Here is a 56267-nt window from a genome sequence, read left to right on the forward strand (position 1 = left end):
GGCGACCGAGCCGCTGCCCCCGGGCGTCTACACCGCCGTGATCACCGCGCCGGGCTACAACCCGATGGCGCGCACGGTGCAGGTCGGCTCGGACGGCGCCGGGTTGCTGGGCGACATCTCCCTCGCGCCGGTCGCGGAGGCCGTGGCCCTGCCGCCGGCGGGCCCGTGGATGATCGACCCGGTGCACTCGTCGGTGGTCGCGACCGCGCGGCACATGGGCATCGCCAGCATCAAGGTGCGGTTCCCGGACGTCGTCGGGCGGATCGAGATCGGCCGCCCGGTCGAGCGGTCCACGGTGCAGGCCGAGATCAAGGCCGCCAGCATCGAATCGGGGATCAAGATGCGCGACGACCACCTGCGCTCGGCGGAGTTCCTGGACGTCGACGCGCACCCGGTGATCGGCTTCCGGAGCACCGGCCTGTCCCAGCGCGGCACGGACACCTGGGTCCTCACCGGCGACCTGACGTTGCACGGCGAGCACCGACCCGTCGAGCTGGACCTGCGCTACAACGGCCACGGCCCCGACCCCTGGGGCGGCGTCCGCGCCTCCTTCCACGCCGAAACCCAGCTGCACCGCAACGATTTCTCGATCAACTACAGCGCGATGGTCCGCGCCGGCGTCGCCGTGATCGGCACGACGGTCAAGGTGGAACTCGATATCGAAGCTGTGCAGGGAGAGTCGCTGCCGCAGTTCTGAGGCCGCACCGGCGCCGAGATCACTTCGGCACCGGGATTTACGGCTGGGACTTACGGCGCTGCGGCTGCCGGCATTTTCGGCCGGTTGCCAGCAAAAAGCCGCCCGTGACGGGAACTGTCACGGGCGGCTTTTTCGTTGGATTGAAAGGGGGTTCTCCGACGGTGTCGCGAGGGGGACTTTCGCGCCCTCGCCGCCTGGCGGGGGCAGACGGCCTTCGCTACCGACAGTAGGATTTGCGCACAACGGACGGTGGCACGGACGAGGGTGTTCATCGAGAACCGTTGACGCGAAAGGAACTTGTGACCGGGAGCTGGCGCGAAAGGACCGTTGGCGACCGGGCCCTGGTGCGAGAGGACCGTTCGCGACCGAGCCCTGGGCACGAAAGGGCTCTTCGCGGCTGGGCGCCGAGTGTGAGAGGACCGTTCGCGACCAGGAGCCAGGTGCGAGAGGCCCACTCAAGACCAAGCCCAGGCAAGACAAACACCGTTCACAAACCCCAGCAACAGCGAAAAACCAACCAAGAACCCAACCCCCAACGCGGAGAACCAGCCGTGAACGACCCGTTCACAGCAGGAATACCCAAAGTGACCGAAAGGCAGGATCCGATGGTTCGGCTTTGCCCCGCTTCGCGGCCACGTAGGCTCTACGCGTGAAGGTCGTAAGCATCGAGGCCGCGGGCGTGGGCGTGAGCTGGCTGGACACAGCCGGGCCGTTCCTCGTCTGGGTGATCGTGCTGGGCTTCGTGTTCGCGGAGTGCGCGTTGATCGTCGGGTTGTTCCTGCCCGGCGATTCGCTGCTGTTCGCGGCGGGGGTGGTGCTCGCGCAGCACGGGTCGGACGCCAATGCCTGGCTGCTGTCGGCGGCGGCGCTCGTCGTGGCGGTGCTGGGGAACCAGGTCGGTTACTACATCGGGCGCAGTACCGGCACGCGGCTGATCGCGCGCCGCGGCGGGAAGGTGTTGAACCGGCAGAACCTCGACCGGGCGCAGGCGTTCCTGGACCGCAAGGGGTTCTTCGCGATCGTCGCCGCGCGGTGGATCCCGTGGATCCGGACGCTGGCGCCGCTGGTCGCCGGGGCCGCGCGGATGGACCCGCGCCGCTTCCTGCTCGCCACCGCCACCGGCGGGCTGCTCTGGGTGCCGACGCTCGTGCTGCTCGGCTACTACGGCGCCGGCCTGCTCGACGCGCTGCCGTGGCTCAAGACGGCCGCGCTGTGGGCGAGCGTCGCGTTCTTCGTGCTCGGCACCGGATACGGCGTGTACCGCTACCGCCAGGAGATGCGCCGCCCGGTCGACGAGCCGGACGACACCAACGCACCCGCCTGAACCACCACGCAAAAGACTCGTGAGTGGCTATGACGGTTAGAACTGCAACAGACGGTTAGAACCGTCCGCAACACTCACGAGACCTAGATCTCCGGTTCCGACCAGATCTCGAGCTGGATCCCGTCCGGATCGCGGAACACCACCACCGACGAGCCCTCGAACGTCCGAGAAGCGGTCGAGGGCAGGTAGGACACGCCGAACTCGGCGAGCCGCGCCTCCCAGTCGACCAGTTCGGCCTTGGACGACACCGAGAACGCGACGTGGTCGAGCCCGGTGCGGCGCTCGTCGAACTCGCGGCGCTCGGTGTCCGGGTGCTGCACGAGGACCACGGAGAAGCCGTCGCCCGCCGATCTCAGCACCACCTTGTGGATCCCCGTGTCCGGATCCTCGCGGCGGTGGCTTTCCTCGAGGTCGAGCACACGCGCGTACCAGGGGACGCTTCGGTCCACATCGGTCACGGTGAGCGCCAGGTGGTGCACAGACGTGAGCTTGGGCATGACTAGAACGGCCGTCCTTTCCGACCCCCCATTTACGCACCTCGATGCGCTTTGCAGTGCGGTTTCACCCGCCGCCGGGCGTCACCCACCCCGTGAACCGCCGGCTCCGCCAGGGTAAGACAGCCGCCACGCGACGATGGGGGGATTCACCGACTTCCGCCACGAATCGTGATCTCCTCGTCGCCGGGCGTCCCACAAGCCGGGATGACGCCGGGCCGAGACCTGGCCGTCACGAGAAGGTGCTTCAGCGTCCTCCGCCGACTTCGAGCACCGCGCCCGCGGTGAACGAGGCCGCCGGCGACAGCAGCCACAGCACCGCTTCGGCGATCTCGTCCGGCTCGCCCGGGCGGCCCATCGGGATGCCGGGAGCCAGGCGTTGCAGCCGGTCCGGCATCCCCGCGGCCGCGTGCAGGCCGGTGGCGACCAGGCCCGGCGCGACGGCGTTCACGCGCACCCCCTCGGCGGCGACCTCCTGCGCCAGGCCGAAGGTGAGCGTGTCGACCGCCGCCTTCGACGCCGCGTAGTGCACCCACTCGCCGGCCGAGCCGGTGCGCGCCGCGGTCGAGGAGATGTTCACGATGGCGCCGCCGGGTCCGCCGTACTTCGTCGACAGCCGCCGCACGGCCTCGCGGCAGCACAGGAACACCCCGCCGACGTTGACCTCCAGCACCCGCCGCACGGTGGCCGCGGACTGCTCGTCCAGCCGTCCCGGCGTGTTGCCCGTGATCGCGGCGTTGTTGACCACCCCGGCCAGCGAGCCCACCTCACCGGCGACGCCGAACAGCTTGCGGACCTGCCGCTCGTCGGCCACGTCCGCACGCACGCACAACGCCTTCTGGCCCAGCTCGCGCACGCGGTGCACCACGCGCTCGGCCGGCTCGGAGTCGCCGGAGTAGTTGACCACCACGTCGTACCCGCGCCGGGCGGCCAGCTCGCAGACGGACGCGCCGACGCCCCGGCTCCCGCCGGTGACGACCAGGACGCTCACAGGGCGAAGTTCACCAGTGGGAGGTTCTCCAGCACGAGGTCGGCGCGGTCGCGGGTGCTCGAGATGAGGTCGGCGTTGCGCTGGTCGGAGCCGAGCGCGCGCTGCCGGGCCTCGACCAGTGACCGGCCGTAACGGCGGTGGCGCGAAACCAGCCGCTCGATCCGCTCGGGCTCGTCCGGCGCCAGGTACCAGGCCTCGGTGAGGTGCTGGCGGACGCCGCTCCACGGGTCGTCCGGCAGCAGCAGGTAGTTGCCCTCCGTGATGACCAGCTGGACCTCGGGCGCGACCGGGACCGCGCCCGCGATCGGCTCCTCGATCTCCCGGCGGAACTCCGGCGCGTAGACCGTCTCGTTGCCGTCCGCGAGCCGGCGGATCAGGTGGACGTACCCGGCCGCGTCGAACGTGTCGGGCGCGCCCTTGCGGTCGGTGCGGCCGAGCCGCCGCAGCTCCACCTGCGCGAGGTGGAAGCCGTCCATGCCGACGACGGCGGCCCGCGAGCCGAGCGCGTTGGCGATCGCCCAGGCCAGCGTGGTCTTGCCGGACGCCGGCGCGCCGATGATGCCCAGCACGGAACGCTGCCGCGGCTTGGCGAGCCCCTCGGCCCGTGTCAGGAGGTCCTCGAACGCCGTCATCGCACTCCCTTTCCCAGCTCCCTGATCGCGGCCGTCCACGACCTCGGCCCCACGTGGCGGACGCGCTCGGCGGCCACCTCGTTCGCGTGCCGGACCCAGCCGGCCACGTCGTTTCCCAGGCCTGCCACCGCGAAGGCGAGCGCGCCGTGCCAGACGTCGCCTGCCCCCAGTGTGTCCCGCGCGGCGACCGCGGGGACAGCCACCGCACCCGAGTCTTCCCCAGCACTCCAGCGCACCGGATCCGGGCCCGCCGTCGTGATCACCACAGGCACCCCGCGCTCGGCCAGGCTCGGCCCCCGAGCGCGGAAGTGCGCGGAGCACGCGGCGACGTCGACCAACGGGAGCAGCTCGTCCAGCACCGGTTTCCAGCTGCCCGCGTCCAGGACCACCGGCACGCCCCGCTCCTTCGCGGCGCGCGCGGTCTTCAGCGCCAACGCGGGGTGGTGGCCGTCGACGAGCACGGCGCCGACGCCGTCGAGATCAGGCTCGGGGGCGGGGAAATCGGCCTGCGCGGCGGCATTGCGCGAGACGACCGTTCGCTCCCCGTCGTGGTCACGGACGGCGACCGCGCTCACGGCCGGCGGCGTCGCCAGACCGGGCGCGAGGTCGACAACACGGACCCCGCACGTGGCGAGGTCCGCGCGGGCGAGTGCGGCCAGCGGGTGCGCGCCGAGCACCGTCACGAGGGTCGCCTCGGCGCCGAGCGCGGCCACGGTCACCGCGGCGTTCGTCGCGGGCCCACCGGCCGCGACGTCCACCCCGAGTGACTGCACCTTCTCGCCCGGCGCCGGGAAATCGGCGACCCGCTGGACGACGTCGACGGTGCACAGGCCCGCCAGCAGCACTCTCACCTCAGGTCAGCCCGGCGTGCGTGGTGGCCGCGACCTCGGCCACCTCACCGTTCTCGTCGAGCCGAAGCGCGCCGGTCAGCAGGCCGACGACCTGGTTCATGGTGTGCGTCTTCGGGGAGACCAGCGCGACCCGCTTGCCGAGCCGGTGCACGTGGATCCGGTCCGCGATGTCGAACACGTGCGGCATGTTGTGGCTGATCAGCACCACGGGCAGGCCGCGGTCGCGGATGCGCCCGATCAGCTCCAGCACCTTCGCCGACTCCGCGACGCCCAGCGCGGCCGTCGGCTCGTCCATGATCACGGCCTTGGTGCCGAACGCCGCCGCGCGCGCGACCGCGACACCCTGGCGCTGCCCGCCGGAAAGCGTCTCCACGGCCTGCGTGATCGACTTGACCTGGATGCCCAGCTCGTCCAGGATCCGCTGCGCCTCGGTGCGCATCTCGGCGGTGTCGAGCTTGCGCGCCAGCAGGCCGAACGGCCCGGCGCGGCGCTTTTCCCGGCCCAGGAACATGTTCGACGCGATGTCCAGCGCCGGCGCCACGGCCAGGTCCTGGTACACCGTCTCGATCCCGTAGTGCCGGGCGTCCAGCGGGGTCTTGAAGTGGACGGTCTTGCCGTCCACCTTGATCTCGCCGGCGTCCGGGACCAGCGCCCCGGACAGCGCCTTGATCAGGCTGGACTTGCCGGCGCCGTTGTCGCCGACCACGGCGAGCACCTCGCCCGGGTACAGGTCGAAGTCGGCGCCGTCGATCGCGGTCACCCGGCCGTAGCGCTTCACCAGGCCGCGGGCCGACAGCGTGGTTTCCTTGACAGTCTCGGAAGTCATGACTGCTGCTGCCTCCGTGCGATCCGGTCCACGACCACCGCGACGATCAGCAGCGCGCCGGTCGCGAGGTCCTGGTAGTTGCCGTCCACGCCCATCTGCGTCAGCCCCGAGCGCAGCACCGCCACGACCAGCGCGCCGAACAGGGTGCCGAGCACCGAGCCGCGGCCGCCGAACAGGCTGGTGCCGCCCAGCACCACGGCGGTGATGGAGTCGAGGTTGCCGAGCTGGAACTGGTTCGGGTCGGCGTTCGGCGTGCGGCCGAGCGCCTGCCACGCGGCGATGCCGAAGCACACGCCCGCGACGACGTACACGGAGATCACCGTGCGGTTGACCTTGATCCCGGACAGCCGCGCGGACTCCGGCGCGTTGCCCACGGCGTAGACGTGCTTGCCCCACGCGGTTTTCGTGAGCGCGTACCAGACGATCAGGAACATGATCAGCGCGAGCGTCATGCCGTAGGTGATCGGGATGCCGCCGAAGAGGTAGCGCTTGGTGCCGAGCCATTGCAGCAGCCCGTCGGTCACCGGCACGGCCTGGCCGCCCGCGATCAGCTTCGCCACGGCGGTCAGCCCGGTGAACGTGCCGAGCGTGATGATGAAGGCGGGCAGCTTGATCCGCGTCGCCAGCGTGCCGATGAACAGGCCGACCACCACGGTCAGGATCACGCCCACGACCAGGGCGAAGAAGCCGTTCGAGCCCGCCGCGGCCAGTTTCGCCATCACCAGCGTGGCCACGACCATCGACGAGGCGTTGGACAGGTCGATGCCGGCGATCAGGATGATCAGCGTCTGGCCCAGCGCCAACGTGCCGACGACCAGCGACTGCTGGACCACTGTGGACAGATTGTCGAGGTCGAAGAACGTGTCCGTGGCAAGGGAAAACACCACGATGGCCACGATCAGCGCCAGCGCGGGGCCCACGGCCGGGGCCCGGAGGAGGAACTCGCCGAGCGACTCGCGCTCACGGTTCCCGTTCACCGTCGCGGTGGTCATTTCGTGCCTCCCCAGCAGTTCTGCAGGCCCCACGCGGTGTTCTGGCTCGGCACGCCGGGCATCGGCTTGTCGGTGATCACGGTGGACCCGGTGTTGACGAAGCCGCTCGGCTTCTTGCCGGTCTTGGCGTACTGGACCGCCGCGAGCACGCCCTGCTCGGCCATCTTCTTCGGGAACTGCATGACGGTGGCGCCGTACAGGCCGTCCTTGACGTTCTGGACGCCCTCGCAGCCGCCGTCGATCGAGCCCATCACGACCTGCCCGGTCAGCCCGCGGGCCTTGAGCGCCGCGTACGCGCCGCGGCCCATCGGCTCGTTCATCGAGTAGACCGCGTTGATGTCCGTGGTGCGCTGCAACAGGTTCTCCATGCCCTGCTGCGCCAGGCTCTGGTCGCCGTTGGCCGCGGTGTGGCCCTTGATCTCCGGCGACGAGTCGGTGAGCCCGATGCCCTTCAGGAACCCGCCGTGGCGCTCGGTGTCGACGGAGCTGCCCGCGGTGCCGTCGACCATCAGCAGCTTCGGGTCGGTGCCGGCGAGCGCGGCCTTCACGTACGCGCCCTGCTGCTGGCCGGCCGCGAAGTTGTCGGTCGCGAAGGTGGCGTCGACGGCGTCGGCCGGCTCGGTCGCGGTGTCGAGGGCGATCACCAGGATCCCGGCGTCCCGCGCGTCCTTGATCGCCTTGAGCACGCCGGTGGACGAGCTCGGGGTGATCAGGATGGTGTTGACGCCCTGCTGGGTGAGGTTCTCGATCGCGCGGACCTGGCCGTCGTTGTCGCCGTCGAACTGGCCGGCGAGCGCGCTGAAGTCGGCGCCGTTGGCCTTCGCGGCGGCGCTGGCCGAGTTGCGCAGCTCCACGAAGTACGGGTTGGTGTCGGTCTTGGTGACCAGGCCGATCTTGGCTTTTCCGCTGCCCGCCGTGGTGGTGCTGCCACCCCAGTGGCGCTCGACGGTGCACCCGGCCGTGCCGACCGCGACCGCGGCCGCCAGGGCTAGTGCGGTGAGACTGCGCTGTCTCATGGAGATGCCCTCCGAAGGTGCGAGGTTGCCGATGGTCGGCAAGATAGACAGACTCAAGGCCTGGCGCAAGCGTTTGCGCAAACGCTTGCGAGTGAACTTGGTGAAGGACTGACATGCCACAACCCCGCTCCTCCCGGCCGACCCAGCGAGACATCGCGGAGCTGGCCGGGGTGTCCATCACGACGGTCTCCCACGTCGTCAACGGCACCCGCGCCGTCGCGGAGGACACCAAGGCCGCGGTGCTCCGGGCCATCGAGACCACCGGCTACACCGGCGACGCGATCGCGCGATCCCTGGTCACGGGCGGCACGCGGTCGATCGGGATGGCGATCTCGCTGGTCGCGAACCCGTACTTCGCGGCGTTGATGCAGGCGATCGAACGGGAGGCGTCGGCGAACGGGTACACCGTCATCCTCGCCGACACCCACGACACCGCGGCCACCGAGCGTGACGTGGTCCGGGCGCTTCGCTCCCGTCGCGTCGACGGGCTGCTGATCACGCCGGCGCCCGGCGACGGCTCGGTGATCGGCGAGCTGGTCTCGCTCGACGTGCCCACGGTGCTGATCGACCGGCTCGCCACCCGCGGCGACGTCGACCAGGTCGGCGCCGAGAACATCCAGGCGACGTCGGCGCTCACGGCCCATCTGGCGTCGCTCGGGCACCGGCGGATCGGCATGATCAGCGGCGTTCCCGGGCTGACCACTTCGGAGGAGCGGGTGCTCGGCTACCGGCTGGGGCTGGGCCGCTCCGGGCTGACCTGGTCGCCGGACCTGGTGGCGTGCGGGCATTCCGCGCGTGAGGGCGGGGCGCTGGCGCTGAGCACCCTGCTCGCGCTGCCCGAGCCGCCGACCGCGCTGGTGGTGGCCAACGACAGCATGATGGTCGGCGTTCTGCACGAGGCCCGGCGGCGCGGGCTGCGGATCGGCCGCGACCTGCCGGTGGTGGTCTACGACGAGGTCGAGTGGGCCGATCTGGTCGACCCGCCGCTGACCACGATGGCGCAGCCGATCGAGGACATCGGGCGCCAGGCCGTGCGGCTGCTGCTGGCCCGGCTGGCCGACCCGGCGCGGGCCGCGGAAACCGTCCGGCTGCCGCCGACGCTGCGGCATCGGAGGTCGTGCGGCTGCCCGGAAGTGGCCTAGCCGTTCACTCGGACTGGTGAACCTGAGCAAGTCGGCCGTTCTGACGTCCCGGCGGGGCCCGGCCAGAGGTTACCGTTGGGTAGGTAACTACTACGAGAGCACGGGAAATGACCGCTCTGGCGCCGGAGATGCCCCTCTGGACCCCACCGGTGACGCGCCGGTTCGGGGTGGCCATGGGTATGCACGCGAGCCCGTACTCGGGTGAGCTGCTGCGGGCCATGCGGGCGGCCGCCGCGCGGACGGGCTGCGACCTCGTGCTCGCCGACACCCGCGACGTCGTCAGCGAAGAGGCCGCGGTGGTGCGCGCGCTCGGGGCCGATCGCCTCGACGGCGTCCTGCTGGTCCCGGCGCCGGGCGACGACGCGGTGATCAACGGGCTGGTGCGCACGGGCGTGCCCACGGTGCTGGTCGACCGGATCGCCGGCCGCAACGACGTCGACCAGGTCGGCTCGGAGAACATCCAGGCCGTTTCGGCGCTGGTGCAGCACCTGGCCGGACGGCGGCACCGCCGCATCGCGATGATCACCGGCGAAGAGGGCGCGACGGTCAGCGAGGAGCGCGCGCTCGGCTACCGGCTCGGCATCGGCCGCGCGGGCCTGCGGTTCAACTCCGAACTGGTGGCCTGCGGCATGTCCTCACCCGGCGGCGCGGCCCGCGCGGCCGCCCGCCTCCTCGACGGCTGGCCCTCCCCGTCCGCGATCGTGGTCGGCGGCGAGTCGATGCTCATCGGCGTCCAGTGGGAGGCCCACCGCCGCGGCATCCGCATCGGGTCCGAGCTGGCGGTCGTCGGTTACGGAGACATGGAGTGGGCCCGCACGGTCTCACCCGCCGTGACCACGATGGCGCAGCCGATCGCGGAGATCGGGCGGAAGGCTGTGGAGCTGCTGCTTTCCCGGGTGACTGACGGGAGCCGCCGGCCTGAGGCGGTACGGCTCGCGCCGCGCTTCCTGCACGGCGCTTCTTGCGGCTGCTGAACAGCTCGTGAGTCTTCAGGACGGTTCTAACCGTCATGAACACTCACGAGTCCTTCAGGCCAGCGTGGCGGCGGCCTCCAGGAGCATCCACGCTCCAGTTTGGACAGACAGGTCACGCTCTGGCGCGTCCGCGGCCAGCGGCAGTGACGGCGCCGGCCTAGACCATTCCGCGCTGAACAGCGGGCCACCCAACGCATCCGTCGCCCCGGACCAGCAAGCCTCAGCCGAGGTCAACACCAGCTCGCGGGCCGTGGACGCCTCCGGGTCGGGCAGCTTGGACGCCGCGAGGGCCAGGTAACGGGCCAAAATGGCAGCGAAAAGGCCACCATCCCCACCGTTCTGGCCGCGCAGGACGCCACCTGGCGCCAGGTGCTCGGCGACGGCTCGGATGGTGCGCGCGGCGTCCTCCGGCTCGGACTGTTCCAGGCAGGCACCCAGGTAAACGCCCTGGCAGTAGGTGAAAATGTGCTTGGCCAGCTCGCCGGTGTCGGCGTTGATGCCGTCCCAGACCAGGCCGCTGGCCGGGTCGACCAGGGTGTCGCTGAGCCAGTCCGTCATCTCGCGGGCGCGGGCGGCGTCGCCCTGGCGGGCGTGGAAGATGGCGGCCGGGCCGTTCGCCGGCGCGTTCTTGAAACGGTCCCCGCGACGCCACCAGATGCCGCCACCGGCCTCGGCCGTCCAGCCTTCGTGGAGCTGGGCGTCGATCGCAGTCAGAGCCGTGTCCACATCAGACAGTCCCAGCGCGCGGACCCGTTGCAGGGCAAGGCCCAGCCACGCGATGTCGTCGTAGTACTCGTTGGTCCAGCGGCCGAAATTGCGAGAGCGCACCGACGTGACGAACCGGCCGATCAGCTCCTCCCGCTCGATCGACGGTGTACGCAGCTGGGCGTCGACCAGGGTGTCCAGCAGGTGCGCCTGCCACCAGTAGTTCCAGTGCCAGTGCAGCCGCTGCCCGAGGCTCGGCGGCCACCCGCTGCGGCCCAGCACGGTCCCCGGCCGGCCCCAGACCCGGCGCAGGTGCCGGGTGCACACGGCCCGCTCGGCGGCGGCCGCACGATCAGCCCAGTCAACGGTCATCCCACGATGATGCCCCGTCCCCCGGCCGCGCGCACTCGGTCCTTTGTGGAACTCACCAGGCCTGGGACAGGTCCGCGTGCTGGCGCACCCACGCGTGCATCACGATGCCCGCCGCGACGCCCGCGTTGATCGAGCGCGTGGTGCCGAACTGGGCGATCGACACCACCAGCGCGGCGGCCGACTGGGCCTCCGCCGAAAGCCCGGGGCCCTCCTGACCGAAGAGCAGCAGGCACTCGCGCGGCAGCTCGGCCGTCTCGACCGGCTGCGAGCCCGGAGTGTTGTCCACGGCCACCAGCGCGAGCCCCGACTCCGCGCAGAACGCGAGCAGCCCGCTCACGTCCTCGTGGTGACGCAGGTGCTGGTAGCGGTCCGTGACCATCGCGCCGCGGCGGTTCCAGCGGCGGCGGCCGACGATGTGCACCTCCGCGGCGGCGAAGGCGTTCGCGGTGCGGACCACGGTGCCGATGTTGTGGTCGTGCTGGAAGTTCTCGATCGCCACGTGGAACGGGTGCCGCCGGGAGTCCACATCGGACACGATGGCCTCACGGCGCCAGTAGCGGTAGGCGTCGACGACGTTGCGGCGGTCGCCGTTCGCCAGCAGCTCGGGGTCGTAGCGCGGATCGTCCGGCCAGGGGCCCGGCCACGGTCCGACACCGACCTCTTCGCGGCCCACCCACTCGGTGGGGCCGATCTCGTGGGATTCCGTCGTCATCGACGACGATTCTCGCTCAGCCCAGGCGGACGCGGTGCGCCGCGGTGTCCTCGTGGCGGTGGCGCCAGCGGTGGTAGGCCCCGACGTAGGAGAAGACCAGCAGGCCCAGCGCCACAACGACGACCACCGGCAGCAGCGAACGCGGGATCACCGTGTCGTAGAGGTAGTACGCGTTGAAGCCGCCCGGCAGATCGCCGAGGCCCTCCTGGTGGCGGAAGAAGTTCTCCGCCGCAGTGAGCGGGCACGGCACTGGCGTCACGTTGACCAGCACGCCCCAGACCGCGAAGAACACGTGCACGAAAACGACCTTGGGCCAGCGCCAGGCGAGGAATCCGCCGAGCCCGATGAACAACAGGGCCAGGATGTGCACCGCGACCGTGAGGTCGGCGAGGAAATGAGCCACCGATTCGTTCACCGTCGCGCCCCCCTTCCCGAACCCCCTACCAGCGACGATACTCCGCTGAAGTCGTTCAGGCGCAGGAAAAACGGCCGCTCGCTGTGATGTTCAACCCACAGGAGCAACCTGTTCACCCGGGCGGTAACGGAGGCGTCACTCCGGGTGGGACGCCTCCGCCTCGACGCTACGCCGCTACTGGACCCGATCCCCGCCGGAAGCGGGCTCGTCGTCGGTGCTCGGGATGTACACGTCGCCGACGTTGATGTTCACCTCGACGACCTCCAGCCCGGTCATCCGCTCGATCGAGCCGACGACGTTGCGCCGCACGGCCCGCGCCAGCTCGGCGATCGGCACGCCGTACTCGACGACGATCTCCAGGTCCACCGCCGCCTGCTTGGCGCCGACCTCGACGCTCACGCCCTGGCCGGCACTGGCGGACGCGCCCGGGATGCGGTCGCGCAACGCGCCGAACGCCCGCGCGGCCCCGCCGCCGAGCGCGTGCACGCCGGACACCTCACGCGTCGCGAGGCCGGCGATCTTCTGCACCACGGTGTCGGCGATCGTGGTGGTGCCCTGCTCGGTGACGAGCGGGCTGGTGTCCGTCCTGGTGGCCACCTCGGCCGGCCGCACCACCGGCTGCTGCTGCTTTCCGGCGGTGCCACCGGCCGGCTTCAGGGTCTTCTCGACGGTCGTCATCAGGTTCCTCCCTCGATTGCCTGGCTCACACAACGGTTTCTTGCCCCGTACGCCCTATCGACACACCTGCCCGGCCATCCTCACGACCCGATCGTGTGACTTCAGAAGGCCGCGCCGTCGATGTCCGTGATGACCAGGCGCAGCTTCGCCGAGCCCCACTCAGTGCCGGCCAGCACCGCGCCCACCGCTTCGGAGGCCGCTTCCAGCAACGGCGGGAGCGGCAGCCGCGTCGCGATCAGGCGGATCTGCACCGTTTCCGGATCGAGGTCGACGGCCACGCCGGACCAGTCGCCGGGCACCCAGGAGAGCTCCGGCGCGATCGGCGTCGCCGGCCGCAGCCCGTCCACCTTTTCCAGCGCGGCGACGACCCGATCGGTCGTCTCGCGGGCGGTCGTGGTCGTCACCGGCCCTCCGGCTCGCTCGTCCGGACGGGTTCGATGTCCAGCACGGACACGACGACCTCGGCCACGGCCAGCCCGGTCTGCTCGGCGACCACGCGCGTCACCGAGCGCTGCACCGCGCGGCCGACGGCGGCGGCCTGGTCGACGCCGGAGGTCACCAGGTCGACCTGCACGGTCAGCCGCCCGTCCGCGGTGCGCACGCGGACGCCGTCGGCCGGCGCCGGGTCGAGCCCCTTCCAGCGCTGGCGCGCCGCCCGCGTCCACGCCGTGACCAGCCCGACCAGGCCCGGTTCGAGCCGCACCACGCCCGGGGTGGCGAGGGCGGCCCGCGCCGCGACACTGGCCACCACCGGGTCGGCGATCACGTACTCGGCTGTCATTCCCCGTCCTCGTACACGTCTTCCACCAGCAGGTCCAGCTTCGCGAGCGAGAGTCCCACTCGCGCCGCCGCCGCGGCCACGACGCGCTCGCGCACCCTGGCCAACGTCTCGCCGCCGTCCGCGGTCCCGAGCCGCACGACGAGGGTCAGCTCGACCTCGACGATGCTCGCGCCGTCCGCGTCGACGCCCGCCTTCCGCACCCGGCACCGCCGGGCCCGCACCCCGCCGGCCGAGTCCGCGGCGTACCGCAGGATCACGGCGACGGCTTGCTCGCTCACCTCGACCCCGCCGGGCTCCGGCGTCGGCAGGCTCAGCATCTGCCCGCGCCGCACCTCCGCGCGGACCGCGGACATGATGCGCCCCACCAGGTCCGGCGGCGCCGGCTCCGGTTCGTCGACCAGCTCCTGGGTCGCCTCGCGCAGGGCCAGCAGGCTCTCCCGCGCGGTGCGGCAATGGGGGCAGGTCAGTTCGTGCTCGTCCGCGTGCCCGGACCCGACCTCGTCGAGCCGGTCCCAGACCGTGTCCAGGTCCCGGCCGCACGGGAGTTCGTAACTCTGGTTCACCGCCACGGCTTCATCACCTCCGCCAGCTGCGCGCGGGCCCGCGCGATGCGGCCACGCACCGCGGTCCCGTTGGCGCCGACGACCTCGCCGATCTCGTCGTAGGAGCGACCGTGGACCTCACGCAGCAGCCAGCACGCGCGTTGTTGCGGGGTGAGCTGCTGCAGGGCCGCGTTCAGCGCGGCCAGCTGGCCGCTGACCTGCGCCGCGTGCTCCGGCTGGGTGTCCGTCCGCGGGGACTCGGCCAGGTCGAGGTCGACGTCGGCCTGCGGGCGGCGGGCCCGGATCACGTTGAGACAGCGGTTCGTCGTGCTCCGGTAGAGCCAGCCGACGAACGCGTTGTCGTCACTGAGCTGCTCCAGCTTGCGCCACGCGCCCAGGAACACCTCCTGCACGACGTCCTCGGCGTCGCCGCGATGGTTGAGCATCTTCACGGCGAGCCGGAACATCGGTCCCTGGTAGCGCAGCACCAGCTGTTCGTACGCCCGGACGTCGCCGTCGCGAGCGCGGCCCACGAGGGTCACGTCGTCGAGCGGCGTTCCGGGCTCCGCGCTGGCTGTGGTCACGGCACCTCCTGCAAGGAGGACACGGCGAGGCGGGTGAACGTCACGCACGCATTGTCGGTGATGGTGGTCACGGCGGCGAATCCGTGACGAATCCGTGGCAGCCCGTGTCCATCGGTCAGCGCGTCCGACCACGGGCGCCACGGGAAACGGGAGGTGCCCGATGTCCTTGGGCGACAAGATCACGGACCTCGGCGGCAAGGCCAAGGAGACCGCCGGCCAGGCGACCGGCGATGACAAGCTGCAGGCCGAGGGCCAGGCCGACCAGGCGAAGGCCGGGCTGTCCGAGGCCGTGGACAAGGTCAAGGACGCTGCCGGCGACGCCGTCGACAAGGCGAAAGACCTGTTCAAGAAGTGAGCGGGCGGCGGTCCTGCGCCCATCGGGGGTGCGCAGGACCGCCGGCTCTTTTCAGGCCAAGTCAGCTCAGGCCGAGGTCGTCCTTGCCGAGGATGTAGCGGTACTCGAGGCCTTCCTTCTCGATGGCCTCGCGGGCGCCGGTGTCCCGGTCGACCACGGTGGCGACGCCGGCGACGATCGCCCCGGCCTCGCGCAGCGCCTCGACCGCGGTGAGCACGCTGCCGCCGGTGGTGGAGGTGTCCTCGACGGCCAGCACGCGCTGGCCGCGGACCTCCACGCCCTCGATCCGGCGCTGCATGCCGTGCTCCTTGACGGCCTTGCGCACCACGAACGCGTCGAGCACCATGCCGTCCGCCGCGGCGGAGTGCAGCATGGCCAGCGCGACCGGGTCGGCGCCGAGCGTCAGGCCGCCGGCGGCGACGTAGTCCCAGTCCGCGGTGAGCTGCCGCAGGAGCTTGCCGATCAAGGGGCCGGCCGCGTGCTGCAGGGTCGCGCGGCGGAGGTCGATGTAGTAATCGGCTTCCTTGCCGGACGAGAGCGTCACCTTGCCGTGCACCACGGCCAGTTCGGTGACCAGCCTGGCCAATTCGAGTTTCGCGGTCTGATCCAACCCGGGGTACGCCACGGCCCAGAGTCTTACACACGACGCGGCGGGCGGCGGCTCACTCCCCGACGGCGGCCGCGTCGATCGGGCGTGCTCGCGTGGCCGCCCAGGCCGGCACCAGCGAGGCGAACAGCGCGAGCACCACGGCGATCCCGACCACCGACAGGTAGATCGAAGCCGGGCCGCTCGGCAGCACGGAATCGCTGGCCACCAGGCAGAACGGCACGATCGCGCCGGCCGAGACGACGGTGCCGAGCAGCACCCCGATCGTCGCGACCAGACCGCCTTCGACGCCGGCCATCCGCAGCACCTGCGTGCGGGTGAAGCCGCCGATGCGCTGCAGGCCGAACTCGCGCCTCCGCCGCGCGGTGGCCATCACGAGCGTGTTCACCACCGAGATCACCGTGTAGGCGATGATCATCCCGACCATCAGGTAGTTCACCCACGCGCCGACCTGGTCGCCCTTCGCGTGCGCGGCGACGAGCGAATCGCGGTCGCCCACCGAGACCGGCAGCCCGGCGGTCGCGGCCTTCAGGCTTGTGGTGAGCGCGGCCGCGTCGACCCCCGGCGCGGCGCGCACCAGCAGCTGCGGCGACAGCCCGGCGGTGGTGTGCGCGGCGAGCAGCGCGGCCGGGAACACCAGGCTCTCGAACCCGGTGCGCTGGCTGACGAGCGCGACCACACGCACGTCCGTCTGGGTTCCGTCGCCGAGCCGCAGCGTGATCCGGTCGCCGACGGTCCGGTGCAGGCCCGCGGCGACGGTGTCCGGCAGCGCGACGGTGGTGCCGGTGAGCGCGTCGAGACTGCCCGCGGTGACCTTGACCGACAACGTCTGCGCGGCCGCCCCGCCGGTGACGCCGATCGCGGCGCTGCCGTTCTCGTCCTGGCTGTCGTCGAACGGCTCGGTGACGAACACGATGCTGGTCACGTACTCCGAAGCACCGCCGGCACCCGGCGTCTGCTGGATCCGGCGCGTCAGCTCGGGCGTCACGCCGGCGGGCGCGGCGACCACGGCGTCGGCGCGCAGGTCCTCGGTGAAAGCCTGCTGGGACACGGCTTGCTGCGTGGTCTGGAGGTAGATGTTCGCCGTGGCGATGCCGACGGCCAGCATGATCGGCGTGACCGCGCCCGAGACCCGCAGCGCGCCGGCCCGGGTGTTGATCAGCGCGGTCCGCCCGACCACGCCGGTCAGCGCCCGCATCGGCAGGTGCAGCAGCGCGGCCACGAGTTTGGTGACGCCGGGGGAGATCGCCGCGACGCCGATCGCCCACAGCATCACCGCGGGACCGGCGGTGCTCGCCGCGACCGGGCCGGTCATCACCGCCAGCGTGACGATGCCGAGCGCCGTCCCGCCGCCGAAGCACAGCACGGCGACGATCAGCCGGACCGGCGTCAGCCAGCGGCGCGGCACCGTCGATTCGGCCAGCGCCTCGGTCGGGCGGACGCGGCCGGCCCGGCGGCCCGCGACAAACGCCGCGATCAGCACGGCGAGCAGGGTCGCCCCCGCCGCCACGACCTTCGGGAGCCAGCCGAGGTGGAACTCGACGGCTTCGGCGACCGCCCCGGCGCCGGTCAGCCGGTCGAACAGCCACTTCCCGAGCAACGGGCCGAGTCCGGCGGCGGCCGCGGCGGCGAGCAGGCCGACCACCAGGGCCTCGCCCAGCACCATCCGGCGCAGCTGGCGTGGAGTGGTGCCGATGGCGCGTAACAGGGCCAGTTCCCGTTGACGCTGCTGGGTGGAGAGCAGCAGGGTGCTCGCCACCACGAAGATCGCGACCATTGTGGACAGTCCACCGGTGACGGCGGAGAGCACCACCAGATTGTCGCCGCTCGACACGGCCTCGGGGAACTCGGCGTGGCCACGGTCGTCGCCGGTGAGCACCACCGCGTCGCCGATGCCGGTGATCCGGCCCGCGACGGTGGCGGGGTCCCGGTCGGTGAAAACGCCGAAGTCGTCGACCTGGCCGGGGTGCCCGGCGAGGCGGTCGGCGTCGGCGGCCGCGAAGAAGACCGCGGGCTGCGTGACGGCGTGCGGGGCGGCAGCGATCCCGGCGACACGGTATTCGGCCGAGGCACCGTGAGCCGCGAAGGCGAACGAACTGCCTGGCGTCAGGCCTTTTTCGCGAGCCAGACCGGCATCAACGACCACCTCACCCGCGGCGGGCGCGTGCCCGGCAGTGAGGGCGTACGGCGTCAGCACGGCGGAATCCCAGGCGTGGCCCAGCGCGCTCGCGCCGGGCAGCACCACGGGGAAGTTCAGCTCACCAACCACAGTGGACACACCTGGCGTGGCGCGCAGCCGGTCCGCGAGGGCGGTGTCGACGCGAGCCCGCTCGGGCAGCGTCGCGTTCTTCATCTTGTCTTTGCCGTCGTCGGCCGGATTGTCCTTGTACACCTGGATTTCCTGCGGACCGCTGACGACGATCGGCGCGGCCGCGAGCCGCTGCGGCGGGGCGTCGGCGCGGATGCCCGTCTCCATCAGGCCGCCGCACGCCGAGATCATCAGCGCGCCGAAAAACGCGGCCACGAACGTCGCGACGAAGCCGCCCTTGCGCAGGCGGAGGGTGCGGAGTGCGAGGCGGAACATCAGGCACCGCCCACAGCGACCCGGCGCTGCGCGGCCCACGCGCCCAGGTGCGTCATCCGCTCGGCGACCGCCTCGGCGCTCGGCCGCTGCAGCTCGTCGGCCACCTGGCCGTCGGCGAGGAAAACGACGCGGTCGGCGTGCGCGGCGGCGACCGGGTCGTGCGTCACCATCACCACGGTCAGCCCGCTGGTGACGGACTGGCGCAGCAGGCCCAGCACGTCGGCCGCGGTGCGGGTGTCGAGCGCGCCGGTCGGCTCGTCGGCGAAGAGCACGGCGGGGCGCGTCACCAGCGCCCGCGCGATGGCGACGCGCTGCTGCTGCCCGCCGGAGAGCTGGCCGGGCAGGTGCTTGCGGCGGTCGGCGAGCCCGACGTGCGCGAGCATGTCCGCCACCAGCCGCTTGTCCACCCGCTTGCGTGCGAGTTGCAGCGGCAGCACCACATTCTGCTGCACGGTGAGCGCGGGCAGGAGGTTGAACGCCTGGAAGACGAAGCCGACGCGGTCGCGCCGCAGCTTGGTCAGCTCGGTTTCGGACAGCTTCGCCAGGTCCTGGCCGTCGAGCCAGACCGAGCCCGACGTCGGCCGGTCGAGGCCCGCGGCGCAGTGCAGGAAGGTGCTCTTGCCGGAGCCGGACGGGCCCATCACGGCCGTGAAACCGCCGCGGGGAAACGTCAGGCTCACCCCGCCCAGCGCCACGACGGACTCCGCGCCCCGCCCGTACTCCTTGCGGACCGCGTCGAGCCGGACCGCTTCGTTCCACCCAGTCGTCATGGGGAAAACGCTAGGCAGAACCGCGGGCGCGCACCCTGGTGCCAGCTTGCCGGGACGGGGTGGGGACAGCCCTACCTCAGGTGCGGCCGCGGTTGCCGAAGCTGCCGCTGATCCGGCGCAGCACCCCGCGCGGCAGCAGCCCGCCGACGGCGACCACCGCCTTGTACTGAAGGCTCGGCACGGAGATGACCTTGCCGCGGCGCAGGTCCGCGAGCGCCTCGTCCACCACCTGCTCGACGCCGAGCCAGAACGCCTTCGGCCCCTCCTTCTCCAGGCCCGCGCGCTGGTGGAACTCGGTCGAGGTGAAGCCGGGGCAGAGCGCCATCATCCGCAGCCCCGGCGGCAGCGACGTCGCGATGCCCTCGGTGAACGACGTGACCCAGTTCTTGCTCGCGGTGTAGGTGGAGCCGCGGCCGGAGAAGAAGCCGGCGACGCTGGAGACGTTGATGACGTCGCCGCGGCCGCGCTCGACCATGCCGGGCAGCACGGCGCGGGTGAGGCGGAGCACGGCGGTGACGTTCACGTCGAGCTGGCGCTGCAGCGCGTCGGGCGGGATCTCCCAGAACTGCCCGCTCAGGCCGAAGCCGGCGTTGTTCACCAGCAGATCGACCGGGCGGGTCGCGAGCAGCTCCTCGACCACGGCGCGTCCGTCTACTTCGGACAAATCGGCGGCGGTGGTCTCGACGGCGACGCCGTGGCGCTCGGCCAGCTCGGCGCCGAACGCGGCCAGGCGGGCCTCGTCACGGGCGACCAGCACCAGGTCGTACTTCTCGGCGGCGAGCCGGCGCGCGAACTGCGCGCCGATGCCGGCGGTGGCTCCGGTGATCACGGCGGTCGTCATGCCGCCGAAGGTACCCCGCAGCGGGGAGAGGATGTGCATTTGCGCTGGCCCGGCCGTATGGTCCGGCCCATGGGCAAGCACACCCAGCGGAAGCCCGGCTACCTGCCCAAGGTGGCCGCCAGTGCGGCACCCTTCGCACTGCTGCTCGCCGCCCCCGCTTCCGCGCTCGCCGAGCCGACCCTGCCCATCGAGGGTTTGCCGCTGGGCCACCAGGAAACCGCGACTTTCGACCACGATCTGCACTCCACCGCCGACACCGCGCGCGGCTCGCTCGGGCTGACGCGCCACGACGTCGTGCCGGCCGGCGCGGGCGGCTTCTCCGCGCTCTCCGATTTCCGACACGCCCTGTCCGACACGCAGGAAATGACCGGCGGCGGTTCACTCACAGCGGTGAAGTCGGCCAGCGGCACGACGGCGGTCTCGCGGAGCCAGCGCCACGACGTCCGGCTCGGCTCGCCGGTCCGCCTGATGACCGGGAACGAGCAGCACTTCACGCGTTCCTGCTCGGGCACGCTCGCCCCGTCCAGCGGGGGCACCTGCCTGAACGGCGTCGGCGGATCGGCGGAGAACGGCGTCTGGCTGCCGTACGGCGTCGACGCGCTCAGCCAGGACTCGGCCCAGGCCGACGCCGGGCACATCCTGTCCTTCGACGCGGGCCGCTTCACCGGCGATCTCCGTGGCGGCGCCGGGATCCACCGGTCCGCCGCGCAGGCCGTGGACGCCGGCCAGCTGGGCTCGGTGGTGGTGAACTCGGAGCAGCACGGGCTGGGCCAGTTCACCGGCCGCCTCGACCACCCGCTGTCCGGCAACCTCGGCGCGAACCACATCGCCGGCGGCAACTTCGGCCCGGTCTCGGGCCTCGTCGCGACCACCCAGTCGGCCGACCCCGGTGGGGCGTCCAACGCGTTCCGGGGGTCGTTGTCCGTGGACGAAGTCGCTTCCACCGGCGGCTCGCTCACCACTTCCGCGGTGGGCGGGCGGTTGTCCTTTTCGCCGTCCGTCACCGGGGCAGCGCTGGGGCAGCCGCCGATGACGGTTTCGGCGCCACCGTTGGTGATCTAGGCGCTGGGTCAGGCCTCGTCGTCGGGGTGCCGCGGGGTGGGCGGGTTGACCGGCGGAGCCGGCTGGGGGCCGACCGAGCCGGAGGTGCTGGGGCCGCTCGACGGGGTCGCCGGGCGGGTGTCGATCCGAGTCGTCGCGCGGGTGTCGGCGGGTGACGGCGCCTGGGTGCCCGCCGGGGACGGGGCGTCGCGGGACTCGGACGGGAGCGGGGTGCCCGCGGCCGGGGTCCAGTGCCGGCCGGACGAGGCGTCCGGGTCGGCGGTCGCGCCCGGACCGGCACTCGTCGCGGTCGGGTCGTATGCGGCGCCCGGGTCGTAGGAGCCGGCGGGGGCGCCCGGGTCGTAGCCGCCGCTGCCCATCGGCTCGTAGTCCTCGTCGAACGGGTCGACGATGTCGGCGATCTCGCCGAGGTCGCGGAGCAGACGCTCGAGGCGGGACGGGCCCGAGTTGGGCGCGACGCTCGCCAGCACCCACTCGTTCTCCAGCCAGGCCACGCCGACGTCGCCGCCCAGCTGGTCGGCCGCGTCGACCAGCTCCTGCGTGATGACCTGGCGCGCGCCCTCGGCGTCGTCCGCGAAGGCGTAGCGCTGGCCGATCGGGCCGAGCATCTCGGGCATGTTCTCGCGCTGGAACGGCACGCTCGAGAGCCACATCTCGACCGGCACGCGGTGCCTCTTGTTGCAGCGCACAGCCACGACGACCGCGGGCACCTGGCCCTCGGACTCGATGTCGAAGATGAACACCGGCCGCCGGCCGTCGGAGGTGAAGGTGGAGCCCGCGACGACGTTCACCGCCGCGTCGGCGCCGAAGTAGCCGATCGCGCCGCCCGACCACTGCTGCGGCAGCCGATCGTCTTCCTCCACGAACTGCCAGCCGCGCAACTGGGCCCAGCGCATCCGCTCACGGTTGCGCGAGCCCTCCTTGGCCCGGTCGGCCGCGAGCAGCCCGAGCCCCGCCACCAGCGCGACGGCGGCGATGACGAACCAGATCCACGCCGAGATACCCACGTCGGCCAGGGTATCGCCCCCGGCCCGTCTCACCCCGGCGCCCGCACCGTGTCGGCGCGCCCCTTTCGAGGTTTCACCTCGGCGGACACATCGACAAATCGCTTAATTCACCAGGCTTTTCACCCGTTACGGCCCTCGTGCGCCGCCAGCAGGCGCTCCAGCGCCGCGAGGAAGTCGGCCTGACCGGCCTTCCCGATCGGCTTCAGCAGATGCCTGCGCACCGCCGCGGCATGCAGCGGGCGCGTCTGCGTGACCAGCGCCCGGCCGGCGTCAGTGATCCGCACTTCCACCCCATCGTCCACGGGACGGCGGGCGATCAAGCCGCGCTGCTCCATTCGCGTGAGGTGGTGCGAGAGCCGGCTGCGGTGCCAGCCCATCGACTCCGCGAGCTGGTTCTGGCGCAGCACCCCGCCACCATCCTCCGCGACCCGCGTCAGCACACCGAAGTCCGGATCGGACAGTGGCGCCGAGGCGCCGGCGGCGGTCTCCTCGACGATCCTCGCGCGGACCACCTCCGACGCGCGCTTCCACGCGTGCCAGAGCGCCATCTCGTCCTTGCTGAGCCGGTCCACACAGGTCACAGTACTTCGGTGTTGCCATGACAACACCCTCGGCCTAAGGTGTTGTCATGACAACGCAGCGGACCGCGCTCGTAACGGGCGCCAACAAGGGGATCGGCAAGGCCATCGCGGCCGGGCTCGTGAAAGAGGGCTTCACCGTGTACGTCGGCGCGCGCGACGTCGGGCGCGGACAGGCGACCGCGGCGGAGATCGGCGGGCGCTTCATGCAGCTGGACGTGACGACGCAGGAAGACGTGGACCGCGCCGTGCGCGAGATCGGCCACCTGGACGTGCTGGTCAACAACGCCGGTGTGAACACCGGCGACTATGGCCCGCCGTCCTCGGAAACCGCCGAGGCCATGCGCCGGGTCTACGAGACGAACGTCTTCGCGGTCGTGCGGGTGACCAACGCGTTCCTGCCGCTGCTGCGCGCGTCCAAGGCCGGCCGGATCGTGAATGTGACCAGCAAGCGCGGTTCGATCGGCGAGGAGGGCGCGTGGCCGGCCAGCCCTCCATGCCGTACTCCAGCTCAAAAACCGCGCTCAACGCGATCACCGCGCACTACGCGTGGGAGCTGGCCGGCACGGCGGTCAAGGTCAACGGCGCCGCGCCCGGCCACGTCGCCACCGACTTCAACGGGTTTCGCGGCCGGCGCACGCCCGAGGAAGGCGCCGAGGTCGCGATCCGGCTCGCCACCCTCGACGCCGACGGCCCCACGGGCCAGGTCTTCGAGGACGAAACCCGGCTCGCCTGGTGAACAGCCTGAAAGCTCGTGAGTGGCTATGACGGTTCTAACCGTCATAGCCACTCACGAGTCCTGGGGGGCCGGGTGCCTCAGTCGACGCGCTCGACGGCGAGCGTGCCGCCCGTCTCGAGTTCCGGCAGGTCGACCCGCACGGTGTCGCCGTCGCGGATCTCACCCGCCAGCAGCTTGCGCGCCAACTGGTCGCCGATCGCCGACTGCACCAGCCGCCGCAGCGGCCGGGCCCCGTAGATCGGGTCGAACCCGTTGAGCGCCAGCCATTCGCGGGCGCCGTCGGTGACCTCGAGGTGCAGCCGGCGCTGGGCCAGCCGAGCCGCGAGCCGGGCCACCTGGATGTCCACAATAGACGTCAGCTGCTCGGTGCCGAGCGCGTGGAACACCACGATGTCGTCCAGCCGGTTCAGGAACTCCGGCTTGAAGTGGCGCTGCACGGTCTCCAGCACGGCGTCGCTGCGCTGGCGCTCGTCCAGGCCCGGGTCGGCGATCGCCTGCGAGCCCAGGTTCGAGGTCAGGATCAGGATGGTGTTGCGGAAGTCCACCGTCCGGCCCTGGCCGTCGGTCAGCCGGCCGTCGTCGAGCACCTGCAGGAGCACGTCGAACACGTCCGGGTGCGCCTTCTCGACCTCGTCCAGCAGCACCACCGTGTAAGGACGGCGCCGCACGGCCTCGGTCAGCTGGCCGCCCTGGTCGTAGCCGACGTAGCCCGGCGGCGCGCCGACCAGGCGGGCCACCGAGTGCTTCTCGGAGTACTCGCTCATGTCGATGCGCTGCATCGCGCGCTCGTCGTCGAACAGGAACTCCGCCAGCGCCTTCGCCAGCTCGGTCTTGCCGACGCCGGTCGGTCCCAGGAACAGGAACGAGCCGGTGGGGCGGTCCGGGTCGGCGACGCCGGCCCGGGTGCGGCGAACCGCGTCCGCCACCACCTGCACGGCCTTCTCCTGCCCGATCACGCGGCGGGTCAGCTCCTCCTCCATCCGGAGCAGCTTGCCCGTCTCGCCTTCGAGCAGGCGGCCGGCCGGGATGCCGGTCCACGCGCTGACCACGTCGGCGACGTCGTCGGCACTGACCTCTTCCTTCAGCATCACGTTCTGCGCGCTCGCCTCGGAAGCGGCCGTCGCGGCCTCGAACTCCTTCTCCAGCGCGGGAATCCGGCCGTACCGCAGTTCCGCGGCCTTGCCGAGGTCACCGTCGCGCTCGGCGCGCTCGGACTCGCCGCGCAGCTGCTCCAGCTGCTCCTTGAGTTCGCGGACGCGCTCGATGGAGCCCTTCTCGTTCTGCCAGCGGGCGGTCAGCGCCGTCAGCGTCTCGCGCTTCTCGGCCAGCTCGGCGCGCAGCGCGCCCAGCCGCTCCTTCGAGGGGGCATCGTCCTCCTTGGACAGTGCCATCTCCTCGATCTCCATCCGGCGCACGGCCCGCTCGACCTCGTCGATCTCCACCGGCCGCGAGTCGATCTCCATGCGCAGCTTGGACGCGGCCTCGTCGACCAGGTCGATCGCCTTGTCCGGCAGGAAGCGCGCGGTGATGTAGCGGTCGGACAGCGTCGCGGCGGCCACCAGCGCGGCGTCCGTGATCCGGACCCCGTGGTGCACCTCGTACCGCTCCTTGAGCCCGCGCAGGATCGCGATCGTGTCCTCCGGCGACGGCTCGCCGACCAGCACCTGCTGGAAGCGCCGCTCCAGCGCCGCGTCCTTCTCGATGTGCTGGCGGTACTCGTCGAGCGTGGTCGCGCCGACCATGCGCAGCTCACCGCGGGCGAGCATCGGCTTGATCATGTTGCCCGCGTCCATCGCGCCCTCGCCGGTGGCCCCGGCGCCGACGATGGTGTGCAGCTCGTCGATGAACGTGACGACCTGGCCCGCGGAGTCGGTGATCTCCTTGAGCACGGCCTTCAGCCGCTCCTCGAACTCGCCGCGGAACTTCGCGCCGGCCACCATCGACCCGAGGTCGAGGGCCACGACGCGCTTGCCGCGCAACGATTCCGGCACGTCACCGGCGACGATCCGCTGGGCCAGCCCCTCGACGATCGCCGTCTTGCCGACGCCGGGCTCGCCGATCAGCACCGGGTTGTTCTTGGTCCGGCGGGAGAGCACCTGCACGACCCGGCGGATCTCGGTGTCCCGGCCGATCACCGGGTCCAGCTCGCCGGCGCGGGCGCGCTCGGTCAGGTCGACGCCGTACTTCTCCAGCGCCTTGAACGTGCTCTCCGGGTCCGCGCTGGTGATCCGCGCGGAGCCGCGCACCTTGGCGAACGCCTCGCGCAGCGCGTCCGGCGTCGCGCCGTGGCGCTTGAGCAGGTCGGCGACCTGGCCGCCGTCGGTGGCGAGGCCGACGAGCAGGTGCTCGGTCGACACGTACTCGTCACCCAGCTCGGTGGCGAGCTTCTGCGCCTGCGTCAGCGACTTGACCGCGGGCCCGTCGAACTGCGGGCTCGACACCGTGGCGCCGGTCGCGGACGGCAGCGCGTGGATGATCGGGTCGAGCTCCTTGTGCACCACCTCCGGGTCGGCTCCGACCGCGGTGAGCAGTGGTGCGGTGAGCCCCTCACCCTGCGCCAGCAGGGCGCCCAGCAAATGGGCGGCCGAAACGTGCGGGTTGCCGGCCATGGTGGCCGCCTGCGCCGCTGACGAGATCGCCTGCTGGGTCTTCGTGGTCGGGTTGAAAGCGTCCATCCCTCACCTCATGCGTTTGTGGAAAGTCCAGGTGACAGCCCTGACCAAGGCCTGTCGATGATTACAACGTCAGAAAACTTGAGTCTGTTCCGCTCAACTCTGAATCGGGGTGACGGCTTCCGCGGGCAACCTCGGTCCCAGCCTGCCGAGCCCGGCCACGGCCAGGCAAGCGCAGACCCCGACCAGCACCCAGGGTAACCAGCTGGACACGGAGAACAAGGCGACCACCGCCGGGGCCAGCACCTGCGCGACGGTGAACGCGTACTGGAACGCCGCGAGGTAGCGCCCCTTCGCCTCCGGCGGTGCCGCGGCCTCGGCGAGGGCGCCGGAACGCGGGCCGAAGACCAGATCGCCCGCCGCGTAGACCAGCGTGGCCGCCAGCAGGTACGCCGGCTGCCACGAGCCCGGGACCAGCAGCACGCCGAGGCTGACCAGGCACCACGCGGCGAACAGCGCGGAGCCGCCGCGCATCGCGTCGATGCGGTTGAGCCGGCGGGTGAGCCGCAGCGCGAGGGTGCCGCCGAAGCTGGTGACCACGGTCAGCAGGACGAGGATCGTGCCGGGCAGCCAGGTCGGCCCGTGCAGCAGGTCGAGCACGAACACCGGGGTCCCCACCAGGAAGAAGTCCAGGGACAGGCCGAACATTCCGCTGAACAGGATGAGCGCGAGGTACGGCCGGTTGCGCAGCACGCCGGCCGCGGCCGGTGCCGGACGTGGCGCGCGTTCCGCGGGCCGGACGACCAACGCGACCACCGCGGCGGCCACCAGAAAGGTGCCGATGTCCACCGCGAGCGCCACGCCGTAGCCCGCATTTCCGTACCAGGTCAGGAAAACCGAGGAGGTGAGCCCGCCGAGCCCGAATCCGCCGGCCCGAGCCATGCCGACCTCCGCGAACGGCCGGTCCTTCGGCACGTCACCCGCGACGTCCGCGATGAGGGCGAACAGGGAGCTGTAGAACAGCTGCTGCCCGGCCCCGAGCAGCACCGCCGCGACGACTACCTCGGCGATGCCGTCCGCCAGCACGTACGCGCCCGCCCCAGCCGCCTGCAGCAGCTGCGCGCCGACCACGACCACCCGCGGCCCCATTCGGTCCACCAGTCGCCCGGCCAGCGGCGGCACCAGCAGCCCGGCCGTCGTCCCGAGCGTCACCGCGGTCCCCGCGTACGCGAGCGGCAGGCCGACCACGCGCGTGACGTAAACGAGGGCGAGCGGCAGGAAGAGGCCCGAGCCGAAGTTGTCGATCCCCAGCGCACACAGCAGTGCCACCCGGCTCCGCGTCACATGATCGACGCTACCGCCGGGCCACCACGGCCGGTCAGGGCCGGAAGGAGACTTCGTCGGAGCCCGAATGCCACTGCCGGTAGAGCGCGGCCTCCTGCTTCATGCCCTGAAGGCCACCATGAGGGCATCCTGTGCCCTCATGGTGGCCTTCAGAGCCCTTCCCCTGGGGTCAGCTCAACGTCCCGGTGTGGCGGGCGAACTCCCCCTCAGGCTCGAGCACCACGTCGTGGCGCAGCGCGGCGCCGGTGGTCACCGGCAGGAGTTCGCGGTGCGGCTCGTGGTCGTAGGCCGAAACGGTGAGCGTGTACGAGCCCGCCGGCAGTCCGGTGAGGGAGTACGTGCCGTCGCCGCCGGTGAAAGCCGAGGCGACGACCGCGCCGGCACTGTCGGTGACCGTCAGGATCGCGCCGGGGACCGCCGCGTGCCGGCCGGCGGTGCGGACGCGGCCGGTGAAGCCGCCCGTGCCGTCCAGCAGCAGGTCGTGCCAGACCGGGCGCTCGGCCAGGTGCACCGTGGACACGCTGGGGCGCAGCGAGCCGGCCGTGGCCAGCAGCACGTGGTGGCCCTCGGCGGTCGCGCTCAGCGAGTACTCGCCGGTGCGACCGGTGCGGCCGACGTCCACCTGACGACCTGACGCGTCGGTCAGCGTGAGCACGACACCGGAGACCGGGCGTCCGTCGGCGTCCAGCACCCGGCCGCGCAGCGACGTCGTGACTTCTCCGGACTCGGCCTCGATTTCGACGACCGCGGGCGCGGAGTCCGCGTCCAGCGTCCGGCGCAGCGGGACCTCCTTCATGAACAGCACCGCCAGGAACGTCACCACCGCGATCACGGCCGCGAACAGGAACACCGTGCCCGTGGCGTCACCGAAGGCGGCGCGCACCACCGGCTGCAGCGCGACCGGCAGCGAGCCGATGTCGAGCGTTCCGCCGCCGCCGTGCACCGCGCCACCGGCCGGGATGCCCAGGCGCGAGAACGAGTTCGTGATGTTCGTGGCGACGTGCGCGGAGAGCACCGCGCCCAGCGCCGACACCCCGGCCGCCCCGCCGAGCGAGCGGAAGAACGTGACCACCGAAGAGGACGAGCCCATGTCCTTCATCGCGACGGTGTTCTGCACGACCAGCACCAGGTTCTGCATCAGGAACCCGAGCCCGATGCCGACGAGCGCGAGGTAACAACCCATCAGCGTCAGGTCGGTCGTGTGGTCCACCGTGCTGAGCAGGAACAGCCCGGCCAGCAGCGAGGCGCCGCCGGTCACCATGAACGGCTTGGTGCGGCCCGTGCGCGAGATGACCTGGCCGGCGCTGGTCGAGGCGAGCGCGAGGCCGAGCACCAGCGGCAGGGTCATCAGGCCGGCGTGCGTCGGCGAGAACCCGCGTGAGATCTGGTAGTACTGCCCGAGGAAAACCGAGCCGCCGAACATCGCGGTGCCCACGGCCAGCGAGCCCAGCACGGACAGCGTGAACGTGCGGTTGCGGAAGAGCCGCAGCGGCACCACCGGCTCCGCGGCACGCGATTCGACGAACAGCGCCAGCGCCAGCGAAACCACCGCACCGCCGACGTACGCGACGCTCGACCACGAGGCCCAGCCGAAGCTGGTGCCGGCCAGCGAAACCCAGATCAGCAGCAGCGCGACGCCGCCGACCAGCAGGGTCGCGCCCAGCCAGTCGATCCGCACCTTGCGCTTGAGCACCGGCAGCTTCAGCGTGCGGCCGAGCACCACGAACGCGATCACCGCGATCGGCACGCAGACCCAGAAGCACCAGCGCCAGCCCAGCGGCGAGTCCACGATCAGGCCGCCGATCAGCGGCCCGGAGACGGTGGCCACGGCGAACACCGCGCCGGTGTAACCGGAGTACTTGCCGCGGTCGCGGGGCGCGATCATCGCGGCGATGACCACCTGGATCAGCGCCTGCAGCCCGCCGAGGCCGACGCCCTGCAGCGCGCGGTACGCGATCAGCTCGGGCATCGACCCGGAGATGCCGCCCAGCACCGAGCCGGCCGTGAAGATCACGATCGCCAGCTGGTAGAGCAGCTTCTTGCTGAACAGGTCCGACAGCTTGCCCCAGATCGGGGTGGTCGCGGTGGACGTCAGCAGGGTCGCGGTGACCACCCAGGTGTACTGGCTCTGCGAGCCGTGCAGGTCCCGGATGATGGTCGGCAGCGCGTTCGACACGATGGTCGAAGACAGCATCGCGACCAGCAGGGCCAGCAACAGGCCGGAGAAGGCCTTCATGATCTGCCGGTGCGTCATCGGCTCACCGGTAACCGTGGTACTCAACTCTTTCCACTCACTTTCCCGACGTTCAGGCTTGATCCGCCGCGCAGGCGGGGCTGCCCAGCACCGCGCGCAGATCGCCGTTCATTTCGGCGAGCCGGGTCGTCAGGTCGGCGATCCGTTCCTCGTCCCATCCCAACAGGGCCGTCTCGAAGAAGGCCAGGTACTGCTTGCGCCAGCGCTCCAGTTCGCCGCGGCCCTTCTCGGACACGTTGATCAGCGACGCGCGCCCGTCCTCCGGGGCCGGGCGGCGGGTGATCAGGCCTGCGGCCTGCAACTGGGCGATCTGGCGGCTGATCACCGACAGGTCGACGAGCCGGCGTTTGGCCAGCTCGGACGGCCGCGCTTCACCGTGTTTCACGAGGTCGGACAGCAGCATGCCGGCGGCCGGGTGCAGACCGGGCTCCTCCTGCCACGCCTGCATGATCCACAGGTGCTGGAGCTGGGACGAAACCCGCAGCTCCCGCATCAACTCGACCCTGACGTCTTCGGCAGAGTTCATCGGATCCTCCCGGGCCGGGCGCCACTCAGGCGCCCCAATTGGTTGTGCAATACAAGTTTATCGCCGGAAGGTTGCGTAGGGCAACTATCTATCCGGTGAGCTCCCCCACGTCGGTTCGCCGGCCGGTAACCCGACCGGAGCAACGTTGCGTGCAACAGGCCCCAGGGCGGCTACTCTGCGGACGGACCACGTGAAGTGGACGTCGCGACAGCTTCGAGCAGCATGTCCGGGAGAACGAGGTGGAGCAGTGGTGCATTCCCGCGGGAACGCCGGGACGAGACGGCGCGAGCCGCGGCCGCCGGATCAGGCCGCCGCCCACTCGTGACGCCCCCGCCTGTCCCCGCGCACCACTCCCGACCAGCGAACGACAGCCCATGACAGCCGATTCCGTCTCCCCAATCCCCCGCTCGGCGGCGCCCCGCGAGGCCCCGGCCGCGGTCACCGCGATGGTGCGGCTGATCCGCGACACCTGGGCCAAGTCCGAGCCGTTCATCCCGGAGATCTCGCAGTTCTTCTACGGGATGCTGTTCACCCTCGCGCCGGTCACCCGCGACTTCTTCCCGATCAACATGGAGGTGCAGCGCGGCCGGCTGGTGCGCGCCCTCGTGCACATCGTGCAGATGGTGGACCGGCCCGACGACCTGGTGCCGTTCCTGCGCCAGCTCGGCCGCGACCACCGCAAGTTCGGCGTCATCCCGCGGCACTACGAGGCCGTCGGCACGGCGCTGCTCGCGGCGCTGAAGAACCACCTCGGTCAGGAGTGGACGCCGGCCGTCGAGCGAGCTTGGGCGGAGGCCTTCACCATCGTCGCGCGCGCCATGCAGGAAGCCGCCGCGGCCGACGCGAACCCGGCGTCCTGGCAGGCCACCGTGGTCGAGCACCGGCGGCTGACCTGGGACCTCGCGCTGGTGCGCGTGGTGCCGGCCCAGCCCGTGCCGTACCTGCCGGGGCAGTACATGAGCGTGGAGGTCCCGCAGCGCCCACGGTTGTGGCGCTACCTCTCGCCGGCGAACGCGCCGCGAGAGGACGGCGGGATCGAGTTCCACGTGCGCGCCGTGGACGGCGGCTGGGTTTCGCGCGCCATCGTGAGCCACACGCAGCCCGGTGACGTCTGGCGCCTCGGGCCGCCGCTCGGGCGCCTGGCCGTGGACCGCGAGCGCTCGCGCGGGGTGCTGATGGTCGCCGGCGGCACCGGCGTCGCGCCGCTGCGCTCGATCCTCGACAGCCTGGCCCTGTGGGGCGAGAACCCGAAAACCCACCTGTTCTACGGCGGCCCTTCGCGCGACGACCTGTACGACCTCGAGGAGCTGCGGGCCCTGTCCTCGACCAACCCGTGGCTCACCGTGACGCCCGTGGTCGAGCGCGGCGACCACCTTCCGGGCTGTGAGCAGGGCACTCTCGCGGAGGCGGTCACCCGTTACGGCGCTTGGCCGGACCACGACATCCTCGTGTCCGGCTCGCCTTCGATGATCCGCGCGACGGTGTCGCGGATGCTCGTCGCGGGCAGCGTGCTGGGCCAGATCCAGTACGACCCGTTCACCATCGACTGAGCGGATCACGCCGGTTCCTGACCGCCGAAAAGCGTTCCAGGACAACGAAAAACGTCGAAGATCCTTTTTACTGAGCGCCAGATGGCGTTGACCCGACGTATTGGTTATTGCTCCGTTCGAGCGGGAAAATCGTTGCCTCCACCAGTTTTACGGTAATCCGGCCTACAGTCTTGTTTCCTCGGGGGCGGCTCGCGTCAGCAAAGCCGCGTGGGTACTTGAAAATGCTTGGCTGGACTGGAGAAAACCGTTCCCGATGAGCTCTGAATCCCTGAAGTACGATCTTCCGGCGCGCCCTGCCCCCGCCGCCTCCACCAGGGGAACCGAGGACGCCCGGCTCATCCGCGAGAGTTTCGCGCTGGTGGAGCCGAAAGCCGAGGAACTGGCGCAGTACTTCTACGGCGCCTTGTTCGTGCTCGCGCCGGACGTCCGTGATCTTTTCCCGATCACCATGGCGACCCAGCGAAGCCGATTGCTGCGCGCGCTTGTTTACGTGGTGCAAATGGTGGACCGGCCGGACGAACTCGTCACGTTCCTCGGCCAGCTGGGCCGGGACCACCGGAAGTTCGACGTGCTGACCCGCCACTACGACGCCGTGGGGACGGCCTTGGTGAGCGCGTTGAAACGTTTCTTGAAGGACGCCTGGACGCCGGAGGTGGAATCGGCCTGGACCTCGGCGTACGGGCTCATCTCCGAGACCATGCGCAAGGCCGCTTCGGCCGAAACCGGGCCGGCCTGGTGGCAGGCGACCGTGCTGGAGCACCGGAAGCTCTCGCGGGACATCGCGCTGGTGCGGGTGCAGACCGAGCACCTGCTGCCGTACCGCCCCGGCGGTTACGTGAGCGTGGAAGTCCCGCAGCGGCCGCGGTTGTGGCGGTACCTCTCGCCGGCGACGGCGCCGCGCGACGACGGGCTGCTGACGTTCCACGTCCGCTCGGTCCCGGGCGGCTGGGTCTCGCGCGCCATCGTGAATCACGCCCGGGCCGGGGACGTCTGGCGGCTGGGGCCGCCGCTGGGCGCGCTCTCGGTGATGCCGGTGACGGACCAGCGGCCACTGCTGATGATCGCGGGCGGCACCGGCGTCACCCCGCTGCTGTCCATCCTGGACGACCTCTCGCGCTGGAAGCGAAACCCGCCCGTGCACCTGTTCTTCGGCGGGCGCAACCCCGGGGACCTCTACGCGCTGGACGAGCTGCGACGGCTGGCCGTCACCTCGCCGTGGCTGACGGTGACCCCGGTGACCGAGGAGGGCGCGGTCTCCGGCGGCGACCGGGGCACCCTGGCCGCCGCCGTGACGCAGCGTGGCAAGTGGAAAAAACACGACGTGCTGGTGTCGGGCTCACCGCCGATGATCCGCGCGACCATCGCGAAACTGCTGGCGGCCGGTGTCGACCTGGAACGCATTTCGTACGACCCGTTCACCATCGACTGATGGTTGGAGGGGTCTGGGAAAGGGGCTCGTGAGTGTTTAGGACGGTTCTAACCGTCCTAAACACTCACGAGCTTTTCCGTGCCCAACGTCGCGTGGCGCGGCAGTAGGCTGAGGGCCATGGAGATCCGGATCCCCGCCGCGGACGGCGGCATCAAGGGCTACCTGGCCACCCCCGAGGGCCCCGGGCCCTGGCCCGGCCTGGTGATCATCCACGACGCGATCGGCCTGTCGCAGGACGCCCGGAACATCACCGACCGGTTCGCCGCCGAGGGCTACCTCGCGCTGAGCCCCGACCTGTACTCGCGCGGCGGCTTCTTCCGTTGCGTGAAGCGTGTGTTCAGCGAGCTGTTCGCCCGCTCGGGCCGCGCGTACGACGACATCGAAGCGGCCCGTTCGCTCGTGGCCGCGCGCCCGGACGCCACCGGCAAGGTCGGCGTCGTCGGCTACTGCATGGGCGGCGGCTTCGCACTGGTCGCCGCGGCCCGCGAGTTCGACGCCTCCGCCCCCTACTACGGCCAGCTGCCCCGCGACCTGTCCGCTTTGGACGGTGCCTGCCCGGTGGTCGCCAGCTTCGGCCGGCGCGACCCGACCCTGCGCGGGGCGGCGACGAAGCTCGAGACGGAACTGGAGTCGCGCGGCATCCCGCACGACGTCAAGGAGTACCCCGACGCCGGCCACAGCTTCGCGAACAAGATGGGCCCGGCCCCGCTGCAGACCCTGGCGCGCATCGCGAACTTCGGCTACCACGAGCCTTCGGACTCCGACGCCTGGAAACGGGTGACCGCATTCTTCGCCGAGCACCTGAAATAGGACGCAAACGCGAGAACGGGCTCTTCCGCCAAAGGGTGGCGAAAGGGCCCGTTTCGGTTCAGGAGAAACTCAGCGGTGCTTGGGTTTCCACACCACCAGCGCGGTCTGCTGCCGCGCCGGCACCAGGTCCTTGCGGTACGAGGCGTGGACCGCGGCGGTCGCCTGCTCGGCGGCCGCGTACGCCGCCGCGATCTCCTCGGTCAGCTCGTGCACGCGGGCGCGCAGGGCGTCGACCTGGTTCTCCAGCTCGATGATGCGCTTGACGCCGGCCAGGTTGACCCCGGCCTCCTGCGAGAGGCGTTGCACCTCGCGCAGCAGGGCGATGTCACGCATCGAGTAGCGCCGGCCGCCGCCGGAGGTGCGGCCCGGCGAGACCAGGCCCTGGCGGTCGTAGGAGCGCAGCGTCTGGGCGTGCAGCCCGGAAAGCTGCGCCGCCACCGAAATCACGAACACCGGCGTGTCCTCGTCCGCGCCGTGTGGGAGTCCCGGTAGTCCGCCGAACATCACCCTCACCTGCCTTCGAGCAGCTCAGTGATCTCGGGCCGCGGGTCGTGGCCCTTGATCGACTCGGCGTAGGCCTCGAGCGCCGAGCGCGCCTTGTCATCCAGTTTGGCCGGAACCGCCACCTGCAGGGTCACCATGAGGTCACCTTGAGAGCCGTCCCGCTTCTGAATGCCCTTTCCCCGCACGCGCAACACCCGTCCACTCGCGGTACCCGCGGGCACCTTGAGCGAGACCTTGCCGTCCAGCGTCGGCACCGTGACGGTGGTGCCCAGCGCCAGCTCGGTGAAGTCCACCGGCACGGTCAGCGTCAGGTTCAGGTCCTTGCGGCCGAACAGCTGGTGCGGCGCGACGTGCACGCGCACGTACAGGTCACCGGCCTGCGCCCCGCCCCGGCCCGGCTCGCCCTGAGCGGCGAGGCGGATCCGCTGGTCGTCGTCGACGCCCGGCGGGATGCGCACGGTCAGCGTGCGGGTGCGGGTGCTGATGCCCTCGCCGCCGCACTCCGGGCACGGGTCGTCGATCAGCTGGCCGCGGCCGCGGCAGTCGCGGCACGGCTCGGAGAACGCGAACGCGCCCTGGCTCCGGCTGACCAGCCCGGACCCGTTGCAGGTCGGGCAGGTGCGGGGCGACGTGCCCGGCTTCGCGCCGTTGCCGCCGCAGGTGGAGCAGGTGGCCGGGCTCGAGAGCCGCAACGGCAGGGTCGCGCCCTTGACCGCCTCGGTGAAGTCGATCCGCACGTCGGTCTCGACGTCGGCCCCGCGCTGCGGGCGGTTCGCCGCCGCGCCGGCCGGGCCGCCCCGGCCACCCCGGCCGAAGATGCCGCCGAGGATGTCGCCGAGCCCGCCGAAGCCGCCCTGCTGCGCGCCGCCCTGACTGAAGATGTCGCCCATGTCGAAGCCACCGGCCCCACCGGCACCGCCGGGGAAGCCGCCGCCGAACCCGCCCGCGCCGCCGGAGCCGAAGAGGCTGCGGGCCTCGTCGTACTCCTTGCGCTTGGCCGGGTCGGACAGCACGCCGTACGCCTCGGAGACGGCCTTGAACTTGTTCTCCGCCGCGGTGTTGCCCGCGTTCGCGTCCGGGTGGTTCTCCTTGGCCAGCTTGCGGTAGGCCTTCTTGATCTCGTCCGCCGTGGCGTCGGAGGAGACACCCAGCTCCCGGTAGAAGTCCTTACCGATCCAATCCCGAGCACTCACCGGGTGCCTCCTCCTTCCACTGTGGAACGACTGTTACTGCTGGTTCGGCTCATCGATCGACCCGTCGAGCGGCAGCTCGCCACCGACCGGCGGGTCGACCGGGGCCGGCGCGGCCGGCTCGTGGTCGGTGACCCCGACCAGCGCCGCCCGCAGCACCCGGTCCCCGAAGCGGTAGCCGCGGCGCATGACCACGGTGACCGTCGGGCCCGTCACGTCCGGCGAGGTGTTGTGCTGGACGGCCTCGTGCACGCTCGGGTCGAAGGGCTCGCCCTCGGCGCCGAACGACTCCAGGCCGGCCCGCTGCAGACCGGTGACCAGCTTGTCGCCGACCGCCTTGAACGCACCGGTCAGGTCGCCGTGCTGCTCCGCGCGCTCGAGGTCGTCGAGCAGCGGCAGCAGGTCGTCGACCACCGACGCCTTGGCGCGCAGCACCACGGCCTCGCGGTCGCGGTCCACCCGCTTGCGGTAGTTCGCGTACTCCGCCTGCAAACGCTGCAGGTCGGCAGTGCGCTCGGCCAGCTGCTTCTCGACGTCCGACGCCACCGAGACGGCGTCGTCGACCACCGAGTCGCCGAGCGAGGGGCCCGCGTGCTTGCCCGCGGGCTCCTCCTCGGCCGGCACTGGCGCTTCACTGTCCGGGGCAGGTGGGCGGACCTCACCGGTCTGCGGGTCGACCCGCCGCCGGTCACGCACGACCACCGGTTCGTCCGGGCCCCGGCCCTCGGTGTCCTCGTGTCGTGGGGTCACTTCTTCTTGTCCTCTTCCACGATCTCGGCGTCGACGACGTCGTCTTCCTTGGCCTGGCCGCCGCCCGCGGCGTCACCCGCGGCACCGGCGTCGGCACCCGGGGCGCCCTCGGCGCCGGCGTTCGCGTTCGCATACAGCGCGGTGCCCAGCTCCTGCGAAGCCGTGTTCAGCTTCTCGATGGACTCGCGGATCTTGGCCGAGTCGGTGCCCTTGAGCGCCTCGTTCGACTCGTCGATCGCCGACTTGACCTTGCCCTTGAGGTCCTCGGGCAGCTTGTCGTCGTTGTCCTTGAGGAACTTCTCGGTCTGGTAGACCAGCGTCTCGGCCTGGTTGCGCGTCTCGGCCTCTTCGCGGCGGGTCTTGTCCTCCTCGGCGTGCGCCTCGGCGTCCTTGACCATCCGGTCGATGTCGTCCTTCGGCAGCGCGGAGCCGCCGGTGATCGTCATCGACTGCTCCTTGTTCGTGCCCAGGTCCTTCGCGGTCACGTGCACGATGCCGTTGGCGTCGATGTCGAAGGTGACCTCGATCTGCGGCACGCCACGCGGGGCGGGCGGCAGGCCGGTCAGCTCGAACATGCCGAGCTTCTTGTTGTGCGCGGCGATCTCGCGCTCACCCTGGAACACCTGGATCTGCACCGACGGCTGGTTGTCGTCCGCGGTGGAGAAGGTCTCCGAGCGCTTGGTCGGGATCGTGGTGTTGCGCTCGATGAGCTTGGTGAACACCCCGCCCTTGGTCTCGATGCCCAGCGAAAGCGGGGTCACGTCGAGCAGCAGGACGTCCTTGACCTCGCCCTTGAGCACGCCGGCCTGCAGCGCCGCGCCGACCGCGACGACCTCGTCCGGGTTCACGCCCTTGTTCGGCTCGCGCCCGCCGGTCAGCTCCTTGACCAGCTCGGCCACGGCCGGCATGCGGGTGGAACCGCCCACGAGCACGACGTGGTCGATGTCGCCGACCGAGGTGCCCGCGTCGCGGATCACGTTGTTGAACGGGTTGCGGGTGCGCTCGAGCAGGTCCGAGGTGATCTTCTGGAACTCGGCGCGCGAGAGCGTCTCGTCGAGGAACAGCGGGTTCTTGTCGCCGTCCACGGTGATGTAGGGCAGGTTGATGCTGGCGGAGTTGGAGCTGGACAGCTCGATCTTCGCCTTCTCCGCCGCCTCGCGGATGCGCTGCAGCGCCATCTTGTCGCGGGTCAGGTCGATGCCGTTGGCGGCCTTGAACTTGTCGACCAGCCACTTGACGATGCGCTCGTCCCAGTCGTCACCGCCGAGGTGGTTGTCACCGGAGGTCGCGCGGACCTCGACCACACCTTCGCCGATCTCCAGCAGCGAGACGTCGAACGTGCCGCCACCGAGGTCGAAGACCAGGATGGTCTGCTCCTTCTCGCCCTTGTCCAGGCCGTACGCCAGCGCGGCGGCGGTCGGCTCGTTGACGATGCGGAGCACGTTCAGGCCGGCGATCTGCCCGGCCTCCTTGGTGGCCTGCCGCTGGGCGTCCTCGAAGTACGCCGGGACGGTGATCACCGCGTCGGTGATCTCCTCGCCCAGGTACGACTCGGCGTCGCGCTTCAGCTTCATCAGCACGCGCGCGCTGATCTCCTGCGGCGTGTACCCCTTGCCGTCGATCTCGGTCTTCCAGTCGGTGCCGATGTGCCGCTTCACCGAGCGGATCGTGCGGTCGACGTTCGTGACCGCCTGGTTCTTCGCCGGCTGGCCGGTCAGCACTTCGCCGTTCTTGGCGAAGGCGACGATGGACGGGGTGGTACGGGAGCCTTCCGAGTTGGCGATGACCGTCGGCTCGCCGCCCTCAAGGACGGCGACGACCGAGTTGGTCGTGCCGAGGTCGATGCCGACCGCTCGCGCCATGGTGCTTCCTCCTGTGTTGGCAGCTCTGCTGCTGGTATGTTCGTGACCTGCACGGATCGGCTCCGCCTTGAGCGGGGCCCTGGCAAGTTCTAGCTGGGCTTCGCGCGCCTCGTCAAGCCAGACTTGAGTCGGCTGCGCTCAACCTTCGTATCAGGGTAACGAGCAAGTGCGGGCGCTTGTTCCCGGGTTCAGCTGCAGACCTTCCCCGGAGCGGGTGTGATCCCGCTCACCAGGTATTTCACCTCTTCGGAACGGGCGCAGGGCGAGTTGCCGAGCCCGGTGTGGCCGTCGTCGGTCCGGGTGAGCAGGACCGAGCCGTCGATGCTCGCGGCCAGCCCGCGGGCCCAAGCCAGCGGCGTCGCCGGGTCGTGCGTGCCGCCGACCACCAGGATCGGCGGGGCGCCGTGCACCGGGTGCGGCTGCGGCGGGTTCTTCGCCGGGACCGGCCAGCCCGCGCAGCCGCTGGTGAAGTCCCAGAACTCGGAGTACCGCCAGCTGTGCGGAGCGACCGCGCGGACCAGACCGGCCGTCACGCGCAGGTCGGCGGGCCCGGTGAACGGCGACGGGAAGTCCTGGCAGCCGATCGCCCGGTACGCGCCGTAGATCGGCGAGAAGAAGACGGCGGCCTGCGTCAGCGCCGTCGCGTCCGGCCGGTCCCCGCCGGCGGCGGCGAGCGCACGGCCCAGATCCGGCCACTGGCTCCGCGTAGCGAGGAACCCGTAGACGCCCGAGGACAGCTCGTCCCCGGTCGCTGTCCGGCCCAGCGCGCTGGAGTAGGCGCCGCGGGCCACGAGGTCGTCGTAATACCGCAGCACGTCGACGCCGTGCAGCGCGCAGTCCGGCGAGCCCTGGCACCACGAAGCGAAGCGCACCAACGAATCCTCCGTCGCGGCCGCCTCCTCGACGATCGCCTGGCGCAACGGCCGGGCGTGGTCGACGGCGCCGTCGAGCACCATCGCCCGCACGCGGTCCGGGTGCTTCGAGGCGTAGACGGCGCCGAGTTCGGTGCCGTATGAGACGCCGAGCCAGGAGATCTTCGGCTCGCCCAGCGCGACCCGGATCGACTCGATGTCCTCGGCCGCGCTCTGCGTGTCCACCTGCCCGAGCATCGGCCCGGTCTTCGCGATGCAGTCCTCGCCGGCCGCGCGGTTGTGCGCGAGCAGCGCGTCGTACTCCGCTTTCGTCGCCGGATACCGGCTCACGGCCGGGTCGTACAGCTTCGCCGGGTCGCAGGTGATCTTGGGCGTGCTGAACCAGACGCCGCGCGGATCGAAGCCGACGATGTCGAAGCGCTGCCGCAGCTGCGCGAACGCGGGACCGGCGAAGCCGCCGAACTGCACGTCACCGACCCCGGAGCCGCCCGGTCCGCCCGGGTTGATCAGCAACGAGCCGATGCGGTGCGCCGGGTCGGTCGCGGGCAGCTCCGCCACCGCGAGCCGCGCGGTGCCGGCCTCGGGCCGAGCGCGGTCGAGGGGGACCTCAACCTGCGCGCACCGGGCTGTCGGCTCCGCCTGCGTCGCGCACGGCCTCCACTGAAGCGCCGGAGTAGCGGGAACTGTCAGCAGTGGCAAGACAAGTAGAGCCGCAGCAACGAGCTTCACGCCGTACGCACCGTGATGCTGCCGGTGTCGACGCGCAGGTCGAGCCGGTTCGGTGACGCCGGGTCCTGTGCCACGCCCAGGTTCGTCCGGCCGGTGCCGACGTGCGCGTCCACGCGGTAGGCGGCCGCCGGGACGGAGACGGTCAGGTCGCCGGTGTTCACCGTGGCCTGCACGGCGCCGGGCTGCTCCAGCCCGATCTCCGCGGTGCCGGTGCCGCCGTCGAGCTTGACCGGGCCGGTCACGCGGGTGAGCGTGGTGCTCCCGGTGCCGCGCCGCAGGTCGACGTCGGAGGGACGGTCGAGCGTGACCGTCCCGGTGTCGAGCGAGCCGCTCACCGGCAGGGCGCGCGGGACGACGACGTCGTAGCGGACCTCGCAGTCCTGGCCGCAGCCGGAAAGCACGAGGGTGGTGCCCTCGACCCGGTGCGTCCGGCCCGGGCGGTTGCCGCGGTACTCGACGTCGCGGCGCACCGAAACCGGCGCGCCGTCCTCCACGCGCAGCTGTACCCCGCCCGCCGGGACGTCGACCCGGACGGCGGTGATCGGCGTGGTCACCGGCCGGCCGTCGGAGAAGGCGGCCGGGCGGCCGATCCCCGAGCAGCCGGCCACGGCGACCGCCGAGCCCAGCAGGACGGCGCCGATCAGCAGCCGCTTTGTGTTGTGCCCCATGACTTCGCGGTTCCCCCGTGGATGTTTCAGGCGGCCTTGACCGAGACGGAGCCGCTGCTGGTGTTCAGGTCGAGCGTCTTCACTTCGGACGTGCCCTGCGGGATGTCGATCGACCGGCTGCCGCTGTCGCTGCCGCCGATCACCCGGTACGAGCCGTCGGGCACGCGCAGCTTGACGCTGCCGGAGTCCGCCTTCACCTTGACGTCGCTGGGCTGGGCGAGCGTGAGGTCCACACTGCCGCTGTCCGAGGAGACGTCGACCGGCCCGCGCAGACCGTCGCCGGAGACGTGGCCGGAGTCGCTGTGCGCCTGGACCCCGCCGACGTCACGCAGGTCGATGGACCCGCTGTCGAGGGTGAGCTTCACCAGCCCGGCGACGTTCTCCACCTTCGCGTCGCCGGAGCCGGCGGACACGTCGACGCTGCCCACCCCCGAGATGTCCACCCCGCCCGAGCTGGTGGAGCCGGTGACCGGCACGCCGGCCGGGACGACCACCTCGAAGTCGGCGCTGCAGTTGCGGCCGCAGCTTTCGAGCACCAGCTGGTCGCCCTCCACGCGGAAGGCGTCGTCCGGCGCCGAGCGGAAGTTGTAGTGCAGCTTCTGGTGCACGGTCACGGCCCCGGTGCCGACGCGGATCTTGACGTCCCCCGAATCAGCGGACAGCTTCACGCTGTGGATCGGCTGCGCCAGCTTCGTGTCACGCTCCACCGAAGAGCCCAGCCCCCAGCCGAGCGCGATGGCCACGCCGGCCCCGATCAGAACTATCCCACCTAGTGCCAGCAGCGGGCGCGCCATTTCGATCCGTCCCCTCAGTAACGATCCGTCCGGAATGACCTTAGGAGCAGGCCAGGGGGCTCGACATCCGGTAAACCCCCCGATACATCCCTGAGGAGACATCCGGGGTCGGGGGTCATAGCCTGGCGTCGTCCGGACATCCGTGTTCAGGAGGATTCATGCCTCAGTCACCCAATCCCTACGACTCCCTGCCCTCGGTGCCCTCGTTCACGTTGAGCAGCACCGACATCGCCGACGGCGAAACGCTGGCGACCCCGCACCTGTCCGGCATCTTCGGCGCCGGCGGCGAGGACCGTTCGCCGCAGCTGGCCTGGACGGGCTTCCCGGCCGGGACCAAGAGCTTCGCGGTGACGGTGTACGACCCGGACGCCCCCACGGCCAGCGGGTTCTGGCACTGGGCGGTGTTCAACATCCCGGCCTCGGTGACGGAGCTGGCGGCGAACGCCGGCGACGCGGAGGGCTCGGGCCTGCCCGAGGGCGCCGTGACGCTCAAGGGCGACGGCGGCGTGAAGCAGTTCCTCGGCGCCGCCCCGCCTCCCGGGCACGGCCCGCACCGTTACTACTTCGTGGTGCACGCCCTCGACGTCGACTCGCTCGACATCGACGGCGACGCCACCCCGGCGTTCCTCGGCTTCAACATGTTCGGCCACACCCTCGGCCGGGCGACCCTGACGCCGGTTTACGAGAACAAGGGCTGAGCCCCGCGGCCGGGATTTCCCGCTCGGTGAAATCCCGGCCGTTGACCCCGCCTCGCGGGCGTTCGACGATCAAAGGACGTCGACGAGGACGAGGAGCGGGTCATGAAAGCGGTGCGGGTCCACGAGTACGAAAAACGCCCGGTGGTGGAGGACGTCGCCCAACCGGAGGTGAGCGGTCCGCTCGACGTGGTGGTGCGGATCGGCGGCGCCGGGTTGTGCCGCACCGACCTGCACATCATCGAGGGGCAGTGGGCCGAGAAGTCCGGCGTCACGCTGCCTTACACGATCGGCCACGAGAACGCGGGCTGGGTCGAGGCGGTCGGCTCGGCAGTGTCCACAGTGGAGCCCGGTGACCCGGTCATCCTGCACCCGCTGGCTACCTGCGGGCTGTGCCGCGCCTGCCGCGCCGGCGACGACGTGCACTGCGAGAACTCGAAGTTCCCCGGCATCGACACCGACGGCGGCATGGCCGAGTACCTGCTCACCAACGCGCGCTCGGTGGTCAAGCTCGATCCCTCGCTGCAGCCCGCGGACGTCGCCGCGCTGGCGGACGCCGGGCTGACCGCGTACCACGCCGTGCGCAAGGCCGTGCCGCTGTTGTACGCGGGCACGAAGGTCGCGGTGATCGGCGCTGGCGGGCTCGGCCACATCGGCATCCAGTGCCTGGCCGCGATGGTGCCGGCCGAGGTGATCGTGATCGACGCCAACCAGGCCGCGCTCGACCTCGCCAAGTCCTACGGCGCCGCGCACACCGTGCTCGCCGACGGCGGCCAGGTCGACGCCGTGCTCGACCTGACCGGCGGCGCGGGCGCGCAGGTGGTGCTCGACTTCGTCGGCGAGAAGGGCACGGAGGCCCAGGGCATCAAGATGCTGCGCCGCGCCGGCTCGTACTTCGTGATCGGCTACGGCGGCCACGTGGACGTGCCCACCATCGACATCATCTCGACCGAGATCAACATCGTCGGCAACCTGGTCGGCTCCTACAACGACCTCGACGAGCTGATGGCGCTCGCGGCTCAGGGCAAGGTCAGCCTGCACACCAGGACGTACCCGCTGGACGCGGTCAACGAAGCCATGGACGACTTGGACAACGGCCGGCTCCAGGGCCGCGGAATCCTCGTACCGTAAGGGAGTTCAGCTCATGTACGAAAAGGACGGCGAGCGCTACTTCATCGTCGACGGGCACGTGCACTTCTGGGACGCGCGCCCGGCCAACCAGGCCAACCGCTACGGCGAGGGCTTCATCAACTGCTTCTACGACTACCACAAGAACCTCTCGCCGGACCACGCGAAGTGGACGCTGGAGCAGTTCTGGCAGCAGAGCGAGGAGCAGATCCTGCACGACCTGTTCGAGGTCGGCTACGTGGACCACGCGGTGTTCCAGCCGACCTACCTCACCGACTTCTACGTCAACGGCTTCAACACCACCGAGCAGGACGGCGTGCTCGCCGAGAAGCACCCGGACAAGTTCACCGTCAACGGCGCTTGGGACCCGCGTGACGGCGAGGCCGGCCTGGACAAGCTGGAAGCGCTCGCGGAGCGCTGGAATCTCAAGGGCGTCAAGCTCTACACGGCCGAGTGGAAGGGCGATTCCAAAGGCTGGAAGCTGTCCGACCCGTGGTCGTACCGGTACCTGGAGAAGTGCCAGGAACTCGGCATCCGCAACATTCACGTCCACAAAGGACCGACGATCTACCCGCTCAACCGCGACGCGTTCGACGTGGCCGACATCGACGACGTGGCCAGCGCGTTCCCGGACCTGCGGTTCATCGTCGAGCACGTCGGCCTGCCGCGGCTGGAGGACTACTGCTGGATCGCGACACAGGAGCCGAACGTGTACGGCGGGCTCGCCGTCGCGCTGCCGTTCATCCACACGCGGCCGCGGTACTTCGCGCAGATCATCGGCGAACTGCTGTACTGGACGGACGAAAACCGCATCACCTTCGCCAGCGACTACGCGATCTGGACGCCCAAGTGGCTGATCGAGGCCTTTGTGGACTTCCAGATCCCGGAGGACATGCAGAGCGAGTACGGCGTGCTGACCACCGACATCAAGAAGAAGATCCTCGGCCTGAACGTGGCGAAGCTGTACGACCTCGAAGTGCCCGAAGGCCTCGGCGTCAGCGAGGTGCCCGCCGACAGCGGCGAGGCCGTCGGGTCCGCGCCGAAGGTGCCGGCGTGAACCCGCGGCTGTGGGCCGCGCTCGACACGGTGCGCGACCCCGAGCTGGACGAACCCGTGACAGAGTTGGGTTTTGTGCACTCGGCGACGCTGGTCGAGGGGCACGCGGAGGTACGGCTGCGGCTGCCGACGTATTTCTGCGCGCCGAACTTCGCCTACCTGATGGTGGCCGACGCGCACGACGCCGTCACCGCGGTCGAGGGCGTCACGTCGGTCGACATCCGGCTGGACGACCACTTCGCGTCCGAGGAGATCAACGCCGGTGTCGCGGGCCAGGCGGGCTTCGAGGGCACATTCCCGACGGAGGCGATCGGGGAGCTGGACGAGCTGCGGCTGATCTTCCGGCGCAAGGCCTACCTGGCCGGCCTCGACCGGCTGGGCACCAAGCTCGTGCAGGACGGGCGGACGCCGGCCGAGATCGCCGGGCTGACCCTCGGCGACGTGCCGGAGTCACCCGTTCGGTCCAGCCTGCTGCGAAGGCGCCGGGACCTCGACATCGACTGCGGCCCGGACGCGCCGTTGCTCGTGGACGAGAAGGGAGTGGTGATCCCGGCGGGTGAAGCGGCGCTGCGGCTGCGGTTCGCGCGGGCGGTCCGGATCAGCATCGACGGCAACGCCGGGCTCTGCCGGGGATTGTTGCAGACCAGATACTCCGCTTGAGCCGTTCGGAGCACGTATGGTGGAGGGCGCATAGCCTCGCCCGTTCACCGCCGAACGCCACTTGCGGAGGTCACGCCGTGTCAGTTCCCGCCCAGCCGACTCCGGCCGACCGGAATGCCGAGGAGCCCAGCGGCTTGATCGGTTCGGCGCAGCGGGCGCTGAGGGTGCTGGAGATCGTGGCCGGCGCGGGCGACGGCATTGCCGCCAAGGCCGTCGCCCGGCGCGCGGGCTACAAGCTCTCGACCACGTACCACCTGCTGAACACCCTGGTCCACGAAGGCTATTTGATCCGGCTCGGCCACGGCCGGGGCTTCGGCCTCGGCTACAAGATCGGCGGGCTGCACGAGAGCCTGCTCGGCGAGCTGGACGTCGGCCGGGAGCTGCGCGACGGCCTGCACAAGCTGCACCTGCGCGCGGGCGCGGCGGCGTATTACACGGTGTTCCGAGACACCGAGGTGGTCGTCGCCGCGGTCGCGGACTCGCCGGAGTTCCCACGCGCGCAGCCGCTGGACTTCGGCTTCCACGAGGCCGCGCACGCCACGGCGTTCGGCAAGGTGATGCTCGCGTCGCTGCCGGCCAAGCAGCGCCGCGAATACCTGACGAGCGCGGGCATGCCGCGCCTCACCGCGCACACCACGGTCCGCTCGCCCGACCTCGAGACGGAGCTGCAGGCCGTCGCGCATTCCGGGATGGCACTGGAGATCGAGGAGTTCCTGCCGGAGCTGGCGTGCCTCTCGGCGCCGGTGCTGGACGCGGCCCAGAACGTCACGGGCGCGGTCGCTTTCTCCGTTCCGGCGGAGCAGTTCGCGTCGCGCCGCTGGCACCTGGAGCGCGCGGCCCGCGCCGGGGCAGCGCGGTTTTCCCGGCTGCTGGCGGCAAAACCCTCGTGAGTGTTCATGCCGGTTCTAACCGTCATAGGCACTCACGAGCTGTTCAGCGCGGCTTGAGCAGGTAGTCGACCACCGGCCGCAGCTCCTCCGCCGACGGCGGCTCGTCGTCGATCAGCCCCTGGATCAACAGGCCGTCGATGCCCGCCAGGAACACCCGGAACGCCACCTCGTCGTCGTGCCGGACCATCGACGTCAGCACGTCGAGCCACCGGCGCGCGGCGGGCCGCAGCTCGGGTTTGCGGGCGGCCAGCAGGTACAGCTCGTACTCCGCCATGGTGCGGCCGCGCCGCGGGCCCAGCGCCTCCGCGAGCAGCCCGGCCACCTCCTCGGCGCCGCGGCTGCCGCGCGAGCGCGCGCGGTCGATCATCCAGTACACCTCGGTCGCCATGTCCCGCGCGCACGAGATGAGCGTGGCCACGAGCAGGTCGTCGAGTGAGGAGAAGTGATAGGTCGTCGACGTCGTGGGCACGCCCGCCTCCGCCGCGACAGTGCGGTGGGTGACCCCGGCGACGCCGTCGCGCTCGATCACCCGCAGCGCGGCCGCGATGATGTCCGCGCGCCGCTTGTCCCCGCGCGCCTTGCGCCCGTCGACCTGGATCTTCACTGGCTGCTCCCCACCTCGATCAGCACCACGCCGCCGATCACGAGCACCAGCCCGGCGGCCATCGCGAGGTTGAACGGCTCCTTGAGGAACAGCACCCCGACGATCGCGACCAGCGCCACGCCCGCCGCGGCCCAGACCGCGTACGCCACGCCGATCGGCAGCCCGAGCTTCAGCACCTGTGACAGCGCGAAAAACGCCACGCCGTAACCGATCACCACGAGGATCGAGGGGCCGAGGCGGGAGAACCCGTCGGAGAGTTTGAGCGACACGGTCGCGGTCACTTCTGCGGCGATGGCCAAAGCGAGGTACAAGTAAGCACCCATGGTTGCGAAACTACCTGAACTATCGTCCCACTAGCCAGCGAGGCGTGCACCACATCGGTGGGACTTAGGGCTCGCCAACCAGTTACCCATCAGTAAGAAGCGTTACCCTGCTCGACAACCGGGGCTTCGGCACCGGCACCACCACACCGGACGAAAGGCACCCGACGATGGGCGCTGTACAGCTGACGCTCGGGGGGATCTCCGTTCTCCTCGGCATCGTCGCCTGGGGAATGTTCATCGCGACCGTGGCCCGGTTCGTGCGCGTGATCCGCCTCGGCCAGCCCGACCCGACCCGCAACGGGCCGTTCACGCCGCGGCTGATGACCATGGTCAAGGAGTTCGCCGCCCACACCCGGATGGCCAAGTTCCGGCAGGTCGCCCCGTGGCACTGGATGGTGATGTGGGGCTTCCTGATCGGGTCCCTCGCGCTGTTCGAGGCCTACGGCGAGGTGTTCGTCCCGACCTGGGGCTGGCCGGTGCTCGAGGACTGGTCGCTGTGGAGCCTGCTGATGGAGCTGCTCGGCGTCGGCACCGTCGTCGGCGGCGTCGCGCTCGCGATCATCCGGCAGCTGAACCACCCCCGCCGCGCCGACCGGCAGTCGCGCTTCGCGGGCTCGAACTTCAAGTGGGCCTACTTCGTCGAGGCCGTGGTGATCGTCGAGGGCATCGGCATCATCGGCGTGCGCGCGGGCAAGGCGGCACTGCACGTCCACGAGGTGCCGACCTGGTCCGCGTTCGTGTCGAACCCGCTGAGCGAGCTGCTGCCCTCGAGCGCGGCGCTGGTCTCGGTGTTCGCCTTCATCAAGCTGATGAGCGCCACCGTGTGGCTGATCGTGGTCGCCCGGACGATGACCATGGGCGTCGCGTGGCACCGGTTCAGCGCGTTTTTCAACATCTACTTCAAGCGCGAGGCCGACGGCGGGGTCGCGCTCGGCGCGGTCAAGCCGATGATGTCCGGCGGCAAGGTGCTCGACCTCGAGGAGGCCGACCCGGACGAGGACACCTTCGGCGTCGGCCGGGTCGAGGACTTCAGCTGGAAGGGCTGGCTCGACTTCTCGACGTGCACCGAGTGCGGCCGTTGCCAGTCGCAGTGCCCCGCGTGGAACACCGGCAAGCCGCTTTCGCCGAAGCTGCTGATCACCCAGCTGCGCGACCACGCGTACGCCAAGGCGCCGTACCTGCTCGCGGGCGGCAAGCGTGACATGGCCGGCGACGAAATCGGCCTCACCGGCGACAACCCGCACGCCGGCATCGACGTGCTCGCGCTCGCCGAGTCCGAGCGGCCGCTGATCGGCGGCGCCGAGGAAAACGGCATCATCGACCCGGACATGCTCTGGTCCTGCACCAGCTGCGGCGCCTGCGTGGAGCAGTGCCCGGTGGACATCGAGCACGTCGACCACATCGTCGACATGCGCCGGTACCAGGTGATGATCGAGTCGTCGTTCCCCACGGAGCTGAACGGCATGTTCAAGAACCTGGAGAACAAGGGCAATCCGTGGGGCCAGAACGCCAAGGACCGTCTACAGTGGACGGAAGACCTCGACTTCGAGGTGCCGGTGTTCGAGGGCGACCTCGGCGACGCGGAGTACCTCTTCTGGGTCGGCTGCGCCGGCGCGTTCGAGGACCGCGCGAAGAAGACCACCCGCGCGGTGGCCGAGCTGCTGCACATCGCGGGCGTGAAGTACACCGTGCTCGGCTCGGAGGAGTCGTGCACCGGTGACCCGGCGCGCCGCGCGGGCAACGAGTTCCTGTTCCAGATGCTCGCCCAGCAGAACGTCGAGGTGCTGAACTCGGTGTTCGAGGGCCGCGAACGCAAGGCGCGCAAGGTGGTCGTCACCTGTGCGCACTGCTTCAACACCCTCGCCAACGAATACCCGGAGCTGGGCGGCCAGTTCGACGTCGTGCACCACACGCAGCTGCTGAACCGCCTGGTGCGCGAGAAGTACCTGACGCCGGTGGCGCCCGTCGCCGAGGACGTCACCTACCACGACCCGTGTTACCTGGGCCGGCACAACAAGGTCTACGACGCGCCGCGTGAGCTCGTCGGGGCTTCGGGGGCCAAGCTGCGCGAAATGCCGCGGCACGGCGACCGGTCCATGTGCTGCGGCGCCGGCGGCGCGCGGATGTGGATGGAGGAGAAGATCGGCAAGCGGATCAACGTCGAGCGCGTGGACGAGGCGCTCGGCACCGCCCCGTCGAAGATCGCGACCGGCTGCCCGTTCTGCCGCGTGATGCTCACCGACGGCGTCACCGCGCGCCAGAGCGACGGCCTGGCGAGCGAACGGGTCGAGGTCGTCGACGTCGCGCAGCTGCTGCTCACCTCCGTGAAACGGAAGCCGGAGCCGGCGCTGGTGGCGGCGGGCGCGCCTTCACTGGAAGACGAGGCGGACGCGGACCTGACGGCTGAGCCCGCCGAGGAGACGGCGGACCCCTTGCCGGACAAGGAGTAACCCGGTCAACGGCCCCTTCACCTTGCGGAGGGGCCGTTCGGCTGTCCGGGACATTTGTCATGGCCCGATCGTGATCGACGGCCTGAGTGCGCGCGGTCGCGCGGCGGAACCATCAGGGGATGCCGAAACGGAAGATCGCGCTCGCCACCCTGGCCCTGCTCGCCCCGTTCGTCGCCGAGTTCCTGCTCGGTGACCAGTACCTGGCCGGTCCACCGGCGGTCGGGAAGCAGCTGGGCATGTACTCGATGTACGTCGCGCTGTACGGCTCGGGCGCGCTGCTGATCCGCGAGGTCGCGCGCCGCCGAGGCCTGGGCTGGCCGACGATCTTGGTGCTGGCGCTGGCTTTCGGCGTCGCCGAAGAGGGTCTGCTCACCGAAACGCTGTTCAACCCGCACTACCTCGGCCTCGATCTGCTCAGCCCGGGCCACATCCCGCTGCTCGGCCTCGGCGCACCGTGGACGGTGTACGTGCTGACGCTGCACGTGGTCTGGAGCATCGCCACCCCGATCGCGATCGCGGAGGCGTTTTTCGGCCGCTCGCCGTGGCTGCGAACGCCCGGCACGTGGGCGTGGAGCGTCCTGCTGGCGGTGGGCGCGGTGGGGACTTTCGCGGTGTCCTTCGGACTGGACGCCGCGCACTTCCTGGCCGCGCCGGGCCAGCTGGCCGGAGCGCTTGTTGTGGTGGTGGCGCTGATCCTGGTGGCGTTGCGCCTGCGCGCGCCGTCGCAGGGGCTTTCGGGCAACCCGTGGCTGGGCTTCGCGGTCGGGCTCGGGCTGAGCACCGCGTTCCAGGTGCTGAAAACGGGGCTCGGCACGTCGCCGTGGGTGCAGACCGGCTTGATGCTGGGTCTGGAGGCCGTGGCCGTCGCTTATGCGCTGAAGGTGCGCCCGCCCGCCTTCTCCCTGGCCGCGGGCGCCGCTGTCACCTACTGCTGGCTAGGCCTCGCCACCGCCGCCGACGCGGGTTCCGTCGCTCTCGCGGAGCAGAGCGTGCTCGTGGCGGGGACGCTCGTGTTACTTGGAAGCGCGACTAGGCGAAACATTCTGTTAACCCGTTCAAAGAAAGGTACGACCGTACCGGAATTCCGCCGGTAAACGGTTTCCGCAGCGCCTTGGTGCATATTCGCTGCACACTCGAACGCTGGGTGTCACATTCGATCCAAAGGACTGGACAACGGGCGTATCCTGGCTTTTCCTCGCGACCACCGCCGCCCGCGGGGTCGGAATTGAGCACGGGGAAAAGGGGAGCGCAGGATGGGCGGGCACCGGGAAGCACGACCGACCGGCCGTTCCGGCGCCCGGTTTCCCTCGGCCAAACAAGCGGACCGCCTGACGGGGGAAACCCCGGTGGTAACGGATTCCCCTGCCGCCGAACCGGTTCCTGTACCGCCTGGCGAGCCGGGTGTTTCCCAGCCTGCGAAGGAGCGGGATCTGCCCCGGGCCGCGAACCAGCGGGATGTTCCTGAGTCCGCGAGTTGGCAGGACTTCCGCTCGCCCTCGGCTCAGCGCGAGTCTTCGCAGCCCTCGAGCCCGCGAGACCTTCCCCAGCCGGCGAGTCGCCGGACCCGCCCCTCGCCCACGGTTCGGCAGGACTCTCCCCAGGCCTCGAGCCAGCGAGACCTTGCCCGTCCCGCGAGTCGGCAGGACCTGCCTTCGCCCACGGTTCGGCAAGACTCTTCCCAGCCCTCGGCTTCGGAGCCCACCTCCGCCGCTCCGGCCCCGAAGAGGGCTGTCGGCCGGGCAGGCGCGCGGTTCCCGAGCGCGAAGGTGACCGAGCGACTGGCCGAGCCGGAGTCCGAACTGGAGCCGGAACCCGTCCAGGGTCCCGTCGGCGCCCGCTTCCCCAGTGCCAAGGTCACCAAGCGACGAGCTAAATCCAAGCAAGGCAAGGCCGATCCAGCCAAGTCCAGCCCTGCCGATTCCGACGCGGCCCAACCGGAAGCCGACGCACCCGTCCACAGCCCGACCGGCGCCCGTTTCCCCGCCCCGCAACTCGCCGACCGGCTGAGCGGCGAGCCGGAGCCCGAGGCCGTCACTCGGGTGCGGGCGAAGTTCGCCAGTGCCGAGCTGGCCGAGCGCATGGCGGAGGTGCCCGAGCCGGATCACAGCACCGTCGGCCGTGCTGGAGCCCGTTTCCCCACTCCGAAAGCCGCCGATCGCTTCAGCGAAACCGAAAACCGGGATACCCCAACAGACGCGAGCGCGGACCAGACCCCCCAACCCGACCGGGCCGACGAGACCAACCCCACCGACGACCCCGACCGGACCGACTGGGCTGACGAAGCCGACCAGCCGGACTGGGCCGATTGGTCCGACCGGACCGACTGGGGCAGCCAGACCGACCCGACCGACCAGCCCGCCCCGGCCACCTGGACCGCTCAAACCAACCACTCTGGCCGCGCCGACTACCCCGGTCACGCCGACCGCACCGATGCCGCCTACTCCGGCACCCTCGGCGAAGGCACGGTCCGGCCGCACCTCCACTCGGATCCCACCGAGCCGCCGGACGAACTCGCGCCGGCGCCGGACTTCACTCACGGCCAGTGGGACGACTGGGCCGAAGAGCCGCCGTCCCAGCCTGGGCCGCGCACGCTCGTCCGCCCGTATGTCCTCACCCGGGGACGCACCCAGTCGCGGCGGCATCTCGCGATCGAGGCGCTCGTGTCGACCTGCGCGGGGGAGGCGCAGTGGGACGGGCCGCAGGTGAGCGGGGAATTCCGGTCCGTGCGGACGATGTGCTACTCCCCGCGCTCGGTCGCCGAGGTGGCCGCGACGCTGAGCGTGCCACTCGGCGTCGCACGCATCCTCCTCGACGACATGGCCGAGCTGGGCCTGGTCCGGATCCACGAAAACGATGGCGCAGCCGACGGCAGGCCGGCCCTGGAATTGATGGAACGAGTGCTCTCCGGCCTCCAGCGCCTCTGAACCACCGCTGAACCGCCACCGGAACCCGCCGCCGAACCCACGGCCAAACTCCACCCCCGCACCCCCGTCAACCCGCCCCAACCCGTTCACCCCGACTACGCTTCGCCGAGTGACCGAGGAAGAAGAAAAGGGCGGCGAGAGCACCCTCACCGTCCTGCTGGCCGGTGGGGTCAACCTGGCCATCGCGATCCTGAAGCTGGTCGCGGGCATCATCACCGGCTCCGGCGCGATGCTGTCGGAGGCCGCGCACTCAGTCGCCGACACGATCACCGAGGTCCTGCTGCTCACCGCGCTCAAGCGTTCAGAGCGCCCGGCCGACCGCATCCACCCCTTCGGTTACGGCAAGGAGCGCTACTTCTGGTCGCTGCTGGCCGCGGTCTCGATCTTCGCCTCGGGCGCGATGTTCGCGCTGTACGAGGGGTTCACCACGGTGTTCGGCGAGAACACCGAGCAGGAGAGCCCGATCGTCGGCTACGGCGTGCTGGCGGTGGCCTTCGTGCTCGAAGGCACGTCGTGGCTGCAGGCGATGAAGCAGGTGCGCAAGGAGGCGAAGGCCGAGAGCCGCTCGTTCTTCGGTTACCTGCGGATGATCGACGACCCCGCGCCCAAGACCGTGCTGTTCGAGGACTCCGCCGCGCTTGTCGGGCTGGTGCTCGCGTTCGCCGGCATCGGGCTGCACCAGCTCACCGGCTCGTCGGTCTGGGACGGCATTGCGTCGATCCTGATCGGGCTGCTGCTCGCCTGCGTCGCGTATCTGCTGGGGCGCACCAACCGCGGCCTGCTCATCGGGCGCCAGGCCGACCCGCGGATCGTGCGCGGGGTGCGTGATCACCTCGCCGCCGCGCCCGAAATCGAGGCGCTGGTGGACCTGCAGACCATGCTCATGGGCACCGACCAGGTCCTGGTGTGCGCCCGCGTCGACTTCGACGACGCGCTGGGCGCGGCCGACGTGGAACGCGCCTGCGTGCGCATGGCCGCCGAGCTGACCGAGGGGTTCCACGACGTCACCGAGGTGTTCATCGAGCCCGTGCCGCGCACCGACCCGAACCTGCGCGCGACGGTGCTGGCGCGTTACGGCGACCTCCGGGCGAACCCGGTCGAGGACTATCAGTAGCCGAAGTCCTGCGTCCAGTACCAGCCGGATTTGGTGACGCCCACGCCGAGTTTCGTCAGCGAGCAGTTCAGGATGTTCGCCCGGTGGCCGCTGGAGTTCATCCACATCTCCATCACCTGCGTGGCGCTGGTGGCGCCCTTCGCGATGTTCTCCGCGCCCGGCTTGCTGTAGCCGGCGTCGCGGATGCGCTCGTCGAAATGCACGCCCTCGGGGGTGTCGTGCGAGAAGTAGTCGCGGGCCGACATGTCGTCGCTGTGCTTCTGCGCGGCCGTGTCGAGGTGCGGCTCCTCGGCGACGGGGTCGCAGCCGGCGTCCGCGCGCTCGTTGTTGACCAGGCTCACGATCTGGCCCGCCAGCGAAGTGTCCGCCTTCGGCTGAGGCGTCGGCGTCGGGGTGCTGGGCGGCGAGGACGACGGAGTCGGGGCCTGCGACGAGGAAGGCGTCGGGGTCGGGCTGTCGGAGGTCGACGGGGCCGGCGCGGAACTCGTGCTCGTCGGAGTGCTCGAGGTACTGGGCGAGGGCGGCTTCGCGAACGACCCGCTGGTGGCGTCTCCGCCGAGGTCGGGCTGGCCGGACGCGACGTTACTGAGGGTCGCCGCGCCGGCGGGCTCATGGAGCCACATCGTCCCCCCAGCGGCGGCAAACCCGCCCAGAAGAACACTCAGCGACACCAAAACCACACGACCACGAGCACCAATGGGGGACACGAAGCGGAAAGTATCACGAACAGATTACGACCGTTACCACCGAAAGGCGCAGCGCCTCGCTCCGTCAAATGGGGGAAATGATCAAGAAACGTCCTCGATCGCGGTCCCCTTGGTCTCGCGGATGAACTTCAGCGTGAACGGGATCGACAGCACCGCGAAGGCCGCGTAAATCCAGTACGTGACGCTCAGATTCCAGTCCGACATGCTCGGAAAACTGACCGTCACCAGCCAGTTCGCCACCCAGTTCGCGGCCGTGCCGACGGCGAGGGCGGCACTGCGGATGCGCAGCGGGAACATCTCGCCGAGCAGCACCCAGAGGATCACGCCCCAGGACAGCGCGAACGAGAGCACGAAGACGTTCGCGAACACCAGCGCCACCGGGCCCCACGCGCCGGGCAGGCTCAGGTCGCCGTTCACCTTCTGCGCGTGGCCGAACGCGATGGCCGCGACGCCGAGCCCGATCGCCATGCCGACCGAGCCGATCAGCAGCAGCGGCTTGCGCCCGACGCGGTCGATGAATGCGATCGCGATGAACGTGCCGAGGATGTTGATCACCGGGCTGACCATGGAGATCAGCAGCGAGTCGGTGTTCTGGCCGACCGAGTGCCACAGCGTGTCGGAGTAGTAGAAGATCACGTTGATGCCGACGAACTGCTGGAACACGGCCAGCGCGATGCCGATCCAGACCACCGGCAGCAGCCCGAACTTCCCGCCGAGCAGGTCGCGCACCTTGGACTGGCGCTCGGTGCGCAGGCCGCGGCTGATGTCGGCCAGCTTCGCCTCGACCCCGTCGGCGCCCTCGACCTCGGCGAGCACCTTGCGCGCGCGGTCGGTCTTGCCGATCGAAAGCAGGTAGTGCGGCGACTCGGGGATGATCGAGGCGAGCACGAAGTAGACCACCGCGGGAATGGCGGCGGCGCCCAGCATCCACTGCCAGGCCTCGAGGCCGCCGAGGTGGCCGTTCAGGTCGTGGGAGCCGTCGGGCAGGACCGGCGCGAACGCCTTGATCACCCAGTTGACCAGCGCGGAAACCCCGATGCCGAGCACGATCGCGAGCTGCTGGAGGCTCGCCAGGCGGCCGCGGTAAGCGGGCGGCGCGACCTCCGCGATGTAGGACGGCCCGATCACCGACGCGACGCCGATCGCCGCCCCGCCGATCACCCGCCACAGCGCGAGGTCCCAGATGCCGAACGGGAACATCGCCCCGATCGCGCTGATGAAAAACAGCACCGCGGCCAGCTGCATCGTCCGGATGCGCCCGACCCGGTCGGACAGCAGCCCGCCGAACCAGGCGCCGACGGCCGAGCCGATCAGCGCGCTGGAGACGGTGAGCCCGGTGGCGGCGGCGCCGACCTCGAAGTGCTTCTGGATGCCGAGCACGGCCCCGTTGATGTTGGAGCTGTCATAACCGAACAGGAACCCGCCGACCGCCGCCGCGCCCGCGATGAACACGACGTGGGCGAGGTGCTGCTGGCCGGCCCGCTCGCCGGGAACTACGTCGGTCATGACCCCGCCTTTCGCCGTGGAAAATTACTTACCCGTTCGAAGTAACCTCTGCCCCGGGCCGGATCGTTTCAGTCGCCGGAGTGACCTCTCGCACCCCTGATGATCAAGGACGGCGGGTGATCCGCAACAGGAGCGCGCCGGCGCCGAGCAGCCCGAGCCCGGCCAGCCCGTAGGTCGGCAGGTCAGGGTCGGTTTCGGGAAACGCCCGCGGGGTCACCCTCGCAGCGGCGCCGGGCGGGACGACCCGGACAGTGGCCACCGCCCTGACCGTGAGGGCGAACGGCGTCTCGGTATCCGCTTCGACGGTGGCCGCGACGTTGTCGGTGAGCGCGCCACCGGCCGGGGCTTGAGCGGTCCTGGTCCATTCCCGCCGTTCGCCGGGCTCGAGCCGGTAGTCGGGGGCGACCAGCGCGGCGTCCCCGGTATTGACGGCTTCGACACTGAAGGTGACCACATCCCCGGGCCGCGCGGTGGGCTCGGCCTGTTCGGTGAGCTGGAGACTCGGCCGTGCGACGCGTGGTTCGGCCTGGGCTTGAGCGCTGACCTGCGCCCCGTCGGCGGTGGTTCCGGCTGCGGTGAACGTGCCGGTGGAACAACGCCACGGCGGCGAGGCGGCGCCGGGGGCGAGGTCCAGCGGAGCGGTTGCACAGGCTGGGCCAGTTTCGGCACCAGAGAGGACAACGGCGTGCAGCGGAACGTCACCGGTGTTCGTCACCACCGCGCTCACCTGGGCGGGCTGCCCGGACAGCACCGGTTTCGCCGGGCCGGTCGCGGTCACGGTGAGGCCGGGCCCGGTGACGTCAAGCGTGGTGGCCGTGTCGCTCGTGACGGTCCGCCCGGCCGGATCTGTGCCGGTCACGGTGGTCACCGTCGTGCCGTCGACGCGCGCTGGCACCGTGCAGTCCCGCACCGCGGTTGCCCCCGCGGCCAGGGAAGCCAGCGTGAACGTGCAGCCCGCCGCCGGGTCGCGAACGGTCACCTCGCGCAGTGGGGCATCCCCACTGTTACGGACCGTCGTGAAGTAGGTGACCGGATCCCCTGGCCG

At 70.8% G+C, this 56267-nt stretch carries 55 protein-coding genes and 2 pseudogenes (2 of these 57 only partly in view); 20 read left to right on the forward strand and 37 right to left on the reverse strand.

What is annotated here, in order from left to right; translation table 11 throughout:
• Together OG371_RS14240 and OG371_RS14245 are read left to right on the forward strand one after the other, a co-directional pair.
• On the forward strand, positions 1-697 hold the 3' portion of the coding sequence (locus OG371_RS14240) for a YceI family protein (protein WP_329069345.1). 128 nt of this gene lie to the left of the window's left edge; 697 of the gene's 825 nt are visible here — the last part of the coding sequence; the start codon falls outside the window, past its left edge; its stop codon occupies positions 695-697.
• Positions 698-1346: 649 nt separating this feature from the next.
• Positions 1347-2021, forward strand: coding sequence for a DedA family protein (locus OG371_RS14245; protein ID WP_329069347.1), 675 nt, complete (start codon positions 1347-1349; stop codon positions 2019-2021).
• Positions 2022-2104: 83 nt separating this feature from the next.
• Here the strand turns inward: OG371_RS14245 and OG371_RS14250 are convergent, their stop codons facing one another.
• The 7 genes from OG371_RS14250 to OG371_RS14280 all read right to left on the reverse strand — a co-directional run bounded on the left by OG371_RS14250 (position 2105) and on the right by OG371_RS14280 (position 7823).
• The gene (locus tag OG371_RS14250) at positions 2105-2518 is read right to left on the reverse strand and encodes a VOC family protein (protein WP_091625048.1); all 414 of its coding nucleotides are present in this window, start codon (positions 2516-2518) and stop codon (positions 2105-2107) included.
• A 244-nt stretch (positions 2519-2762) separates the two neighbouring features.
• Positions 2763-3506, reverse strand: coding sequence for an SDR family oxidoreductase (locus OG371_RS14255; RefSeq protein ID WP_329069351.1), 744 nt, complete (start codon positions 3504-3506; stop codon positions 2763-2765).
• On the reverse strand, positions 3503-4138 hold the full coding sequence (locus OG371_RS14260) for a nucleoside/nucleotide kinase family protein (protein ID WP_329069353.1): 636 nt from the start codon (positions 4136-4138) through the stop codon (positions 3503-3505). Before OG371_RS14260 ends, OG371_RS14255 begins: the two co-directional genes overlap by 4 nt.
• Positions 4135-4983 carry a PfkB family carbohydrate kinase gene (locus tag OG371_RS14265; protein ID WP_442876158.1) on the reverse strand — a complete coding sequence of 283 codons (849 nt, stop codon included), beginning with the start codon at positions 4981-4983 and terminating at the stop codon, positions 4135-4137. Before OG371_RS14265 ends, OG371_RS14260 begins: the two co-directional genes overlap by 4 nt.
• Positions 4984-4990: 7 nt before the next feature.
• Complete coding sequence (locus tag OG371_RS14270; protein WP_329069358.1) at positions 4991-5815, reverse strand: ATP-binding cassette domain-containing protein; 825 nt, start codon at positions 5813-5815, stop codon at positions 4991-4993.
• Positions 5812-6807: an ABC transporter permease gene (locus tag OG371_RS14275; protein WP_329069360.1), complete on the reverse strand. Its 996-nt coding sequence runs from the start codon at positions 6805-6807 to the stop codon at positions 5812-5814. Before OG371_RS14275 ends, OG371_RS14270 begins: the two co-directional genes overlap by 4 nt.
• A complete protein-coding gene (locus tag OG371_RS14280) occupies positions 6804-7823 on the reverse strand; it encodes a substrate-binding domain-containing protein (RefSeq protein ID WP_329069362.1) in 1020 nt (339 codons plus the stop codon). The genes OG371_RS14275 and OG371_RS14280 overlap by 4 nt, the downstream gene beginning before the upstream one ends.
• A gap of 113 nt (positions 7824-7936) precedes the next feature.
• On the opposite strand from OG371_RS14280, the gene OG371_RS14285 reads away from it, so the two are divergent.
• Positions 7937-8965 carry a LacI family DNA-binding transcriptional regulator gene (locus OG371_RS14285; RefSeq protein WP_329069364.1) on the forward strand — a complete coding sequence of 343 codons (1029 nt, stop codon included), beginning with the start codon at positions 7937-7939 and terminating at the stop codon, positions 8963-8965.
• A gap of 107 nt (positions 8966-9072) precedes the next feature.
• Positions 9073-9939: a LacI family DNA-binding transcriptional regulator gene (locus tag OG371_RS14290; protein WP_329069366.1), complete on the forward strand. Its 867-nt coding sequence runs from the start codon at positions 9073-9075 to the stop codon at positions 9937-9939.
• A gap of 54 nt (positions 9940-9993) precedes the next feature.
• Here OG371_RS14290 and OG371_RS14295 read toward each other — a convergent pair whose 3' ends face one another.
• The 8 genes from OG371_RS14295 to OG371_RS14330 form a co-directional block, all read right to left on the reverse strand.
• Positions 9994-11016 carry a glycoside hydrolase family 76 protein gene (locus tag OG371_RS14295; protein ID WP_329069368.1) on the reverse strand — a complete coding sequence of 341 codons (1023 nt, stop codon included), beginning with the start codon at positions 11014-11016 and terminating at the stop codon, positions 9994-9996.
• Between the two features lie 52 nt (positions 11017-11068).
• The gene (locus tag OG371_RS14300) at positions 11069-11728 is read right to left on the reverse strand and encodes a TrmH family RNA methyltransferase (protein WP_329069370.1); all 660 of its coding nucleotides are present in this window, start codon (positions 11726-11728) and stop codon (positions 11069-11071) included.
• A gap of 16 nt (positions 11729-11744) precedes the next feature.
• Positions 11745-12131, reverse strand: a complete 387-nt coding sequence (locus OG371_RS14305) for a DUF2784 domain-containing protein (RefSeq protein ID WP_329073055.1) — start codon at positions 12129-12131, stop codon at positions 11745-11747.
• A gap of 186 nt (positions 12132-12317) precedes the next feature.
• Positions 12318-12821: an Asp23/Gls24 family envelope stress response protein gene (locus OG371_RS14310; RefSeq protein WP_329069372.1), complete on the reverse strand. Its 504-nt coding sequence runs from the start codon at positions 12819-12821 to the stop codon at positions 12318-12320.
• A gap of 101 nt (positions 12822-12922) precedes the next feature.
• Positions 12923-13225 (reverse strand): hypothetical protein, encoded by a 303-nt coding sequence (locus OG371_RS14315; RefSeq protein WP_329069374.1) that lies wholly within the window; start codon positions 13223-13225, stop codon positions 12923-12925.
• Entirely contained in the window at positions 13222-13602 is a 381-nt protein-coding gene (locus OG371_RS14320; protein WP_329069376.1) for an Asp23/Gls24 family envelope stress response protein, read from the reverse strand. Before OG371_RS14320 ends, OG371_RS14315 begins: the two co-directional genes overlap by 4 nt.
• Positions 13599-14171 (reverse strand): anti-sigma factor family protein, encoded by a 573-nt coding sequence (locus OG371_RS14325; protein ID WP_329069378.1) that lies wholly within the window; start codon positions 14169-14171, stop codon positions 13599-13601. Before OG371_RS14325 ends, OG371_RS14320 begins: the two co-directional genes overlap by 4 nt.
• On the reverse strand, positions 14162-14728 hold the full coding sequence (locus OG371_RS14330) for an RNA polymerase sigma factor (protein WP_329069380.1): 567 nt from the start codon (positions 14726-14728) through the stop codon (positions 14162-14164). The genes OG371_RS14325 and OG371_RS14330 overlap by 10 nt, the downstream gene beginning before the upstream one ends.
• 160 nt (positions 14729-14888) lie before the next feature.
• Here OG371_RS14330 and OG371_RS14335 point away from each other — a divergent pair, with 160 nt between their 5' ends.
• On the forward strand, positions 14889-15083 hold the full coding sequence (locus OG371_RS14335; RefSeq protein WP_091625007.1) for a CsbD family protein: 195 nt from the start codon (positions 14889-14891) through the stop codon (positions 15081-15083).
• 61 nt (positions 15084-15144) lie between these two features.
• Here OG371_RS14335 and pyrE read toward each other — a convergent pair whose 3' ends face one another.
• The 4 genes from pyrE to OG371_RS14355 form a co-directional block, all read right to left on the reverse strand.
• A complete protein-coding gene (gene pyrE / locus OG371_RS14340; RefSeq protein WP_329069384.1) occupies positions 15145-15708 on the reverse strand; it encodes an orotate phosphoribosyltransferase in 564 nt (187 codons plus the stop codon).
• Positions 15709-15745: 37 nt separating this feature from the next.
• Positions 15746-18274: an FtsX-like permease family protein gene (locus OG371_RS14345; RefSeq protein WP_329069386.1), complete on the reverse strand. Its 2529-nt coding sequence runs from the start codon at positions 18272-18274 to the stop codon at positions 15746-15748.
• On the reverse strand, positions 18274-19044 hold the full coding sequence (locus OG371_RS14350) for an ABC transporter ATP-binding protein (RefSeq protein ID WP_329069388.1): 771 nt from the start codon (positions 19042-19044) through the stop codon (positions 18274-18276). Before OG371_RS14350 ends, OG371_RS14345 begins: the two co-directional genes overlap by 1 nt.
• Positions 19045-19120: 76 nt before the next feature.
• Positions 19121-19885: an SDR family NAD(P)-dependent oxidoreductase gene (locus tag OG371_RS14355; protein ID WP_329069391.1), complete on the reverse strand. Its 765-nt coding sequence runs from the start codon at positions 19883-19885 to the stop codon at positions 19121-19123.
• 69 nt (positions 19886-19954) lie between these two features.
• Between OG371_RS14355 and OG371_RS14360 the strand changes: the two genes are divergently transcribed.
• A complete protein-coding gene (locus OG371_RS14360) occupies positions 19955-20947 on the forward strand; it encodes a hypothetical protein (protein ID WP_329069393.1) in 993 nt (330 codons plus the stop codon).
• A gap of 344 nt (positions 20948-21291) precedes the next feature.
• On the opposite strand, the pseudogene OG371_RS14365 reads toward OG371_RS14360, so the two are convergent.
• A pseudogene (locus OG371_RS14365) lies at positions 21292-21954 on the reverse strand (hypothetical protein); the annotation flags it as partial.
• A 119-nt stretch (positions 21955-22073) separates the two neighbouring features.
• Positions 22074-22526, reverse strand: coding sequence for a MarR family winged helix-turn-helix transcriptional regulator (locus OG371_RS14370; RefSeq protein ID WP_329069395.1), 453 nt, complete (start codon positions 22524-22526; stop codon positions 22074-22076).
• A gap of 56 nt (positions 22527-22582) precedes the next feature.
• On the opposite strand from OG371_RS14370, the pseudogene OG371_RS14375 reads away from it, so the two are divergent.
• Together OG371_RS14375 and OG371_RS14380 are read left to right on the forward strand one after the other, a co-directional pair.
• A pseudogene (locus OG371_RS14375) lies at positions 22583-22945 on the forward strand (SDR family NAD(P)-dependent oxidoreductase); the annotation flags it as partial.
• Between the two features lie 65 nt (positions 22946-23010).
• Entirely contained in the window at positions 23011-23271 is a 261-nt protein-coding gene (locus OG371_RS14380; protein WP_329069397.1) for an SDR family NAD(P)-dependent oxidoreductase, read from the forward strand.
• A 77-nt stretch (positions 23272-23348) separates the two neighbouring features.
• Here the strand turns inward: OG371_RS14380 and clpB are convergent, their stop codons facing one another.
• The 4 genes from clpB to OG371_RS14400 form a co-directional block, all read right to left on the reverse strand.
• Positions 23349-25946, reverse strand: coding sequence for an ATP-dependent chaperone ClpB (gene clpB, locus OG371_RS14385; protein WP_329069400.1), 2598 nt, complete (start codon positions 25944-25946; stop codon positions 23349-23351).
• A 93-nt stretch (positions 25947-26039) separates the two neighbouring features.
• The gene (locus OG371_RS14390; RefSeq protein WP_329069402.1) at positions 26040-27227 is read right to left on the reverse strand and encodes an MFS transporter; all 1188 of its coding nucleotides are present in this window, start codon (positions 27225-27227) and stop codon (positions 26040-26042) included.
• Between the two features lie 169 nt (positions 27228-27396).
• Positions 27397-29481 (reverse strand): MFS transporter, encoded by a 2085-nt coding sequence (locus OG371_RS14395; protein ID WP_329073057.1) that lies wholly within the window; start codon positions 29479-29481, stop codon positions 27397-27399.
• A 52-nt stretch (positions 29482-29533) separates the two neighbouring features.
• Complete coding sequence (locus tag OG371_RS14400) at positions 29534-30007, reverse strand: MarR family winged helix-turn-helix transcriptional regulator (RefSeq protein ID WP_329069403.1); 474 nt, start codon at positions 30005-30007, stop codon at positions 29534-29536.
• 374 nt (positions 30008-30381) lie between these two features.
• Here OG371_RS14400 and OG371_RS14405 point away from each other — a divergent pair, with 374 nt between their 5' ends.
• From OG371_RS14405 to OG371_RS14415, 3 genes are all read left to right on the forward strand, one after another.
• Complete coding sequence (locus OG371_RS14405) at positions 30382-31557, forward strand: globin domain-containing protein (RefSeq protein WP_329069406.1); 1176 nt, start codon at positions 30382-30384, stop codon at positions 31555-31557.
• A 253-nt stretch (positions 31558-31810) separates the two neighbouring features.
• A complete protein-coding gene (locus OG371_RS14410) occupies positions 31811-32986 on the forward strand; it encodes a globin domain-containing protein (protein WP_329069408.1) in 1176 nt (391 codons plus the stop codon).
• A gap of 117 nt (positions 32987-33103) precedes the next feature.
• A complete protein-coding gene (locus OG371_RS14415; RefSeq protein WP_329069410.1) occupies positions 33104-33796 on the forward strand; it encodes a dienelactone hydrolase family protein in 693 nt (230 codons plus the stop codon).
• Positions 33797-33865: 69 nt separating this feature from the next.
• On the opposite strand, the gene OG371_RS14420 is transcribed toward OG371_RS14415, so the two are convergent.
• The 7 genes from OG371_RS14420 to OG371_RS14450 all read right to left on the reverse strand — a co-directional run bounded on the left by OG371_RS14420 (position 33866) and on the right by OG371_RS14450 (position 41165).
• Positions 33866-34300, reverse strand: coding sequence for a heat shock protein transcriptional repressor HspR (locus OG371_RS14420; protein ID WP_329069412.1), 435 nt, complete (start codon positions 34298-34300; stop codon positions 33866-33868).
• A gap of 5 nt (positions 34301-34305) precedes the next feature.
• Positions 34306-35493: a molecular chaperone DnaJ gene (dnaJ, locus tag OG371_RS14425; protein ID WP_329069414.1), complete on the reverse strand. Its 1188-nt coding sequence runs from the start codon at positions 35491-35493 to the stop codon at positions 34306-34308.
• A gap of 33 nt (positions 35494-35526) precedes the next feature.
• Positions 35527-36240 carry a nucleotide exchange factor GrpE gene (gene grpE / locus OG371_RS14430; RefSeq protein ID WP_329069416.1) on the reverse strand — a complete coding sequence of 238 codons (714 nt, stop codon included), beginning with the start codon at positions 36238-36240 and terminating at the stop codon, positions 35527-35529.
• Positions 36237-38102: a molecular chaperone DnaK gene (gene dnaK / locus OG371_RS14435; protein ID WP_329069418.1), complete on the reverse strand. Its 1866-nt coding sequence runs from the start codon at positions 38100-38102 to the stop codon at positions 36237-36239. Before dnaK ends, grpE begins: the two co-directional genes overlap by 4 nt.
• A gap of 188 nt (positions 38103-38290) precedes the next feature.
• The gene (locus tag OG371_RS14440) at positions 38291-39532 is read right to left on the reverse strand and encodes an alpha/beta hydrolase (RefSeq protein WP_329069420.1); all 1242 of its coding nucleotides are present in this window, start codon (positions 39530-39532) and stop codon (positions 38291-38293) included.
• 167 nt (positions 39533-39699) lie between these two features.
• A complete protein-coding gene (locus tag OG371_RS14445) occupies positions 39700-40371 on the reverse strand; it encodes a hypothetical protein (protein WP_329069422.1) in 672 nt (223 codons plus the stop codon).
• A gap of 26 nt (positions 40372-40397) precedes the next feature.
• Positions 40398-41165 (reverse strand): DUF4097 family beta strand repeat-containing protein, encoded by a 768-nt coding sequence (locus OG371_RS14450; RefSeq protein WP_329069424.1) that lies wholly within the window; start codon positions 41163-41165, stop codon positions 40398-40400.
• Positions 41166-41323: 158 nt separating this feature from the next.
• Between OG371_RS14450 and OG371_RS14455 the strand changes: the two genes are divergently transcribed.
• From OG371_RS14455 to OG371_RS14475, 5 genes are all read left to right on the forward strand, one after another.
• Positions 41324-41863, forward strand: coding sequence for a YbhB/YbcL family Raf kinase inhibitor-like protein (locus OG371_RS14455; RefSeq protein WP_329069426.1), 540 nt, complete (start codon positions 41324-41326; stop codon positions 41861-41863).
• Positions 41864-41965: 102 nt separating this feature from the next.
• On the forward strand, positions 41966-42991 hold the full coding sequence (locus OG371_RS14460) for an NAD(P)-dependent alcohol dehydrogenase (RefSeq protein WP_329069428.1): 1026 nt from the start codon (positions 41966-41968) through the stop codon (positions 42989-42991).
• Positions 42992-43004: 13 nt separating this feature from the next.
• Positions 43005-44045 carry an amidohydrolase family protein gene (locus OG371_RS14465; RefSeq protein ID WP_329069430.1) on the forward strand — a complete coding sequence of 347 codons (1041 nt, stop codon included), beginning with the start codon at positions 43005-43007 and terminating at the stop codon, positions 44043-44045.
• On the forward strand, positions 44042-44704 hold the full coding sequence (locus OG371_RS14470) for an iron-sulfur cluster assembly protein (RefSeq protein ID WP_091624949.1): 663 nt from the start codon (positions 44042-44044) through the stop codon (positions 44702-44704). Before OG371_RS14465 ends, OG371_RS14470 begins: the two co-directional genes overlap by 4 nt.
• A 77-nt stretch (positions 44705-44781) precedes the next feature.
• Positions 44782-45594, forward strand: coding sequence for an IclR family transcriptional regulator (locus OG371_RS14475; RefSeq protein ID WP_329069433.1), 813 nt, complete (start codon positions 44782-44784; stop codon positions 45592-45594).
• 43 nt (positions 45595-45637) lie between these two features.
• Here the strand turns inward: OG371_RS14475 and OG371_RS14480 are convergent, their stop codons facing one another.
• Both OG371_RS14480 and OG371_RS14485 read right to left on the reverse strand, forming a co-directional pair.
• On the reverse strand, positions 45638-46198 hold the full coding sequence (locus OG371_RS14480; RefSeq protein ID WP_329069435.1) for a TetR/AcrR family transcriptional regulator: 561 nt from the start codon (positions 46196-46198) through the stop codon (positions 45638-45640).
• Complete coding sequence (locus OG371_RS14485; RefSeq protein ID WP_329069437.1) at positions 46195-46521, reverse strand: DMT family transporter; 327 nt, start codon at positions 46519-46521, stop codon at positions 46195-46197. Before OG371_RS14485 ends, OG371_RS14480 begins: the two co-directional genes overlap by 4 nt.
• Before the next feature lie 167 nt (positions 46522-46688).
• On the opposite strand from OG371_RS14485, the gene OG371_RS14490 reads away from it, so the two are divergent.
• From OG371_RS14490 to OG371_RS14505, 4 genes are all read left to right on the forward strand, one after another.
• The gene (locus OG371_RS14490; protein WP_329069439.1) at positions 46689-48971 is read left to right on the forward strand and encodes a (Fe-S)-binding protein; all 2283 of its coding nucleotides are present in this window, start codon (positions 46689-46691) and stop codon (positions 48969-48971) included.
• A gap of 119 nt (positions 48972-49090) precedes the next feature.
• Positions 49091-50065 carry a hypothetical protein gene (locus OG371_RS14495; protein ID WP_329069442.1) on the forward strand — a complete coding sequence of 325 codons (975 nt, stop codon included), beginning with the start codon at positions 49091-49093 and terminating at the stop codon, positions 50063-50065.
• A 672-nt stretch (positions 50066-50737) separates the two neighbouring features.
• Positions 50738-51895 (forward strand): DUF742 domain-containing protein, encoded by a 1158-nt coding sequence (locus OG371_RS14500; RefSeq protein ID WP_329069444.1) that lies wholly within the window; start codon positions 50738-50740, stop codon positions 51893-51895.
• Between the two features lie 109 nt (positions 51896-52004).
• The gene (locus OG371_RS14505) at positions 52005-53009 is read left to right on the forward strand and encodes a cation diffusion facilitator family transporter (protein WP_329069446.1); all 1005 of its coding nucleotides are present in this window, start codon (positions 52005-52007) and stop codon (positions 53007-53009) included.
• Here the strand turns inward: OG371_RS14505 and OG371_RS14510 are convergent.
• From OG371_RS14510 to OG371_RS14520, 3 genes are all read right to left on the reverse strand, one after another.
• Positions 53003-53632 carry a CAP domain-containing protein gene (locus tag OG371_RS14510; RefSeq protein ID WP_329069448.1) on the reverse strand — a complete coding sequence of 210 codons (630 nt, stop codon included), beginning with the start codon at positions 53630-53632 and terminating at the stop codon, positions 53003-53005. The genes OG371_RS14505 and OG371_RS14510 overlap by 7 nt on opposite strands.
• A 165-nt stretch (positions 53633-53797) precedes the next feature.
• The gene (locus tag OG371_RS14515; protein ID WP_329069450.1) at positions 53798-55222 is read right to left on the reverse strand and encodes a sugar porter family MFS transporter; all 1425 of its coding nucleotides are present in this window, start codon (positions 55220-55222) and stop codon (positions 53798-53800) included.
• Positions 55223-55325: 103 nt separating this feature from the next.
• Positions 55326-56267 carry the end of a DUF7507 domain-containing protein gene (locus OG371_RS14520; RefSeq protein WP_329069452.1) on the reverse strand. Its footprint extends 4665 nt past the window's final position, so 942 of the gene's 5607 nt are visible here — the last part of the coding sequence; its start codon lies off the right edge, out of view; the stop codon is at positions 55326-55328.

This window comes from Amycolatopsis sp. NBC_01480 (assembly GCF_036227205.1).
Taxonomy (GTDB): Bacteria; Actinomycetota; Actinomycetes; order Mycobacteriales; family Pseudonocardiaceae; genus Amycolatopsis.

What these genes read in the sequence shown, in the direction of transcription:
- OG371_RS14460 (WP_329069428.1), top strand. Translation starts at nt 41,966, where the DNA reads ATGAAAGCGGTGCGGGTCCACGAGTACGAAAAACGCCCGGTGGTGGAG.
- OG371_RS14485 (WP_329069437.1), bottom strand. Translation starts at nt 46,521, where the DNA reads ATGGGTGCTTACTTGTACCTCGCTTTGGCCATCGCCGCAGAAGTGACC.
- OG371_RS14405 (WP_329069406.1), top strand. Translation starts at nt 30,382, where the DNA reads ATGACAGCCGATTCCGTCTCCCCAATCCCCCGCTCGGCGGCGCCCCGC.
- OG371_RS14445 (WP_329069422.1), bottom strand. Translation starts at nt 40,371, where the DNA reads ATGGGGCACAACACAAAGCGGCTGCTGATCGGCGCCGTCCTGCTGGGC.
- OG371_RS14345 (WP_329069386.1), bottom strand. Translation starts at nt 18,274, where the DNA reads ATGTTCCGCCTCGCACTCCGCACCCTCCGCCTGCGCAAGGGCGGCTTC.
- OG371_RS14320 (WP_329069376.1), bottom strand. Translation starts at nt 13,602, where the DNA reads ATGACAGCCGAGTACGTGATCGCCGACCCGGTGGTGGCCAGTGTCGCG.
- OG371_RS14495 (WP_329069442.1), top strand. Translation starts at nt 49,091, where the DNA reads ATGCCGAAACGGAAGATCGCGCTCGCCACCCTGGCCCTGCTCGCCCCG.
- OG371_RS14455 (WP_329069426.1), top strand. Translation starts at nt 41,324, where the DNA reads ATGCCTCAGTCACCCAATCCCTACGACTCCCTGCCCTCGGTGCCCTCG.
- OG371_RS14420 (WP_329069412.1), bottom strand. Translation starts at nt 34,300, where the DNA reads ATGTTCGGCGGACTACCGGGACTCCCACACGGCGCGGACGAGGACACG.
- OG371_RS14450 (WP_329069424.1), bottom strand. Translation starts at nt 41,165, where the DNA reads ATGGCGCGCCCGCTGCTGGCACTAGGTGGGATAGTTCTGATCGGGGCC.
- OG371_RS14490 (WP_329069439.1), top strand. Translation starts at nt 46,689, where the DNA reads ATGGGCGCTGTACAGCTGACGCTCGGGGGGATCTCCGTTCTCCTCGGC.
- OG371_RS14310 (WP_329069372.1), bottom strand. Translation starts at nt 12,821, where the DNA reads ATGACGACCGTCGAGAAGACCCTGAAGCCGGCCGGTGGCACCGCCGGA.
- OG371_RS14335 (WP_091625007.1), top strand. Translation starts at nt 14,889, where the DNA reads ATGTCCTTGGGCGACAAGATCACGGACCTCGGCGGCAAGGCCAAGGAG.
- OG371_RS14300 (WP_329069370.1), bottom strand. Translation starts at nt 11,728, where the DNA reads ATGACGACGGAATCCCACGAGATCGGCCCCACCGAGTGGGTGGGCCGC.
- OG371_RS14285 (WP_329069364.1), top strand. Translation starts at nt 7,937, where the DNA reads ATGCCACAACCCCGCTCCTCCCGGCCGACCCAGCGAGACATCGCGGAG.
- OG371_RS14260 (WP_329069353.1), bottom strand. Translation starts at nt 4,138, where the DNA reads ATGACGGCGTTCGAGGACCTCCTGACACGGGCCGAGGGGCTCGCCAAG.
- OG371_RS14510 (WP_329069448.1), bottom strand. Translation starts at nt 53,632, where the DNA reads ATGTGGCTCCATGAGCCCGCCGGCGCGGCGACCCTCAGTAACGTCGCG.
- OG371_RS14295 (WP_329069368.1), bottom strand. Translation starts at nt 11,016, where the DNA reads ATGACCGTTGACTGGGCTGATCGTGCGGCCGCCGCCGAGCGGGCCGTG.
- OG371_RS14250 (WP_091625048.1), bottom strand. Translation starts at nt 2,518, where the DNA reads ATGCCCAAGCTCACGTCTGTGCACCACCTGGCGCTCACCGTGACCGAT.
- OG371_RS14360 (WP_329069393.1), top strand. Translation starts at nt 19,955, where the DNA reads ATGGGCAAGCACACCCAGCGGAAGCCCGGCTACCTGCCCAAGGTGGCC.
- dnaK (WP_329069418.1), bottom strand. Translation starts at nt 38,102, where the DNA reads ATGGCGCGAGCGGTCGGCATCGACCTCGGCACGACCAACTCGGTCGTC.
- OG371_RS14280 (WP_329069362.1), bottom strand. Translation starts at nt 7,823, where the DNA reads ATGAGACAGCGCAGTCTCACCGCACTAGCCCTGGCGGCCGCGGTCGCG.
- OG371_RS14355 (WP_329069391.1), bottom strand. Translation starts at nt 19,885, where the DNA reads ATGACGACCGCCGTGATCACCGGAGCCACCGCCGGCATCGGCGCGCAG.
- OG371_RS14270 (WP_329069358.1), bottom strand. Translation starts at nt 5,815, where the DNA reads ATGACTTCCGAGACTGTCAAGGAAACCACGCTGTCGGCCCGCGGCCTG.
- OG371_RS14400 (WP_329069403.1), bottom strand. Translation starts at nt 30,007, where the DNA reads ATGAACTCTGCCGAAGACGTCAGGGTCGAGTTGATGCGGGAGCTGCGG.
- OG371_RS14410 (WP_329069408.1), top strand. Translation starts at nt 31,811, where the DNA reads ATGAGCTCTGAATCCCTGAAGTACGATCTTCCGGCGCGCCCTGCCCCC.
- OG371_RS14515 (WP_329069450.1), bottom strand. Translation starts at nt 55,222, where the DNA reads ATGACCGACGTAGTTCCCGGCGAGCGGGCCGGCCAGCAGCACCTCGCC.
- OG371_RS14350 (WP_329069388.1), bottom strand. Translation starts at nt 19,044, where the DNA reads ATGACGACTGGGTGGAACGAAGCGGTCCGGCTCGACGCGGTCCGCAAG.
- OG371_RS14275 (WP_329069360.1), bottom strand. Translation starts at nt 6,807, where the DNA reads ATGACCACCGCGACGGTGAACGGGAACCGTGAGCGCGAGTCGCTCGGC.
- OG371_RS14395 (WP_329073057.1), bottom strand. Translation starts at nt 29,481, where the DNA reads ATGACGCACCGGCAGATCATGAAGGCCTTCTCCGGCCTGTTGCTGGCC.
- clpB (WP_329069400.1), bottom strand. Translation starts at nt 25,946, where the DNA reads ATGGACGCTTTCAACCCGACCACGAAGACCCAGCAGGCGATCTCGTCA.
- OG371_RS14465 (WP_329069430.1), top strand. Translation starts at nt 43,005, where the DNA reads ATGTACGAAAAGGACGGCGAGCGCTACTTCATCGTCGACGGGCACGTG.
- OG371_RS14415 (WP_329069410.1), top strand. Translation starts at nt 33,104, where the DNA reads ATGGAGATCCGGATCCCCGCCGCGGACGGCGGCATCAAGGGCTACCTG.
- OG371_RS14290 (WP_329069366.1), top strand. Translation starts at nt 9,073, where the DNA reads ATGACCGCTCTGGCGCCGGAGATGCCCCTCTGGACCCCACCGGTGACG.